Source organism: Pseudomonas sp. GW821-FHT09H03 (genome assembly GCF_059415945.1).
Genome location: NZ_JBWKOF010000022.1, coordinates 1 through 57,671, shown reverse-complemented (window position 1 = coordinate 57,671; position 57,671 = coordinate 1). Strand labels below are relative to the sequence as shown.

Sequence of the window (57,671 nt, the reverse complement as noted above, 5' to 3'; positions counted from 1 at the left end):
CACGCAGCCAGCGGCATGGTGTGGAAGGCATGTGCCAGGGAGTGACGCTGATTGAAACCCTGTGCGGCCAATGGGCGGCCTGTTGGCCCCCCATGGCGTCGGTGCGCCTGGATATCCTGGCCTGGTTGTGCGTGCAGTGGCAGGCGTTGCTGCGCACCTTGGGGACAGGCGCGCCACACTTCCCCGAGCTGCTGCAACTCGACAGCGGGCTTGCGCGCTTGCAGCAGCGTCTGGAGCAACACGCCCAACCGCCGGTGGTTGCCTTGCATGCCTTGCGCCAGCAGATCGAGAGCCTGATCCGGCGCATGCAACACACCAGCGTTGTGGTCGGCACACTCTCGCCGCCGGCAAGGGAGCCGGCGACGGCTGTGATGATGCCTGTGGTGATATTGCCGCCTAATCCCATGCCCATGCCTGAAATGCCTGGGGTCAGGCGTCCTGTGGCGCGGTGGCTGGCTGCGGCCGCCGTTGTGACTGGCCTGGTCAGTGGCGCCTGGTGGCTGGGCTCGTCCGGTGTCGGCGAGCAGCGCCTGGCGCAGTTACTGGAGCCGGCACCCACTGTTGTCGCACCGGTGCGCCTGGACAGCCTGTCGCTGTTCGACGCCGGGAGCGCCGAGCTCAAGCCGGGTTCGACCAAGATTCTGGTCAGCGCTCTGGTGGATATCAAGGCTCAGCCTGGCTGGCTGATCGTCATTGGCGGGCATACGGATGGCCGCGGCAGTGCGCAGCAGAATTTCCAGCTGTCCCATGCCCGTGCCTCTGCGGTGCGTGACTGGATGCAACGCATGGGCGACATCCCTGACAGTTGTTTTGCTGTCCAGGGCTTTGCGTCCAGCCAGCCGGTCACCAGCAACGACACCGAAGCCGGGCGAGCGGCCAACCGACGAGTCGAAATCAGCCTGCTGCCACAAACCGGCGCCTGCGGGCAGGATGTGCCTGTGTAGGCGCTGCCGAAGGTTGCGATCTTGCACCACCCGTAGGAGCCGGCTCGCTGGCGATGGCGTCTGCATTGGCGATGCACCATTGAAGACCGCCATCGCTGGCAAGCCAGCTCCGGGGGTGGTTCAGGCCTTGATGACGTACCCAAAGGCCCGTGTGCGACCCTCAACTTCCTTCAGATACACACCTTGCAGCTCCGGCGTGAACCCCGGCAACGCATTGATGCCTTCTTCCAGCGCCAGGAAGTACTTGAGCACCGCGCCGCCCCAGACTTCCCCCGGCACTACGCACAGCACGCCAGGCGGATAGGGCAGGGCACCTTCGGCGGCGATTCGCCCCTCGGCGTCCGCCAGCGCCACCAGCTCGACGTTGCCACGGATGTATTCGATCTGCGCTTGCTGCGGGTTCATGGCTATTTTCGGGAAGTGTTCCTTGCGGAACATCGCCTTCTGCAACTGCTGCACGTTGTGCTGGCGGTACAGGTCGTGCATCTCCTGACAGAGCTGGCGGATGCTGTAGTTGCGGTAACGCTCCTGATGCTGCGCATAGATCGTCGGCAACACCCGGCTCATCGGTGCGTCTTCATTGACGAAGCGTTCAAAGCGGGCGATCTGCGCGGCGAGGTGGGTCATCTTCGCCCAGTCTTCGGCCGGCGTGAGCAGGAACAGGATCGAATTGAGGTCGCACTTTTCCGGAACGATGCCGTTCTCGCGCAGGAAGTTGGCGAGAATGCCGGCATGGATGCCGAAGTCGGTGTAGCTGCCATCGACCGGATCGATGCCGGGGGTGGTGAACAGCAACTTGCAGGGGTCGATGAAGTATTGCTTCTCGGCGTAGCCGCCGAACGCGTGCCAGCGATCCTTCGGATGGAATTCGAAGAAGCGCAGGTCACGGGCAATCTCTTCAGTCGGATAATCTTCCCACTCGCGTCCATCGATCCTGTCGGGCACGAACGGACGCACCAGGGTGCAGGCTTCCAGAATCAGCTTGCGCGCCTCAATGCCGAACTTCACGCAGTCTTCCCACAGGCGCAGGCCGCTGCGACCGGCATGAATGCGCGCATTCACGTCCAGGGAGGCGAACAGCGGGTAAAACGGGCTGGTGGAAGCCTGGGCCATGAAGGCGTTGTTCAAGCGGTGATGGTTGCAGTAACGGGCCTGGCCCTTGATGTGCCGGTCTTTCTTGTGCACCTGCGAGGCCTGGGAGAAACCGGCCTGCTGCTTGTGCACCGATTGGGTGACGAAGATGCCGGGGTCGTTCTCATCAAGTTCGAGCAGCAGTGGCGAGCAGTCCTTCATCATCGGAATGAACTGCTCATAGCCCACCCAGGCCGAGTCGAACAGGATGTAGTCACACAGCTTGCCGATGCGATCCACGACTTGCCGGGCGTTGTAGACCGTGCCGTCATAGGTGCCCAACTGAATGATCGCCAGGCGAAATGGTCGTGGCAGCTGTGCCTTGTCCGGTGCGACCTCGGCGATCAGCTCACGCAGATAGTCTTCTTCGAAACAGTGGGCGTCGATGCCACCGATGAAACCGTAGGGATTGCGCGCGGTTTCCAGATATACCGGCGTCGCTCCGGCCTGGATCAGTGCGCCCTGGTGGTTGGACTTGTGGTTGTTGCGGTCGAACAGCACCAGGTCGCCAGGGGTGAGCAGGGCATTGGTCACCACCTTGTTCGAGGCCGAGGTGCCGTTAAGCACGAAGTAAGTCTTGTCGGCGTTGAACACCTGCGCCGCGTGTTTTTGCGCGAGCAGTGCCGGACCTTCGTGGATCAGCAGGTCGCCGAGTTTGACGTCGGCATTGCACATGTCGGCGCGAAACAGGGTTTCGCCGAAAAAGTCGAAGAACTGGCGGCCTGCGGGGTGTTTGCGAAAGAACTGGCCGCCCTGGTGGCCGGGGCAGGCGAAGGTGGCGTTGGCCGATTCGGTGTAATGCTTGAGCGAGTCGAAGAAGGGCGGCAGCAGGCTATCTTCATAGGCCTTGGCTGCTGTTTCCAGTTGGTTGCCATGGTATTCGACGTTGCTGCGCGACAGATCGAAAATGCCTTTCACCTGCAACAGCACGTCGGTCAGGTGCTTGTAGACTTCCCGGGGGTGGGTGCTGGTGCCCGGGGAAGCCACCAGAAAAATCGGAATATCGAAACCGGTACGCTGGATGACATCCAAAGCGCCAGCCAGGACATCATTGACCGACACCACCGCCACTGCGACGTCGGTGTAGTCGGTATGGCTGAGCGGGACGACCTCGCGGGTGTTCTGGAACGTTTCAACGGTGCCTTCGCTGGCAGCTATTTTCAGGGTTTTCATCGTGGCCTCTCCTGGCTGGCATCCAATTGCCCGCGTTGTTGGAGAGATAAAAATACCGGGGAACGCTTTCAGTTCCCTTGATCGAAATCATGTCGGCTGGAACTGTCAGGCTTCTGGCGGCCAGTCACGAGGGTTGTTCCTGGCGCGGCAGATCAGGCATGGCCCAATGCAATGGCAAACGAGACCACGATCATGCACGCGAAAGCAAAATTGAGATTCATGAAGTTTCCATCCAAAGCATGTAGAGACGGCGCTATCTTGAACAGGTCACGAAAAAATAAAAAATTCGCCTTCATGATTTGAATGATCGAAAGAAATGATACTTGGCTGCGTTGCTTTGCTGCCGGGTTTGTGGCCACGGGCAACGTCGAGGATGACCGGGTGCCGGGGGTCGGGGTGGTGCAGATGGACGCCTCACCCCGAGCCCCGGCTTACGTAATGTGCCGCGCCAGCGCCTCAGCGCAATCGTTCGAGCATCTGGTAGTACCACATGCCAGCGGCGAGCATCGGGTTGCCGAGCAGGTCGCCCATGGGCACGCGGATGTGCTGGCAGGCGGCAAAGGTGTCGAACTGTTCGAGCTGCCCGGTGATGGCCCGGCCCATGATTTCGCCCATGATGTGGGTGGTGGCGATGCCGTGTCCGGAGTAGCCCTGGCAATACCAGACGTTGTCCGAGAGCTTGCCCAGTTGCGGGATGCGGTTGATCACGATGCCCATGGCGCAGCTCCACTGGAAATCGATCGCCACGCCTTTGAGCGCCGGGAAGGTCTGTTCGATGCACGGGCGCAGTTCGGCGGCGATGTCCCGTGAGTCCTTGCCGCTGTAGTTGGCGCCGCCCCCAAACAACAGGCGACCGTCGGCGGTGAGGCGGTAGTAGTCGAGCACGAAGCGGCAGTCGTAGACCGCCAGGTCTTCGCGGTTGATCTGCCTGGCGAGGTCGCCCAGCGGTGCGGTGGTGACGATGCCGCCCATGGCCGGGAAAATCTTGCCCTTGAGCTTGCCCGGTTCGAGCTTGTGATAGACGTCGCCGGCCAGCAGCACCTGATTGGCGTCGATGCGACCCTGGGCTGTGCGTACGCCTGGCGTCGGTCCGTGGATGATTTCCAGCACCTCGCTGTTTTCGAAGATCAGCGCGCCGAGACTTTCTGCGGCGCGGGCCTCGCCGATGCACAGGTTGAGCGGGTGCAGGTGCATGTTGCGGGTGTTCTTGATGGCGCCGTGGTAGAGGTCACTCTCCAGCAGGTCGCGCACCTGACTGCGGTCGAGCAGGCTGACCTGCTCGCCCATGCCACGGCGCACTGCCTCGTCGTAGTCCTTGCGCAAGCCGTCCATGTGCGCGGGTTTGTAGGCCGCATGCAGGTGACCGTGCTTGAGGTCGCAGGCGATGGCGTATTTGTCCACCCGCTGCTGGATGATCTGATGCCCGCGCCAGCGCAGATGCCAGATGAAATCGTCGACCTCTTCGCCCAGGGTGCGGCGCATCTGTTTGCGCATGGCCTCGTCGCCCGACAGGCTGCCGGTGACCTGGCCGCCGTTGCGCCCGGTGGCGCCCCAGCCGATCTTGTGGCTTTCGACGATGGCGACTTTCAGGCCTTTTTCCGCCAGCTCGAGCGCCGTGGCGACGCCGGTGAAGCCGCCGCCGATGATCACCACGTCGACCCGGTGCTGGCCTTGCAGGGTCGGGTAGTCGGTGTCCTGATTGAGGGTGGCGGTGTAGTAGGAATTGCAGCGTTGAGTCATGTCAGTGTCCAGGCAGAATTCGAAGAAGCTCAATGCCAGTCAGGTGAGCGCAGCCCTGGTGGGAGCGGGCTTGTTCGCGAAGCGGTGTGTCAGTCACCATTGATGTCGGATGACACACCGCCTTCGCGAGCAAGCCCGCTCCCACAGGGATCTGCGTAAGACTGAACAGGGACTGATAGGAGGGAGCTCGGCGATCAGGCGAGCAGGGCGCTATCCGGCGGGCGTGCGGAGTGGCGCAGTTTCGAACGGCGCAGGGCCATGGGCAGGTTGACGATGCGTTTCATGAGGCAGTGCCGCCCGTGGCCAGTAGCGAGGTGGCCGGCGTCGAGACTTTCAGCAGGTGCTGTTCTGACGGCAAGGTGTTCATGGCGCGTGTTTCCAGGGCGGAAAACGTCGGAGGCGGGTTTGGTGAACCTCCGCGGAACACCGATAGTAGGGGGCATTCCCGGGCGTGTAAATCTCTAATACGACGATTTCTGCAATGCCCGGGTGAGCCGGGACCAGGCCCTGGCAGGCCCGGCTCATTGATCGCCATTCAAGCCAGAAGGTGAACCCCGAGGCCGATCAACCCGCAGCCAATCAGCACTTCAATCACCCCGCGCTTGAAGCGAAACAACGCAATCGCCGCAGCCAGTGCGATCAACGCCGAAGGCCAGTCCAGGTGACCGCCAAAGCCGTTCGGCCAAATCACGTGGTAACCGAAGAAACACGCCAGGTTGAGAATCACGCCGACCACGGCGGCGGTGATCGCTGTCAGTGGCGCGGTGAACTTCAGTTCGTTGTGCGTCGACTCCACCAGCGGCCCGCCTGCCAGGATGAACAGGAACGAAGGCAGGAAGGTGAACCAGGTCACCAGCGTGGCGGCAACGGCTCCGGCGACAAAGGCCTGCTCCGGCCCGAAGACCTGATGCACGTAAGCGCCGATGAAACCGACGAAGGCCACCACCATGATCAATGGCCCGGGGGTGGTCTCGCCCAGTGCCAGGCCATCGATCATCTGCGTCGGCGTCAGCCAGCCAAAGTGGCCGACCGCACCCTGATACACATAGGGCAGCACGGCATAGGCGCCGCCAAAGGTCAGCAGCGCAGCCTTGGTGAAGAACCAGCTCATCTGCGTCAGTGTGCCGTGCCAGCCGAACAGCACGGTGAGGATCGCCATCGGCAAGCTCCACAAGACCGCACCGACGAGGACCAGGCGCAGCAGTTTGCCGCGACTGAAGCGGGCATGCCCGGGGGTTGGCGTATCGTCATCAATCAACGCCGGGCCGAAGGATTTTTGCGCGGCGCCGTGGCCGCTGCCGCTGAATTTTTCCGGCGCCAGACGCCCGCCGAAATAACCGAGGATCGCTGCTCCCAACACGATCAAGGGAAACGGTACGTTGAGCAGGAAGATGGCCACGAATGACGCCGCAGCGATGCCCCACATCCAGCCGTTTTTCAAGGCCCGGGAGCCAATGCGATGGGCTGCATGCACCACGATCGCGGTCACCGCCGGCTTGATCCCGTAAAACAGCCCGGCCACCACCGGCACATCGCCAAAGGCGATGTATACCCAGGACAGCGCGATCAGGATGAACAGCGACGGCAGCACAAACAGTGTCCCGGCGATCACGCCACCCCAGGTGCGATGCATCAGCCAGCCGATGTAGGTCGCCAGTTGCTGGGCTTCAGGCCCAGGCAGCAACATGCAGTAGTTGAGGGCATGCAGAAAGCGCCGCTCGGAAATCCAGCGCCGGCGTTCGACCAGTTCCTGATGCATGATGGAAATCTGCCCGGCCGGGCCGCCGAAACTGATGAAACCGAGTTTGAGCCAGAAACCAAAGGCTTCGCGCAGGCTCACCGGGGCGGGTTTTGCTTGTGCGGAGTCACTGTCAGGGGAAGGCGTGAGGCTCAAGCGGATGTTCCTTGCGCAGGTGCTTTGAGCCAGTGACTGTAGCCATGCGGCGGTGCTTTGAACAGTCGGTTATTGCGGACTGTCACGGGCATTTACCCAGCGTGATCCCGAGCCTGTGTCTTTTCGTTTCCAGAAGGCCGCGTTGGTTTTCAGGTAGTCCATGATGAATGCACAGACCTCAAAGGCGGCTTGGCGGTGTTGGCCGCTGACGCAGACGGTTGGTACGAACGCCTAGAGTGGCTGGTGTTAATCAAGCTGGGCAGTGTGGTTGCATTCGGGTGTAGTAGCCGGGGCATTGCGGATGTTGATGCATATGGCGGGGATGAGTAGTCACTGAGGTTCACTGCAAAAAAAAAGAAACCCGGAGACCCGTGACAGGGCTCCGGTTTTTTTTTGCGAAATTTTAAACCGAGGGCATTTTCTTTCGAAAATTACCCTTGGAATGCTGGGCTTCCGTAAGGGGTTGATTTTTCATAGAAACATCCAAGCTGTTTCACGTTTCTTCAACACACTAATGTGGTGTGTTTTATACGTTTAAAAGGTTGTAGGAGGATAGTGACATTATTTTGGGAAGTTTCTGTTGCTGAAATAGGATCGGTAGCTCGCTAGTTGTAAGTAGTGTCTGAAATTTAGGTTTGCTCTTTGCGCGAGCGTTAAGATTGTATTAAGTTTTAGTCGTCGGTTGGTCGACAGTGGTGTGTCGAGTAATCAGTTTTTGTTTTTACGGATTCTTGTCGTTAGTTTCTTGCGGTTGCTGGGGGAGGGAAGAGAATTCTAATTAGGTGTTCAGGGTTTCAAGCTCAAGGAGGTCAAGATATGGATGAAGTAGGCGTAATGCTTGGTTCTAAAAAAGTCAGTATTCCTGAGAAAATGTTGGCGCAAACCATTAGGTCTGAAAGGTACGGTCCACCGTCAACCGCATTTGCTCTTGAGACCGTCCCTGTACCAGTCATTCAATCCGATGAATGCTTAGTCAAGGTCATGGCTGCTGGTATAAATCATAATGGCGTCTGGGCTGCACGCGGATTCCCAATCGATGTCATTGAACTTCAAAGAGTCCGCGGTGAAGATTTTGAGTTTCATATAGCCGGTTCTGATGCATCCGGAATAGTTGTTGCCGTTGGGGAAGACGTGGACGATATCGCTATTGGCGATGAAGTCGTACTGCACTGCGGTTGGTGGGATCGCGATTCGGTGGCCGACGAAATCATGGACAAGTCGGCAAAGATCTGGGGTTACGAAATCAACTTTGGTGCTTTCGCTGAATACACCCGGGTCAAGCGCCAGGCAATTTTGCCTAAGCCCGCGCGATTGAGTTGGGAACAAGCGGCGTCCTACATGCTTTGCGGGGCAACGGCTTACAGAATGCTGCACGGCTTTGCACCACATACGGTGAAACATGGAGACGTGGTACTGATATGGGGCGGCAGTGGTGGAATGGGATCCATGGCAATCCAGTTGGTCAACGCTGCGGGGGCGATACCTATAGCAGTGGTTAGTAGCGAAGAAAAAGCCGCGTATTGTCGCGAGATCGGCGCAAAAGGCACGATCAATCGACACGATTATGGGCATTGGGGGGGACTTGAGGATATTCAAGACCCAACCAAGTACGCCTGCTGGTTAGGTGAGGCCAAGAGGTTCCAGCAGGAGATCTGGCGTCTGGTTGGGGAGCGAAAATGCCCCCGAATTGTAATTGAGCATCCGGGTGAAGATACCCTTCCGACTTCATCTTTCGTCTGTGCTCCTGGTGGAATGGTAGTCACTTGTGCTGGCACCACTGGATATAAAGGGACGTTCGATATCCGATATCTCTGGATGCGTCAAAAAAGATTGCAAGGTTCGCATTTTGCCAATCTTGACCAATGTCGTGAATTTAATAAGTTGATTGATGAAGGTCATGTGCAGCCATGCCTGACCCGATCTTTTTCCCTTGAAGATTTACCTGAAGCTCATCAAATTATGTTTGAGAATCGAGAGCCGATTGGAAGCTTCGTAGTACGAATTGGTACTCGTCGGGAGTGTTGAGTTATGTTGTTCATTAATAGGTATTTGAATCAGGTCCATGAAAGTCCTCAGCTTCCGGCCATTGCTGATGCATTGTCGGAAATTTCATATAATGAGTTGTATTGTCGCGCGCGTCGATTGGCTTTTATTCTTGCAAGGGAAAGTTCGCCAGGGATGATCGGTGTGGTGGTGAGTAAAAGTGTCGAGTACATTGTTTCAGTGCTTGCTATACATTTATTGGGTCGAACGGTTGTTCCGCTGGATGGTAACTACCCAATTAGTCGATTGAGGCAGATGATTACGTCTCTAGATTTGTCTTTATGCCTTGTCAGTCATCAACAAACGATTGAATTGACAGGCATGTTGCAGGAGTGCACGCGTCTTTTACATACCGGAGACGCGGTAGGGAGTGTGACTGACGACGCTGAGCTCATGTTCACAGCTGAGGATGACACACCGGCGTATGTCGTGTTCACGTCTGGAACCACCGGCGTACCAAAACCGGTTCTGGTGCCTTATCGAGCACTCAGCACTTTGATCGACTGGATGGCTAAAGCAAAAGAGTCGAAAGGCACCACATTGTTGTACGCGGCACAGGGGTTTGACGTTTCATTTCAAGAGATCTACGCAACATTGTGCTACGGCGACCGCTTACTGGTTGCCACGGATGCACATAAGAAAGATTTGCGTGCCTTGTTCGATTATTTATCTGCGGGAAAGGTAACACGTCTGTTCCTGCCTACCTCGATGCTGATCCCACTGGTGAAATTCGGTCTTCAAGAAGGGGGGATACTGGTCGATTTGGAACAGGTGATCGTGGCAGGAGAGCAACTGAAAGTCACGCCAGCCGTCAGGCAGTGGTTCAAGTCTCATCCTCATTGTCGACTAATCAATCATTACGGCCCATCAGAAACACATGTGGTGATGACCTGCCACCTCGAAGATGAACCGGATGGATGGCCTGATCTGCCACCGATCGGTCAAGTCACACCAGGCAGTGATGCCTGGCTGCTTGATGAACAGTTACAACCTGTGGCACGGGGAGACTGCGGTCAACTGTACATTTCGGGTCGTTCATTGGCGTTGGGATATTTCCGTATGCCGGAGCAAACAGCGGAGAAGTTCATCACCCATCCTCTGACTCTGGAGCGGATGTACAGCACGGGCGATATGTGCGTTCTCAACAGGCAGGCTCAATACGAATACAAGGGACGGTTTGACCGCCAGTGCAAGGTTCGTGGGTATCGAGTCGAGTTGAAAGAAATAGAGGCTGCAGTTACGAATTCCGGGCTGGTGGATGATTGCGTTGTCGTGGCGTTGCAAACGAATTTGATGACCTCGCTGGTGCTTTATTTTGCGGCGTCTGAGTTCGATAAAGGTCTGAGTTTGAGTTTGCATGCACATCTTGCTGCAACATTGCCGGAATATATGCTTCCGTCTTTTTATAAACAAATTTCAAGCATTCCGTTAACCATTAACGGCAAAGCCGACACTGCGAAGCTGCCACCGATCAGCGGGCTTAGATCGCAGTTGTCGTCTTGTTATGTAGCACCGATGGGGCAGCTTCAAACACTGGTGTGTGAACTCGCTGCGGAGTGTTTTGGGATCGAACGACTCGGTATCGATGACAACTTCATGGAGGCGGGAGCGAACTCTTTCACACTGATGTCCTTGTTAGCCGAGTTGCGCCACGTATTAGGCCACAGCTTTCGGCAGACCGATCTGTTCGAGTACCCGACACCCAGATTGCTGTGCGGGATCGTCCAGTGCTCGGAGCAGGTGCCTGAGCCAAAGGTCCCGGTCGTCTCTGTAACCAAGCGAAAACTGAGATCGACTGCCATTCGCAGTGTTCGTGGAAAAAATGGAGGCTGACATGAGCAACCAAGAGGACTACTGCGCCGTACTGGATGAGAGCAGAATTGCCATCGTCGGGATGTCTTGCCGGTTTCCGGGGGCAGGATCGGTGGGGCAATACTGGCAAAACCTTATGGCCGGCCTCGAAAGCATTCAGGTCATATCTGACGTGGACGGGCGGGTGCGTGCCCGCGCCGAGCTGTCGGGCATTGAAGAGTTTGATTACGGTTTTTTCGGCTTCAGCCTCAAGGAAGCCCAACTACTTGATCCCCAACATAGAGTCTTGCTCGAATGCGCATGGGAGGTGTTGGAGGACGCATCGCTGAATGAGCGAAGTGGCTCTATCGGGGTTTTCTGTGGTGCCGGGCCCAGTTCCTACTTCATCAACAATGTCCATGGCCTGCAAGCGCACGATACTGCTTGTGGCTTGTATCAATCCTCCGAGTCACTGGCGCAATTCATGGCGACTGACAAAGAGTTTTTAGCCAGCAGGATTGCCTACAAACTCAATTGCTGTGGCCCAGCGGTCAATGTTCAAGCTGCTTGTGCGACGTCCATGTTCGGTATTCATGCGGCGATTCAAGCCCTATTACTGGGCGAGTGCGATGCCGCACTAGTGGGCGCGGCTGCCATCTCGGTTCCGCAATCGATTCCCTACTTTTTTGAACCAGGGATGCCGTTTAGCTCTGACGGTCACTGCCGCCCGTTTGACGCACTGGCCAGTGGAACGGTTTTCGGTTCCGGTGCGGCGGTGGTCGGATTGAAGAGGCTCAGTGATGCGCTTGCCGACGGCGATCAGATACATGCCGTGATTCGCTCGGTGGCGACCAACAATGACGGTGCGCACCGGGCTGGTATGTCGGCGCCATCAGTTGCGGGTCAGGCCCGTGTCATCCGCGAGGCACTTGAGTTGGCAGGTGTCGATCCAGCGGATATCAGCTATGTCGAAGCTCATGGCACTGCCACCCCCATCGGTGACCCGATCGAGATCAAGGCGCTGGCCAATGCCTTTGCCGGTCGTGATTGTGCACACACCTGCTATTTAGGGAGCGTCAAAGGCAACATCGGACATCTGGGGTGGGCCGCGGGCATGGCTGGAGTGATCAAAGCTATCCTGATTGCCAAGCACAAAGTGATACCTCCGACCCTCAACTTTCAGCAGTACAACCCGCAGCTACACATTGAAGAAACACCTTTTGAGGTCAACCGTGAACCGGTTGCAATCAACCAGCCTCACGTCATCGTTGGTGTTAGCAGTTTCGGGCTGGGTGGCAACAATTCGCACTTGATTCTCGAGACTGCACCGACAGTATCGATGACTCGCTTTTCCACCGGCCATGAGCAGGCCTCCCTGATCCCCGTTTCGGCCAAAGACCCAAACGCTCTGCGAGACCTGTGCATTGCCTATAGACAGTTTCTTGAAACTGAGACAGATGGCTGTTTCCCTGCCTTTGTCTCCAACTTGAAATTTTCCAGATCGCTGCTTGGGTATCGCACTTACATCGTTGCCAGCCGGCGTACGGAAGCGATTGAAGCCCTGACTGCGCTGTCCTTCGTTAATCGTTCGTCGAACGGACGTAACCCGGCGGTGGGGGTGATGTTCAGCGGTCAGGGCGCGGAGCATAGGGAGATGGGACTCGGGCTGTATGCGCAGGAAGCGTTATTCAAGTCTGAGCTGGATGCGTTTGATCCGGTTTGTCAGGAAGCCTTTGGTGCGCGCGCCGTCGACCTATTGTCCGACGTACGGATTGAACAGGATATTGCACTGTCGCAACCACTGACGTTTGCGTTGCAAGTGGCAATGGCGCGTCTGCTTCTAAGTCATGGGGTAACCCCCGTCGCTCTATTCGGACATAGTCTTGGGGAATATGCCGCCGCATGCATCGCAGGGGTGTTCAGCCCGGAGCAAGGATTCAGAATACTCGTGCAGCGTGGTCGACTGCTGGATTCGCTCGGTGATATCGGAGCGATGGTCGTGCTGGAAGGCGATCACGCGTGTGCATCGGGACTGATGGACTCTGAAGTGGGTGACTTGTCTATTGCCGCATTGAACGGTAAGAGCAATACGGTGGTTTCCGGACCACGGGAGGCGATTGAGCAACTCCTGGCCAATGCGCTAGACGCTGGCGTCAATGCGACGCGACTGAAGATTTCACGTCCCGGGCATTCCAGTCTGCTCGACCCTTTGCTGGAGAGCTTCGAGGTCTATCTGGACACTGTCGAAATGCACTCTCCGGTCGGCCCCTTCATTTCCACGTTGACGGGTGAACTGGCGGGAGACGAAGTGGCAACCTCGCAATACTGGCGTCGGCAATTGCGTGAAACCGTGAGCTTCAGTGCGAGTGTGGCATCGGCTTACGAACACGGCAGCACTCACCTTATTGAAATCGGGCCGAAAGCAATACTCTCGGGCTTGGTTCTGGGGGACTGGGGCGATCGACTGAACGTGTTGCCGTTGGTCAAGGGTAGGGGAAAAGATCACAGGCAATATTTAACCGTCTTGGGCGAGTTGTTGCAGGTGGGCATCGATGTCCGTTTCCCGGAGCCGCAGGAACGGGCGCCTATCCTTTCAAAATTGCCGACTTATCCTTTTCAGCGGGTTCGCTGCTGGGTAGAAGCTTCGCCACCGGAGTCTGTCCCGACCGAACCGGTGTATCAGACAGTCTGGCAATCGCTCACGGCAGCGTCGATGGACATGCAAGTGGCAGCGAACATGAAGGTGCTATTTTTCACTGCCGGCGGAACACCTGTACAGGACGAGATCCGCTATTTGGAAGGTGCTTTCAAACAGTTTCACTGTATCGCTCTTAATCTCTGGGCAGGTGCCGGAAAGGATATCCCTACGCGATCGTTCGACGAATTGTGGCGAGAGTACGGTGACGGTGTCGACCGGGTCTATCTCGATTTGAGGCATCTACTGGACACTCACGTATCTACAGCAGTCAGTGCCTGTGTTCAGACGTTGGACCTGATACGCAGCATCACAAGCACTTACCCGAAGATCTGCTTGTTGTTTGCCGAACAGGTTCACAGCGATGGTGACCGGATGCCGGGGCCGGTGGCTAATAGTGTTGTGGGCATGCTGCGTTCTTTGTTGCTTGAGGAGCCTGACCGACAGGTGATCGTCCTCAACTTTCTCAGAAACGCGCAGCCTCATTGCGCCGAAGAGGTGAGGCCGATCCTGCTGTTGCCATTCACTGAAGAGCTCGTCGTGACGATAGAACAAGGGCAGGTCAAAGTTCCGCGCCTGGAGCGCGTGATGGTTGACGACTTGCTGGATGGTGAAGTGGATCGTGACTCGCACTACCTGCTTCTCGGGGGTGGGGGCGGCATTGGCCAACAACTGATAGAACGCCTTTGTGCAGATCAGTGCGGATCCATTTGCGTAATCGGCCGCGCACCTCAGCCTAATGACGCATTACGCAGGTTGATGACGCGTAATCCAACCGTGCGCTATCTGGGTTTCGACTTGTCGACTGATCAAGGGCGGGACGATTGTGCGCAGTGTTTGCGGCAGACCGTCGTGCATCGGGCGACAATCTTCAATTTGGCCGTCGATCTCAACGATAAATTATGTAGCGAGATAGGAATTGCGGATCTGCAGCAATCTTTCGATGCCAAATGCAGTAGTGTCCTGAGCCTGTATCACTTGCTGCGTGAGCAAGGCACGGTGATTGAGTGTGTTTTAAATTTTTCTTCGGCCACTTCGATTCTGGGCAACGGCGGACAGTTGGCTTACGGGGCAGCTAGCGCTTTCCTCGATGCGGCCCACGCTATCTTGTTTCCTGAAGCGGGCCAAGTGCTGACGGTCAACTGGGGCGTGTGGGGTGATGCCGGAAAACTGCGTGATGCACTTCAGCGCTTGCAGATACTCAAGTCCGGCGGTCTGAATAGCCACAGTTGCGAGCAGGGATACCTGTTCATCCGCAGGCTCTTGGGTGGTCCGTCCCGCCACGTGGCTTACATGAACATCGACGCGCAGCTATTAGCGGACAGATCCCGAGTCAGCCAAAGATTTCTGGAACGCTTGACAGCCGAGTCCCGTCATCGCGAAAGCAAGGACCCGGACAGTGTGTCGACGCGTCTGCTCAAATGTAAAGATGAGCGCGAAATCGGCCAACTGCTAGAGAACTGGCTGCTATCGACCACTGATGCGCTTGTCGGGCTGGAGGCGGCAAGCCAGGGAGATTATGACGCCATCAAGTCGTGTGGCTTCCAGTCGTTAGGGTTCGACTCGCTGGCGTTAACACAGCTGAAGAACGCCTTGGGTTCCCAATTTGGGTTGCAGTGGAGCCTCAAACGTTTCCACGCCATCGAGGCACTGAGCGAGTTGCACGCTGAATTGCTTGTTCATGTCAGTCAGCCGGCTTGGCGTGCAGCGAATCAGCCGAACAAAGACGCCGAGGAAAACAACGTGCTGGACATGGTTGTTTCCATGCAACAGGCGCGGTGGATTTCGCTTATCGGGCAAGATTACGGTTTGCGCATTATTCCGTATCGGATTCACTGTTCCTTCGATGCCGAGCATTGTCGCAAGGCGCTGCTGCAGGTAATCGACGAGCATCGATTGTTACGCACGTTTTTTCCACGGGGCCAGCCCGTGGTCAAGACGGCGGCACAGGTAGTCGAAGGCTTCGGGACTTTGTTCACCAAACTCGGTGAGCAATCCGAAGTGCAGCAGACACGTCAGATCACGACTCTTGTACGTTCAATGGCGCAGGGGTTGCCAAAGCCCGAGGATAATGTGACGTGGGCCATGCACTTTATCGACATCGCAGGCCCTTGGTTCATTGCCCTATTGGGTGTCCAGCACTTGGAATTCGATGGCAAGTCACTGACCTTGATGTTCGACCGTTTTGGTGAATGCCTTGATCAGATGGCCAGGGAACAGCCGTTGACCAGGATCGAGCATACCATCGACTATCTCGACTACGCCCGCCGCCAAAAGCAGTATTTCAATGGCGACTGGCTTAGAGATAAAGTTTTTTTCAAAGGGCTGTATAACGCATTCGAAAGACCTACGGTGCTTCCTGGACATCCTGGGTTTGACTCCACCACGGTCTGTTCGTCGTCGCGATACAGTTTTGACGTTGCTGGTGCGCACCGGACATTGAGCAAAATGGCCGCGCAGAACGGATTCAGTGTGTTCAACACCATTTTGTATGCCTACGCCACGACCATGGCCGAGGTGATTGGCTGTGGTCAACTGATTATCAGTGCCATCAACAGCGGTCGCGGATTGAGTGAGTTCAACGATGTGATCGGCCCGTTCACGTCTCCGTTACCGGTGCCGATTGTTGTGCAGCACGAATGGTTGACCGGGATCGCAATGGTTGCACGCACACTGGAGGCCATGCACGCCTATCCGTTGATGCACCCGACGATGTTGATCGATGAAGTATCGGCATTTTCGGGGATGGCCCATGACACCTACTTTTCCGATCTTGGTATTAACTTCCTTAACTATCGTCACACCGCTGCGAGTCTGGGCAAGGTATGGATCGAAGGGGTAGAAATACTTGGCCCTGTAGGCGAGGGGGTTCTGTCGGGGGCCAACGTCGAGGACATGCGACGAGTGCCGGGGCTGCATCTGGTGGTTGAAATCAACGGCAATGACTTGCGATTCAATTTATGGTTCCACACCCAGCGTTTTACCAGCACTGAGGTGAAAGGTTGGGGCGATTTAATGGTGCGTAACGTCAATGAACTGCTGGACCTGGCGAGGGCATTCAATGAACCGTGAACCACCGACACTGCTTTGCTTTTCTTATGCCGGTGGCAGTGCCGGATTCTACGCACGCTGGCGCCGTGTACTGCCCCATATCAAGGTCATTCCGGTCGACATGCCGGGGCGGGGCACAGCTCGGGACTTAAAGACTTTGGTGACCCGAAATGAAGTCGTTGATTACCTGCTCGAACATTACCTGCGCCAGTGTGTACCGCCATTCGCATTGTTTGGACATAGCCTTGGAGCGCGCATCGCATTTGAGTTGCAGTCGGTGTTGCAGTGTAACTATGGGTTGCAAGCCTCGCGGCTGTTTATCAGTGGTTGCCTTTCGCCGGAGCGTTTTACTCGTGCCATGGCTGTTAGCGAGCGGGATCTGAGCGATTCGACATTGCTACGGGTACTGGCCGGACTGGGCGGCACACCACCGGAACTGCTGGACAACTCACTCTTGATGCAGACGGCGCTGCCAATGATCCGGGCTGATTTTGAGTTGGCGATCGACCTCTCCAAAAGTGCCGTCATGCCCGTTGCATCACCCATCCATCTGTTACTGGGCAATCAGGACAAGGTCACTTGTCTGTTTGAAGACTATCCCGGTTGGCGGCGTCATACCTCCCGAGGGTGCCAGTTATCCCTCTTCGAAGGCGATCATTTTTTTATCCGCTCCCAGACGAACGCGGTTGCCATGCTTGTCGGGGAACAGTTGCAGGAGGTTGTGCCACATGAGGAATAAACTTCAGATGCAGGATTGGTTGGGCAGTGGCGGATGGCCCTTGCACACCATCGGTCAGCGAATGATCGAGCTCGCCAGGCAAGAGTCCTCTTGTGCCTACCGTTGGTGTGTTCGTGATGTGAGGCAGGGTACCTGCCATGTGTTCAACGAACACATGCGTGCTCCTGCTTCGAGCACCCGCAAGCTGTACATCCTTGTGAGTACGCTGCTGCTGGTTGAGCGCGCAGAGCTAGCGCTAGAGGAAATCCTTGTGGTGGATAACTCCAGGGCAGGGAACCAGACCTGTGGTGGCCTCTGGCTGTTGGACAGTCCTCGAGCATTCACTATCGCCGAATTACTCAAGTTGATGATGGGGCTGAGTGACAATGTCGCTACGTTTTATCTGGTTGAACGGATTGGTTTGCAACGTCTGAATGCACTTTCAATGGATCTTGGTCTGCGTCAAACCCGGCATCTGTCGTCGGTACCAAGCCCAGCTTTGACTGTCGATCACTCCTTGGACGCCGTCAACACCACAACTGCGTGGGATCTGGCAACAGCTCTGTCGTTTTTGGTCGATGGCGCGGAAGGGCGACTGACTCCGGGCAATAATTTCATCGGCCCGCAACTTTGCCGGTTCGGCCTTGACGCGATGCGTGCCCAGCAGGACACCACTGCTGTGAGGAGCTGGATGGATGATGTGGGGCACATTGGCGACAAGCACGGCGTCGGCTATCGCAATTACAACAACGTCGGTTATCTGGTTAGTGATGGCGCGGTGCGGATGATCTTTTCGTTCATTGTCGATGACCTGCACCGGATGGAAGCGCCGCGTCCGGCCTTCGCTCACGCCAGGGATTTCATCGCCCTGTTCTTTCGCTTGCTGGATGACTGCAGCAAGCTCCAGCCATCTTCGGAGGAGTCTTAATATGGTCCGCTCACTCGCTGAGGGCTACCGCAACAAATCCACAATCTATGACAACTCTAGACCGTCCTATCCGCAGCGGGCAATTGAGTTCATCCACAAACAGCTCGATTTGTCTTCGGGATTGCCTGTGTTGGACGTCGGTGCGGGTACCGGAATACTAACCCGGCAACTGGCGTCGACCGGCATGCTGATTGTTGGCGTGGAACCTGATGCACAGATGCTCGCGAAGGCCCGATCGGGCACTGAGGTGCCCAACGCTAGTTTTCGAAAAGCCACCGCCGAGCAAACGGGATTTGCCTCCCGCTCCGTATCGGCCGTTGTATGTGGTCAATCTTTCCACTGGTTTGATCCGGGTAAGACTCAGGCTGAGTTCAGACGTGTACTGGCCACAGAAAACCCGGTATTTCTTGTCTGGAATATTCGCAGTTACGACTGCGACGGATTTCACCGTGATTACGAGCAACTGCTGTTGAACCAGTTCGAACGTTATGAGGAAACGTTACAAATAGATAAGTGCCTGGAAGATCGTCTCCACCGGTTTTTTGATGGCCCGTATGAGGAGCGCACGTTCGTCAATAGCCAGCAGTTGAGCGGATCGGGACTGCTCGAAAGAACCATGTCTTGTTCCTATGCCATGCAGGTCGGAACACCGGAATATGATTCGGCCAGTCGCGCCTTGAACTCTCTGCATCAGCAATATAGGCAAAACGATATTGTCTCCATGATCTATAAAACGCGAGTGGTCTATGGACGTCTTTGAACGGTTGAACGTGGGCCGGCTAATGCACGGAGCCGCGTGGGTGGTGCCGTTATCATTTTTTCCTACTTTGGCGCGGGCTGCATTTCTTTCCTATTTCCTGATTTTCCTAAGTGAACGGTTTGAGCTGTCAGTGGATCGGATAGGCCTCTTTGTAGGAGGGTTCATCCTCCTGAGTTCAGTCGGAAGCCTGGTATTAGGGGCGTTGCTCGACAGAATGAGTATCAGAACTCTGATGCTCACTTCATCGGTCCTCCAATCTGCGGTGTACGCCGGCTTTTTGTGGTGCGATTCGCTGGTGCTCGTGTTTATCCTGTGCCTGGTACTCAACCTAGCGTATCTGTCAGTGGAAACGGCCATACGCATGTGTATCGCTCGTTGGTTTCACTCAGCGGAAACCGCATCCGTGCTCTCAATTAAATACACTCTTACCAATACGGGGTATGCATTAGGGCCATTGGCCGGCCTCTGGTTGAACAATCAGGGCGTTTCGCCGATGTTTTTTTGCAGCGCAGCGGCGATTGTATTTGCCTTGGCGGCGTTACGTCCTTTCGCTGATACAAAGGAGCGCGTGCAACCACGCGACATAGGCGAAGGCGTGCTTGGCTCTCTGGCGAACATGGTCAGGGATCGCAAGCTGCTGAAGTTCACAGTAGCCAGTGTCCTGTTGGCCGGCGTATTCGGGCAGTTTCACCTGTATGTAGGCCAATACTTGCTGACGACGCATTCCATTGAGCAAATGTACAAAATCATCAATGTGGTATTCGTCACCAACGCGCTGACATCAATCCTGTTGCAATACCCGATCGGTCGCAAGGTGACGGTTGAGCGCTTCAGGCTTTGGACGTGCGGGTGTGTGCTGACCTTCGTCGTCGGGCTGTTGGGGTTTGCATTCTCCAGCACGCTATTTGCCTGGGCTGTCTTCACTGTCCTGTTTACGGTGGGGGAGATCATCATTCAGCCTCTTGAGTTTCTGTACATCACGCGAATTGCTCCTGCACGAATGGCAGGGGCGTACTACAGTTCTCAAAACCTTACCTACCTCGGAGCCGCATCCACACCGGTGGTCTGCGGTTACATCCTCGTTGACTTCAGTCCGTTGTACTTTTTGTTGTATTTATTGGTATTGCTAATGATAGGCGGTGTAATTTTTTATAAAGCAGGCGGAAAGTTGGTGTCTTTGGAAACAATACAGCCCCGCAATCGCGGAGCTGTAGGTGATCAGCGATCAATATGACTTCGCGTAAAGTGCCCACGTGTTCGTTTTTCGATCGGTGAATAAACAGGTTGCGGAAATTCCCGGTTGTTTTAGTGGGATACAGCGAACGCTCACTCCAAGCTCTCCGATAGCTTTTTCAACGTTTTCATCTTCGGTGAAGGGGGCAAGAACAAAGGCGTTATGCTTTGCGTTCTGTTTGAAGCACCTTTTGAATTCTTCCAGAGTAGTGACCGTAGTGGTGTTGTTGGATAGTTTTGTCTGTGCCACCATCAGCATGTCTTTTTGAATTGTTGCCAGTGTTTTCGAAATGTTATTAACGAAAGCTTCAATGTCAATTTTTAGAAGGTTGTTGGCATTGTTTCGGCAGGAGTAGGACACCGCATTTTGCTCCAGTTCCTTTATGCCAATCTCGACCCGGACAGGGACGCCACGCTTGATGTGGTACCACTTTTTTTCGCCGCTGTTCATGTCCCGCCAATCAACACTGGCCCGAAGGTTTTGCCCCTTCAGTTTTTTTCGGCAAATCTGCTTTTGCAGTTTTTTGCAGCACTCATGAATGGCATCTGCATGCTGTTCGTTGCGTACGATCGGGATAATGACGACCTGCGTCGGCGCCACGAGCGGCGGGAGTACTAGCCCGTCATCGTCTCCATGGGCCATTATCATCGCGCCGATCAATCGCGTGGATACTCCCCAGGACGTGGTCCATGCCAGCTCTTTTAACCCTTCTTTGTTCACGAAGCGGATGTCTGAACTCTGTGCGAAGTTCTGGCCTAAAAAATGAGACGTACCTGCTTGCAGGGCCTTGCCGTCTTGCATCATTGCTTCAATGGTGTAGGTGCTGACGGCACCCGGAAAACGTTCCCAGGAGCATTTTTCGCCCTTGATTACTGGTATGGCCAAGTGCTCGGTAGTAAAGCGCTCGTAGAGATCCAGCATCATTAGCGTTTCGACCAAGGCCTCATCGTGAGTTGCGTGAACGGTGTGACCTTCTTGCCAAAGGAACTCTGATGAGCGAAGGAAAATCCGAGGGCGCATTTCCCAACGCAGTACGTTCGCCCATTGATTGATAAGGAGCGGTAGATCCCGATAACTTTGTACCCATCGTGAAAAGGATGCACCGATGACCGTTTCACTGGTGGGCCTGATGATCAACGGTTCTTCTAATGCTCCTGCAGGAGCAAGCGCTCCATCCGTTGATTTTTCGAGACGGTAATGGGTTACAACCGCGCACTCTTTGGCAAAACCTTCAATATGCTCGGCTTCTTTTTGAAGAAAGGATAACGGAATCAAAAGTGGAAAATATGCGTTTGAATGTCCTGTGTCTTTTATTTTTTTATCAAGCTCTCGTTGAATTTGCTCCCATATGCCATACCCCCAAGGGCGGATAACCATGCAGCCTCGTACTGGAGAATTTTCAGCCATTTCCGACTGGATAACCACTTGTTGATACCAGTCAGAGAAGTTTTCATTTCTTGTAGGTGATATCGCATTTTTCATAGGGCCCTGGCTTTGAAGTCGAAATTTGTTATTCGAAATGGTTTCGCAAGGGGATAGGTATATTTATTGAGCTTTAAAATTTCAAGATTTTATGTGTGGCTTTTCATATTTCAGAAATTTCCTTCAGAAAAATCTTTCTTTTAGTAAAAGTTTTTCGCTTTTTGACGAGTTCGTTGGCCACACAGAACCCCCAATGCAATCGCTTCGGGGGGCTATTGCCCTCACTGCGCCCCAAACATCGCCGTCCAGTAGATCCCCGCATCGCTCTTCGGATCGGTCGCATACGCCGCGCCCAGGTCGCGCATCTGCGGGTTCATCAGGTTGGCGCAATGCCCGGGGCTGGTCAGCCAGCCTTCGACCACTTTGCGCGCGCTGTCCTGCCCGGCGGCGATGTTCTCGGCGATTTGCTGGAAGTCGTAGCCGGCGAGCTCGGCGCGGTCACCGGGGGTGCGCCCGTCGCGGTCTTTGTGATCGAAGTAATTGTTGTTGGCCATGGACCGCGAGTGGGTCTCGGCGGCGCTGGCCAGCGTGGCGTTCCAGGTCAGTGGCGTGGCGGCGGCAAAGGATTGTGCGCCGCACTGGCGCGGCTGCGCGCGGGCGGTGTTGAGTTCGGCCAGCAGTTTCTGGCCTTCCGCTTGCCAGTCCCCCAGGCGCGCGCTCAATAACGGGCGTGCGACCACGATGCGCCAGTCACGGTCCTGGCGGCTGACGCCGACATCGACAAATTGCGGGTCTAGCACGATCTGGCAAAAACTCTCCTGGATCGCCTTCATCGCCGACGCCGCATCACGTGGTCCGGTAAGGCTGATCGCCTGCACGTTCTTCATGGGATAACCCGCGCTGGCCATGGCCTGCTGCAGATTGACGACGCTGGTGGCGGACAGCACCAGGCGAGGATCGGCGGACAGCGGCGGCAGCTCCGACGAGACCTGGCCGGCACAGCGTTGCAGTTGACTGCGGTAGACATTGATCGACTCGATCAATTGCGACTCGTCGCTCGCCACAGCGGTGGCGGTGAACACTAGGCCCAGTGACAACCCGGCCAGACGCACAGCGTTTGAGATGAAGCGCATGGAAATCCCCCTTGAGCTGAATGCGCCCATGATGCGCGAATTTGCCCCGTCAAAGGCAACGGATTTTATCCAGAAGTGTAGTGGGTGGAGTGCAATCATTTCACTACTACACTGGTTCGATACTGCCCTCGGAGTTTGCCCGACCATGCGCCTTGACTGGATAGCCTCCTGCCTCGTCGTCATCTTGTTCGCCACCTGCGCAATCGCCGCAGATCAGGAACAGCAAAAGCAGGCGGCCGAGAACAAGGCCCAGGTGCTTGAGCAAAAGGCCGCGCAGAGCAGCAGTCCCGCACCGGCCCCTGGGGCCGAAGCGATTACCCAGTCCGAAGTCCAGGCCGTGGACCCTGCCGGCGTCGCGCCGCTGGACGACGCGATCACCTGTCTGGCGCGGTCGATTTATTGGGAAGCCAAAGGCAAGGATTCGGTCGACATGGAAGCGGTGGCCAATGTGGTGATGAATCGCTTGGGCCACGGGGGTTTTCCGGACACCGTCTGCGGCGTGGTCAAGCAGGGCTCGGAGAGCAAAAGTTGCCAGTTTTCCTGGTGGTGTGACGGGCGCCCTGATTCGGTCCAGGAAGAAGGTTCGTATGCGCTGGCCAAGGAAATAGCGCGCAAGGCACTGAACAAACAGTTGCCGGATCGCACCGGTGGCGCCTTGTATTTCCATGATCGTACGGTCAGGCCGGACTGGGCCAGGCAGTACACCAAGACAGCGGATATCGGCCTGTTCCGCTTCTACAAACCCCGGGGCGGGTCGGCCAGGTAAGGAATAAAGCATGCGCAGATCTCTACCCTCGTGGCTTGAATGCCTGGGCTTGATGCTTCTGGCCCTGGTTTTGATTGGCGCAGGACTGGGCTGGCGCCAGGCGCAGAACGTGGAGGAAGAACGCTATCTGGGGGTCGCCCTGGAAATGCTGCAACACGGCTCGTGGCTGATCCCCCATCGTGCCGCAGAGATCTACGGTGACAAGCCGCCGATTTTCATGTGGGCGGTGGCTTTCTGTGTCTGGTTGACCGGCAAGGCCAGCATCGCGCTGTATATCCCGGGGTTGTTTTCGGCGGTGATGGTCACGGCCATGGTCTATGACCTGGGGCGCCGGCTGTGGAACCAGCGTACCGGGCGCATCGCGGTACTGTTGTACCTGGCGACCTATCAGACCTACAGCATTCTGCAAAGCGGCCAGATCGACAGCATTTTGATTCTGTTTACCTCCCTGGGCCTGTACGGTCTGGCCCGGCACCTGCTGTCAGGCCCGGCCTGGCGCTGGTTCTATGTGGGCTGCGCGGCCATGGGCGTCGGCGTGATCACCAAGGGCGTGGGTTTTCTGCCGGTGTTGATGCTGATTCCGTATGCGTATGCAGTCCTCAGGAAATGGCCGGGTGTGGTGGCCATGCCGGGTGGGGCACGGAAATGGTTGCTGGGCCTTGCCGTGATGCTCGGCGCCATAGCGGTGTGGTTGTTGCCCCTGGGCTTGTCGATTGCCCTGCATGGCAGCGCCGATGAAATGGCCTACGCCCGGGAAATTCTCCTGCGCCAGACCGCGGGACGCTATGCCGCGGCGTGGCATCACCGCGAACCGTCCTGGTACTTCTTTACCCATGTCATCGCCCTATACTGGCTGCCGTTGGTGTTGATGCTGCCATGGCTGGTGCCCGCGTGGCGCCGCCAGTTGAAAAAGCGCGATGGCCGGGTGTTGGTGCTGCTCGGCTGGGTGCTATTGGTCGTGCTGTTCTTCAGCTTCAGCAGCGGCAAGCGCGAGTTGTACATCTACCCGGCGTTGCCAGGCCTGGCGCTGGTGGCCGCGCCACTGATTCCTTGGATGCTCAAGCGCTGGTACAGGCGGCGTGCGCGTTTGCGTCGGGTATTTACGGCGCTGTTCGCGATCTGGTTCGTGCTGTGGTTCGCCCGGGGATTCTTCGTGCCGCTCAAGGATGGCGCCAATCCTGATCAGGCCATCATGGAGCAGGCAGCGACCGTGACCCACGGCGCCGATCTGGTATTGGTCAACTGGGAAGAAGGGCACTGGCTGTTCGCGCGCCAGCCGCTGGTGCATTTCGGCATGGACAATTCCTCGGTCGAGAAGGCCGCCCAATGGTTGCGCGAACATCCACAGGCCTACGCCCTGGTGCCCGATGATGTGCTGGGCCAGTGCTTCAATGCCGAAGCGGCCCATGCCCTGGGGGAAGATTCCCGGGCCCACTGGTCCATCGTCAGTGCCGCCGCCGACAACGGCAAGTGCCTTCCTGAGATGGCCGCCAAAGCCTATCGGTTCGCCTGGAAAGAACCCTACACGCCTGCGACGGCGGTGCTGCCGACGCAGGCGGCGAATCCTTGATGGGAAAGCGGGGTTGCTTATTGGTCGGGTTATTCAAGGCTATCTGTGAGCAGGACTATTTCATGTACCAGGCCCAAGGCTGGTCGCTGACATACTCGGTGACCTGCTTGACCTCCAGATAATTGTGCAGCCCCCATTGCCCCAACTCGCGGCCGATCCCGCTGTGTTTCATGCCGCCCCACGGTGCCTCGACGAAGGTTGGCTGTGAGCAGTTGACCCAGACGATCCCGGCACGCAACTGATTGGCCACGCGCGTGGTGCGTTGCAGATCGGCGCTCATCACTGCGGCGGCGAGGCCGAAGCGGCTGGCATTGGCCATTTGCAGCGCTTGCTCTTCGGTCTTGAAGCGTTTGATGCACAGCACCGGGCCGAAGACTTCTTCGCGCCACAGGATGCTGCTGTGCCCCGGCTCGTCGAAGATCGCCGGTTCCATGAAATAGCCTTCGGCCAGATGCGCCGGGCGCCGTCCGCCGGTGAGCAGACGGGCGCCGCTGGCCAGGCCCTGGTCGATGAAGCCGAGCACCTTGTCGTACTGGCCCTGGCTGACCAGCGGCCCGAGCAGCACGCCGGGCTGCATGCCCGGGCCAATGCTGATCTTGCGGGTTTCTTCCACCAGCCGTTCGATCAGGCGCGGGGCGATGGTTTCCTGCACCAGCAGGCGCGACGTGGCGCTGCACACCTGGCCCTGGTTCCAGAAGATGCCGAACAGTATCCACTCCACGGCGGCTTCGACATCGGCGTCATCGAACACGATGAACGCAGACTTGCCACCCAGTTCCAGGCTGATGTTCTTGATGTCCCGTGCCGCCGCCGACATGATTTTCGCCCCGGTGGGCACGCTGCCGGTGAAGGCCAGTTTATCCACCCCAGGGTGTTCGGTGAGTGGGCTGCCGGCGTCGGCACCGAGGCCGGTGACCAGGTTCAACACCCCGGCCGGCAAGCCGATGCGATCGGCGGCGGCCGCCAGTTCCAAGGCGGTCAGCGGCGTCAGTTCGGACGGTTTCAACACCACCGTGGCCCCGGCGGCCAAGGCTGGCGCGACCTTCCACGCGGCCATCAGCAGCGGGTAGTTCCAGGGAATGATCTGCCCGGCCACGCCAATCGGCTCGTGGCGGATGCGGCAGCGAAAACGCTCGTCCGGCAGGGCCAGCGGTTGGTCCTGCTGTTGATCCAGTTCCCGTGCCAAACCGGCGTAGTACCGGAAGCAGCCGATGGCGTCAGCAATGTCCCACTGCGCTTCGGGCAAGGGCTTGCCGTTGTCGCGTACTTCCAGTTCCGCCAGCGCTTGCTGGCCGTTTTCCAGCTCATCGGCCAGGGCCTCCAGCCACTGCCCGCGCTCGGCGCCGCTGGTCTGGCTCCAGCCATTGTCGAAGGCACGCCGGGCCGCACGCACGGCATGATCGACGTCTTCTTCAGTGCCGGCCGCCACACGGTGGAAGGCCTGTTCGGTGGCCGGATCGATCACATCCAGATAGCCGCCCAGGTCCGGGCTGACCCATTCGCCGTTGATGTAGAGCTGATCACGCATGGTGCGACTCCTGGACGCCGGTGCGGCGGTTTTGCAGATGGCGGGAAGTGAACAGCAGGGCCAGCGACACGCAGATGATCACCGTGGAAATCGCGTTGATCTCCGGCGTCACGCCGCGGCGGATGGAGGAAAATATGTAGATCGGCAACGTCGTCTCTGAACCGGCGACGAAGAAGGCGATGATGAAATCGTCGAAGCTGAAGGTGAACGCCAGCAGGAACCCGGCCATGATCGCCGGGCTGATCTGCGGCAGGGTGACGCGCCAGAAGGTGTCCATTGGAGGCGCGTACAGGTCCGCCGAGGCTTCGAGCAAGGCCTTGTCCAGGGAATCGACGCGGCTGCGCACGATCACCATCACCAGGGCCATGGTGAACAGCGAATGCGCGGCGATCACCGTGAAGAACCCCATGTTCAACTTCGGCACGGTCGGCAACCAGCTCGCCAGCAGCGGGTTGATCAGGTCGAACAGGCTGATGAAGGCAATCAGTGTCGAAATGCCGATGACGATGCCCGGGACAATGATTGCGCAATAGGTCAGGGCATCGAACAGCATGTGCACCTTGGCGCCGCAGCGCTGCAAGCCGAACACCGCCAGGGTGCCGAACAGCGTGGCAATTACCGCGGAACTCAGCGCAATCAGCGCGCTGTTGCCCAGGGCTTCCATGATGAACGGGTTGCCGAACGCGGTGCCGAACCATTGCACCGAGCAGCACTGGAACGCCAGGCCACTGCGCCCGGCGTTGAAGCTGAACAGCACGATCAAGGCAATCGGCGCGTAGAGAAACAGGTACAGCGAAGTTGAATAACTGCGCAGCCACATGTCACAGACCTCCGTCGGCAGGGCGGCCGCCGTAGCGCGCCACCAGTTTCAGATACACGCCGATGATCAGCAGCATCATCGCCACCAACGTCATGGCCAGCGCACTGCCGAACGGCCAGTTGCGCGATTGCAGGAACAGGTCGACCAGGGCGTTGCCGACAAAGAACACCTTGCCGCCGCCGAGAATGGCCGGGATCAGGAACTCGCCCATCAACAGGATGAACACCAGCATCACCCCGGTGATGATCCCCGGCGCGGACAGCGGCAGGGTGATCCGACGGAAGCTTTCGAAGGCACTGGCACCCAGGTCCGCCGAGGCTTCGAGCAGGCGCTTGTCGAGTTTTTCCAGGCTGACGTAGATCGGGAACACCATCAGCGGCAGGTAGCCGTAGACGATGCCGATCAGCACCGCCCAAGGCGTGTTGATCAGCCGCACATCCTCAAGGCCCAGGCTGGCCAGCAGCGCCGGGATGCCCTTGCCGCTGAGGATGAAAATCCAGGCGTAGGTGCGGATCAAAAAACTGGTCCAGAACGGCACGATCACCAGCGTCAGCAGCAGCGAGCGGTTCCTGGTGACCTTGACCGCCAGGAAGTACGCCAATGGATACGCCGCCACCAGGCATACCAGGGTGCCCAGCGGCGCCAGCATCAGCGTATTGCTGAAGGCCGCGCCGCGGGAGCCGAGGTTCAGGTAGTTGGTCAGGGTGAAGCCACCGGCGTATCCGCCCACGGCGCTGCGCTCACCGAAGCTGAAGACCAGGATGATGACCAGCGGCATCAGCAACAGCAGCAGGAACCACAGGGTCGAAGGCAAGAGCATCAGCAGGGTGATGCGTCGGCCCAGGCTGCGCCGTTGGCGCACCTCGACCGACAGGGCAAGGCCCGGCTGCACCGTTTGCGGGTGGGCGGCGGCGTTCATTGACGGCTCCTCATTGGCCATGGTCAAGCGATCAGGCGGACTTGAAACGCGCCATCAACTCGGCGCGTGCCGGACTGGTCAGCGTGGCAGCTGCTCCGAACTCCAGCGGGCTGAGGGCTTCGGCGGCCGGGTACATGATCGGATCGTTAAGCATGGCGCTCGGCAGCAGGGCGTCGACGCGCTTGTCGCCGCTCGGGTAGCCGTGGCTCAGCACTTCGAGCTTGTTGTGCTGTGGATCAAGCAGGTAGTTGATGAAGGCATACGCAGCATCCTTGTGCTCCGAGCTTTTGGGGATGGCGAAGAAGTCGCTCCACAGTTCGCCACCTTCCTTGCCCAGTTCGAACTGCATCTGCGGGTTGTCGCGGTGCAGTTGCGAAGCGTCGCCGGTCCAGGACATCGCCAGCCAGGCATCGCCGCTGCGCATCGACGGCTGGATGTCGGAGTTGATCGCAAACAGATGCGGCTTGGCCTCGATAAGCAGTTTTTCCGCGTCGGCCAGTTCCTTCGGGTCCAGGGAATTGAAGCTGTAGCCGAAACTTTTCAGGGCGTTACCGATGGCGGTCAACTGGTAGTCGTGGACGATCGTGCGGCCGCTGGCGGGGCCTTGGGCGGCGGCCCAGAACTCCTTCCAGCTGGTCGGGCCGTTTTTCAGTTTGCCGGTGTCGTAGAGCATGCCGGTGGTGCCCCAGTTTTTCGGCACCGCGTAGATCTTGCCGTCCACCGTGCCCTGGGCCATGAACTTCTGCTGGAACGCCGAGGCGTCGAAATTGGGAATGCGCGACAGGTCCAGCGGCTCGATCAGGCCCAGGCCGACGTAAGTACTGATGGTGTAGTTGGTGGGCACCAGCACATCCCAACCGCTGCCGCCGGCCTGCAGTTTGGCGAGCATTTCTTCGTTGGAGCCGAACACGCTCATCGACACCCGGGCACCCGTGGTCTTGCCGAAGGCGTCGAGGTTTTCCTGGCTGTGGTAGTTCGGCCAGGTCGCCAGTGACAGGCGATCACCCAGCTTGCCTTGTTCGGCGGCTTGCGCGGTGGAGGTCAGCAGGCCGGGCATGTTGGTGGCGACCACGGCGGCAGCGATGCCAAGGCCGGTGCGACCAAGGAACTCGCGGCGGCTGATCGAGCCGTTCTGCCAGCTGCGCAGGGTTTTTATAAAAGTCTTCTGGTCCATAGCACGCTCCACATCCGGTTGATGAAACGAATCGATGATTTACAACGCCATGGCCAGGCCATTGGCGTGATCCCAGCCGACGCGCACTGGCGCGCCGTGTTCGAATGCGTTGGCGCCGTGATCCTGCTGGCGCGGTACACGCACGCAGACCACGCCGAAGGCCTGGGTTCGCACGCGGTATTCGGTGGAGTTGCCCAGGTAGATGCGGTCCTCGACAGAACCCTGCAGCTTCACTTCCCGGGTCATCTCGACATTGGCGCCGGCGATGCTGATCAGCTCTGGGCGCACGGCGATGCAACCGGCAGTGTTGGCGCTCAGGGCTTTGCCGGTGGGGGTGAGGGGGCTGGTCAGTTCCAGCCCTTGCTCGGTGCGCAGCACCACGCAGTTGCCGTTGAGCTGGCGCACGGTGCCGTCGAACAGGTTGGATTCGCCGATGAAGTCAGCGACGTAACGGCTGGCCGGGGCTTCGTAAAGTTGTTCCGGGGTGGCGGTCTGGATGATCGAACCGTTGTGCATCACGCTGATGCTGTCGCTCATCGACAGGGCTTCTTCCTGGTCGTGGGTGACCAGTACGAAGGTGATGCCGACCTCGCGCTGCAAACGCAGCAGTTCCGATTGCATCTCCTTGCGCAGCTTGCGGTCCAGCGCCGCCAGCGGCTCGTCAAGCAGCAACACCGTCGGCTTGTTGACCAGGGCGCGGGCGAGGGCGACACGTTGTTGTTGGCCGCCGGACAGTTCACTCGGCTTGCGCTGACCGAAGCCGCTCAGGCGCACCATCTCCAACGCTTCATCGGCCATGCGCAGTTGTTGTTTCTTGTCCGGGCGCGGGGTGCGATAGCGCAGGCCGTAGGCAATGTTCTGCGCCACAGTCAGGTGCGGGAACAGCGCGTAATGCTGGAACACCATGTTCACCGGTCTTTTAAAGGCCGGTACTCCGGCAACGCTCTTACCGGCCAGGCGCACTTCGCCGCTGGTGGGTTGTTCGAACCCTGCGATCATGCGCAAGGTGGTGGTCTTGCCACAGCCGGAGCCACCGAGAAAGGAGTGAAACGAGCCACGCTGCACCGCGAAATCCAGGCCGTTGACGGCCTGCACATCGCCATAGCGTTTAACCACATTGCAGAATTCGATATCGCTTGGTGGGGTGTCGTTCACGCTGTTGTTCACGAGCAGGGCTCCCTTGCAGTGATGAATCAGTGCGTCGGGGGCCAAACTAGCAATCGGGGATTTGCGGTGTATATATCCCTTGGGGGATAGGAGGGGGATTGTTGTAGGAGCGAGCTTGCTCCGGGCGGTCTTCCGACGATGGGCTCAAGGCCAGCGATCTGGTGGATCATCTGGAGAGGAAAAGCCGCAATGCACTGCTGGGCATCGCGCAAGTGATCATGTTGGGTGAGTTGGCAGCGAACCGGGCCTTGGATCAGATTGAACCGCCCTGACCACAATCTCCAGATCACCGAATGACCTGTGGGAGCGGGCTTGCTCGCGAAAGCGGTGTGTCAGGCAACTTATGTGTCGGCTGAAATATCGCTTTCGCGAGCAAGCCCGCTCCCACAGGAGTTTTCTGTTGACTGACAGATCTCAGGCTTGCAGCTTGAGCCCGGGCGTCTGCAACGGATCTTCCGTCAACTCCCGGATAAACAATCCCAACAACTCCGACTGGCTGCCAATCCCCAGTTTGGCGTAGATATTCTTGCGATGAATCTTCACCGTGCCGGGGCTGATGTTCAGTTGTTCGGCCACCGAGGCGCTGGAGTGGCCGCGCAGCAGCAGTTGCACGATTTCCTGCTCGCGGCCGGTGAGGATGTGGGCGCCAAAATGGTCGAAGGCTTCGCGGATCTTGAAATCCAGGTCTTGCGCCGGGCGCGGTTGCTGGGCCTTGCGCAGGCGCCAGGCTTCATTGATGACCTGCTCGACCACCGCTTGCGCGCACTCGATCAGTTGCATTTCGTCCCGGCTGAACGCACAGCTGGCACTGGAGCGCATCAACGACAGCACCGCCATGGCGCCATCGCCCAGGTCGACGAAAAACGCCACTTCCTCGGCGAGGCCGGTTTGCTGGTAATAGGTCAGGAAGTACTCGCCGAGGTAGAAGTGGTCGGGGGCGAACTGGCGCAAGCGCCACAGCCCCGGTGCCTGCCCGCGGGTGCAGGCCAGGTAGAAGGGGTCGAGCAGGTAAGGCCCGCACTGGTAGTCGTCAACGTACACCGCACGCCTGTCCGCCGAAAACGTATCGAACAATGCCAGCGGCCGGTGATTGCCTTCATAGACAAACAACACGAAATGATCGACCGGGCAGATTTGCCGGAGCCAGTGGCTCAAACCCGACAGGCGCGGCTGCCCGGGAGGCAGGTCGAGCAGGTGGGCTACACCGGTGGTCCAGTGTTTCAGTTCCTTGGGGCGCATGGCGACTTCAGGCAGTTGGGGTCGCATTTAGATGCACAAAGTACGCCATGGCGGGTGGGAGCAAGCGGCGTGAGGTGGTGGGCGGCGAATCGTTGAAAAAGATGCACCACATCAGGGCTTGCGTGTTACCGAGTGCTACACGCCTGGGTAGCAAAACTCATCAAACAAGCGTCATGGATTTTTCCTGCGTGGTGATGCGCGGTATCCTGCCACGCATTGTCAGTCACCTCGCTGCATATGGCTTAACTACATCAAGCAAGAGAATCTCCATGGCCAATCAAGACATCACCTTCACTCCCGATCCCGATGCGGACTCGATTTCTTCCGACGTCGTCGGTTTCGCTGGCGTGCTGGTCTCCACCCAGATCCCGACCCGCGCCGATGGCAGCCTGGAACTGGGTGACATTACCCTGCAGAGCGAATGCACCCTGCAGGCGCTGAAGGTCGCGCTGGAGCGTGCCGGCAGCTCTATGGACCGCGTGATGCACCTGACCATCTACCTCACCGACATGGCCGACCGCGCCGCGTTCAACGAAGTCTACAAGCGCTACTTCGCCAAGCCATGGCCGGTTCGCGCTGCTGTCGGGGTTGCCTCGTTGGCGGTGGAAGGCATGCGCGTGGAAGTGACCGCGATGGCGGCCAAGGCCTGATAGCTGCGATACACGCAAATCCTGTAGGAGCGAGCATGCTCGCGAAGAGCATAAGGGCGACCTGGGCATACAGGATGCCCGCGTCATCGTTGACGTCCATCGCGACCGTGCTCGCTCTTACAGGGATTGGCGCAGGTCAGGTTAGAAACACCACCTGGCAGCACAAGGTGCCGGTTGGGCGTTTCACCGCTACAATGCACGCCTCGACCGTGACAAGCCTGACTAAAAAAATATGTCCCTGCCCAAGCATCACCTGGAATTGCTCAGCCCCGCCCGCGATGTGGCCATTGCCCGCGAGGCGATCCTGCATGGCGCCGATGCCATCTACATCGGTGGCCCGAGCTTCGGCGCGCGCCACAACGCCTGCAACGAAGTGAGCGAAATCGCCGAATTGGTGGAATTCGCCCGTCGTTATCATGCGCGGGTGTTCACCACCATCAACACCATCCTGCACGACAACGAACTGGAGCCGGCCCGCAAGCTGATCCACCAGTTGTACGATGCCGGTGTCGATGCGCTGATCGTCCAGGACCTGGGAGTGATGGAGCTGGACATCCCGCCTATCGAGCTGCACGCCAGTACCCAGACCGATATCCGCACCCTGGAGCGGGCCAAGTTCCTTGATCAGGCTGGCTTCTCCCAATTGGTTCTGGCTCGCGAGCTGAACCTTCAGGAGATCCGCTCCATTGCCGACGAGACTGACGCGGCCATCGAGTTCTTCATCCATGGCGCCTTGTGCGTGGCGTTCTCCGGTCAGTGCAACATCTCCCATGCGCAGACCGGGCGCAGCGCCAACCGTGGCGACTGCTCCCAGGCCTGCCGCCTGCCGTACACCCTCAAAGACGAAAAAGGTGGGGTGATCGCCTACGAAAAGCACCTGCTGTCGATGAAGGACAACAACCAGAGCGCCAACATCCGCGCCCTGGTCGAGGCCGGCGTGCGCTCGTTCAAGATCGAAGGGCGCTACAAGGACATGGGCTATGTGAAAAACATCACTGCCTACTATCGTCAGCGCCTCGACGCCGTGCTCGAAGACCGCCCGGACCTGGCCCGAGCCTCCAGTGGCCGCACCGCGCACTTTTTCCTGCCTGACCCGGAAAAAACCTTCCACCGTGGCAGCACCGATTATTTCGTCACTGACCGCAAGATCGATATCGGCGCCTTTGACTCGCCGACCTTCACTGGTTTGCCAGTGGGAGTGGTCGAGAAAGTCGCCAAGCGTGACATGCAGGTCGTGACCCACGAGCCGCTGTCCAACGGCGACGGCCTCAACGTGCTGGTCAAGCGTGAAGTGGTGGGTTTTCGCGCCAACATCGCCGAACCCAAAGGCGAATTCGAGGAGGACGGCGAGAAGCGTTATCGCTATCGCGTCGAGCCCAACGAAATGCCGGAGGGGATGTACAAGCTGCGCCCCAACCATCCGCTCAATCGCAACCTTGATCACAACTGGCAACAGGCGTTGCAAAAGACCTCCGCCGAGCGTCGCATCGCTTTGAGCTGGGTTGCTCGCCTGCGTGAAGAACAGCTGGAATTGACTGCTACCAGCGAAGAGGGCATCAGCGCCAGCGTCACCCTGGCTGGCCCGTTCGGCGCCGCCAACAAACCGGAACAGGCACTGGAGCAATTGCAGGATCTGCTCGGCCAACTGGGTACCACGCAATACCACGCCACTGACATCAAGCTGGACGCACCGCAGGCGTACTTCATCCCCAACTCGCAGCTCAAGGCCTTGCGCCGTGAAGTGATCGACGCCTTGACCCAAGCGCGGATCGCCGCTCACCCGCGCGGCAGCCGCAAGGCCGAAACCACGCCACCACCGGTGTATCCGGAGTCGCACCTGTCGTTCCTGGCCAACGTCTACAACCAGAAGGCCCGGGACTTCTATCATCGCCATGGCGTCAAGCTGATCGACGCGGCCTACGAGGCTCACGAGGAAACTGGCGAAGTGCCGGTGATGATCACCAAGCACTGCCTGCGTTTCTCCTTCAACCTGTGCCCGAAACAGGCCAAGGGCGTCACCGGTGTGCGCACCAAGGTCGCGCCGATGCAATTGATCCACGGGGATGAAGTTTTGACCCTGAAGTTCGACTGCAAGCCTTGCGAGATGCACATCATCGGCAAGATGAAGGGTCACATCCTCAACCTGCCGCAACCGGGCAGCGTGGTGGGGCACATCAGTCCCGAAGACCTGCTCAAGACCATTCCTCGCGCGCCCCACTAAGACCTTCGGGCGCGCCGCAACGGCGCGCTCGGCTCCTGTTAAAACCCTGTGTAGCTGAAGTAGACAATTGCCACGGTCACGGCAAGGGTAAACGCTGCCAGGGCTTTGGTGGTCGCCAAGGTGTCGAACCCTGGCAGGGATGGGCTCGTGCCGTGCAGATGGGGAGGTGAAAACCCGGTGGGGTTATTGCGCCGATGCTGGATGACCCGCAAGGTCTGGTGCACGCCGACCAGCAGGGAAAGGATAAACACCACGAGGGCAAACCAGCGAGACATTACCTGTACAGCTGACGATGTCTCGTGTTCGTCCAGGCAGGCGACGCTATCAACTTCCTTTACGCTGATGGGCAGATACGCTTTCGAAGACTGCGGAGCATCACCGTGGACCTTGTCCAGTTGTTCCAGGTCCAGCGCCTGATACTGCCACAGGGTTGTGGAACCTTCCCGGCAATAAGTGAACGCGGTGGGGTTTGCTGCCTTGATGATACAGGCGTCGTGGATGCCTATTTTTTTCAGTGTTTCAGTCGCTGACCTTGTGAAGTCCATATCGAACACAGGCATGATTCCGGTGGCGAACGCCTCCATCGAAAGCAGCAGGCCGCCTATGGTGCAGATGGCTGGATTTTTCAAAGTATGGGCGTCCTCGTTTCCGTCTGCCGTCAGTACGGATTACGGCTGCAACCTGCCGTTGACGAAGTCTAGACGCATTCGAAAATCATGTAGCGACTGAAACGGATTTCTAGCTACAGGCATCGTTGACAGCTTTTTCGGCGCGCTTGAATTCCTGTTTGACGTCAGTCGGGATGCGTTGTTTTTTCAGTTCCTGGCCAAGGAACGGCTGTTCGCCCCGGGATTCGACTTCTGCGTCTTCAGCGACGATTTGCGCCTGGATAACGGTGGCATGCTGTTCGATGACGGCATCGACCTCCGCTTCGTTCTTCGCGGTATCGAGCGCGCGAACCAGTTTGCCTGCTTCGGCCTTTTCGGCTTCGGCATAGGCTTCTACCGACAGCCCTGCAGCCATGGCCCGTGCCTGGGTTTCGAGGATTTTGATATGTTGCTGCGCGGCCCTGCATACCGCCTCTTGCCGCTGGTTATCCACCACTTTCCAGGTGTTCACCCCATAAATCGCGGTGCCGGCGACCAGGACGGTGACGATGGCAGCGATCAGTTTGCCTTTCAATTGCGTGTCCTCAAGTGGCCGTGAAAGAGTATTGCGCAATCATTGCCTATCCCCCCGAGAGGAAAGAAAAGCCTGGCAGGCCTGGCTGGACCGAAAAACGGTCAAGGGGAAAGTGCGACCCGGTGCTCCAGGCGAGTGGCAGCGGGGGCAGGCGCTGAGTGTTCATGACCAAGGCTTCAACACTGTCCTACTTACAACGTAGCACACCTTCGAGGCGTGCATGCGGGGCCCCGACGGCTTTATGACTACCCCGTTGCAAGGCGTGGATAATTGCCTTGATTTGTCAGGTGAAAATAAAGGGCCTTGGTGACAGGGCGCGTGCTGCAGAGCCTTTGAAGTACAGTAAGCACCTGTTTTAAAAAACAATTTGTGAAAAAAAAGCTTCACAGGCGCCAAGGAAGTTGGTAAATTTGCGCCCACTCTCGCAGCAGCTCTTACGGAGTTGTAAAGCGGGCAGTTCAAAAAGAGAGCCCGGCTCTCGTCGCAACAGATACAGGGGCGTCGCCAAGCGGTAAGGCAGCAGGTTTTGATCCTGCCATGCGTTGGTTCGAATCCAGCCGCCCCTGCCATTTTCTCTTCCTGCAAGCACACAGAACCCGGTCGACGGCTCTTTATGCCAGTCTTTCGTGTTTGCAGTCGCTGTCAATTTCGATGCGCTTGGCTACCAAATCCATTAAATGTCGCGCTGTAGTCGTCACTACATACGACAGCTTTTGCCATGCCGCCCGAGGCATTACCTGGGGCGTTTTCGTTGACCGCTAGCGAAACCGATCCGGGATCGCTTCGGCGAACGGGTAAAGGGCAAAGTAAGGCCTGGCTTCATTGATGACCCGCTGTACCGATGGGTGCTGATCAACCGCTCAAAGTAGGCGCCAAGTTGCCGATGCGTGTCACCGAACGGCACCAGCGTGCTGGCATAGAACAGCGCCGGCGCGGCTGCACAGTCGGCCACGCTGAAGTCGGGGCTGGCTACCCACGTTGTATTGGCCAGTTGCCGCTCGAGCATGTCGTACGCTGTCGTCAGCATGATGCGTTGGCGGGTCAGGTCGCCGTTGGTTGCATGTATGCGATCGCTGACGATTTGCTGTATCGGCACCTGCACGTGCAGGTCGAAAAAGCGGTCCCATAAACGTACTTCCATCGCCAGCAGGCTGGCTCCCACAGGATTTGAGGTCGTACGCAAATCTTGTGAACCCCATAAGTCATTGTGGGAGCCAGCCTGCTGGCGATGGCGGCAGGACAGACAATAAAAAAGGGCCTGCTCTTGATTAGGAGCAGGCCCTTTAGATATTTAGATATTAGTAGAGCCGGTCAATCACCCGAACTTCGTTATTGTTCTGCATCGAGTTCCACGCCTGTTTCAGGGTTTGCAGAACACTGGCGATGAAGTCCTTGTCGGCTGCCGCTTTCTTGCCGACATAGCCCTGGCCGCGACGGTACATCTTCAGTCGGGCAAGCAGGTTCTGGTTGTTCTGGTCGAACTCCGCTTCGTGGGCGTGCGGCGACAGGCAGTCGATGTGAACCTGGCCACACTTGCTGATCCAGAGAATATGGTTGTCGTGGCTGTCTTTCTTTGCAGCGAACATACGAGCCAGTTCATCGATAGTTGGTTGATTGTTCAGATTCATCATAAAGCCCCTTGACCAATTGGTGATCTTTCTAAAGTTGAGTCGCTATACAGGTAGCCCATCGGTTAGTTGATCCCTGGCACCGAAACCAGGACGTCAGCGTTCGACCGCCAAATTGGCGGGGTCCTGCGTCTGTTGCATGTAGTCGTGTTGAATAACTGCTACGCAATAGCGTCACAACGAAGAGAAGCGGCGAAAACCTTCAGGCCACTGCCGACGTTTTCAGGGTCGGCCACAAGCATCATGAGGATTGCTCGCCAAGTCTTCTCGCCCTTGTACTGGACGTTCAGGCCAGGTCAGCTTCTTCAATCTGCCTTGTGGGCAGCGTGTATCCGGGAAAAACAGCTCGGCGGTCAGACGAGCTTGCTCAAACGTGTTGCCTGTACTCCCGATCGGGGAGACGTCTGCATCATGCAAGGCCAAATCGGTCGAGTCAACGGTTTTGTAGTGAATATTTTTACGCACTACATATTGTCGGACAAAGCTGTTCGGAATGAGCAGGGAGGGCAGGGATGATGCCCGTCAGGGGGCGAGCGGGGCTGACTCGAAGCGGTAAACGGTGCAGCGATTGTGCTCGATGACCAGCTGATGCCGGGCGATCGGGCCCGTGCCGAGGGTGGGCATTACGGCGCTCCAGAACAGGTGCGCCGGCTTATTCGCGTCGATATGGAAAATCTGCCATTGACCGGGTAGTTGGCTCAAGAGGGTGGATATGACAAAACTGCCGACACCCTGGCCACGATAGCCGCGGCTGACGAACAGGTAGCCGATGTTGTACCGGGCGCCTGGCAAATGGGTCCGGTCATCCACAGTCACGAAACCGGCCAGCTCGCCGTCGACCCTGATCAGAAATGGCTGTGTCGCCGGGTCTCTCCAGTAATGCGGCATGGGCAGGATGTTGAAAAAGCCCTGTTGACCCAGCTTTAGCGGCAACCACTCGCTGAAGTCGTAGGTGTAGAACTGCATCAGGTTTTCGATGATTTGCAGTTCGTCACGTTGCGCGGCGTGCAGTTCTATCTCGGGCATGCTGGCGGGCTCCTGGCTTGCAGTGCGACACAGGGCAATTATGGCTTGGCCGGTTTCGCCGCGCGTTTGCCTGCGCTCGATGGTTTGCGCTGGGTTTTCTTGCGTTTGCTCTTCCAGGGGGTAGCGGCGCGTCCGCTGGGAGGTGGGCCGCTGATGGTCAGGCTCAGGCCGGCGCAGCGACTGACCTGCTTGCTCATCCACGCCGCTTGTTTGGTGACGAACTCTTCCAGGCTCATTTCGCCGCTCTGCACCATGTCCAGGGCCTGTTCCCAGATGGCCGTGGTCCCCGGGTCGGCGATTGCACGGGGCACGGCATCTATCAGGCTGAAAGCTGCCGGGGTCGCGGCCAGGGCCTTGCCGTTCTTGACCAGATAACCACGGTCGAGCAGGCCCTGGATGATCGAGGCGCGTGTCGCTTCGGTGCCGATGCCGGTGGTGTCCTTGAGTTTTTGCTTGAGCAACGGATCGTCCACCAGCTTGGCGACGTTCTTCATTGCCTTGATCAGATCGCCTTCGGTGAAGGGTTTGGGCGGTTGCGTCCACAGGTCCTTGAGCTGCACGCCGGCAACCGCGCAATCAATGCCTTCGCGCAGGTTCGGCAGGGTTTGGGGTGCGGGCGTCTCGCGGCCCTTGGCCGGTGCCAGGGCTTCAGGCAGGGCGCGTTTCCAGCCCGGCTCGACGATCTGCTTGCCGACGGCGCGCAAGGCTTCACCGGCGCAGTCGAAGTCGGCCTGGGTGCGATCGAATTCGTGATTGGGCAGGAACTGCGCCAGATAGCGCGCGCGAATCAGGGAGTAGACCGCACGGTGCTTGCCGGTCAGACGTTCCAGGTTCTTCGCGGCGGCGGTGGGGATGATGCCATGGTGGGCACTGACCTTGGCATCGTTCCAGGCCCGTGAGCGCCGCTGCGGCTCAAGGTGGTCGTGCAGGGCGTTCAGTGCCGGGTCGGCCTGGCGCAACGCGGCCAGAATGGCCGGCGCTTCGCTGTGCTGACTGAGGGGCAGGTAGCCACAATCGCTGCGAGGGTAGGTGATGACTTTGTGGGTTTCGTAGAGGGCCTGGGCAATGTCGAGGGTTTCCTGGGCGCCGAGGCCGAGTTTTTTCGAGCAGACTTCCTGCAGGGTGCCCAGGTCGAATGGCAGCGGCGCCACTTCGCGCATGCGCTCGGTGCGCAGCTTGATCACCCGGGCACTGGCCGCGCCGGCCATGGCGGCCGCAGCTTGTTGGGCCAGAGCCTGATTCAGGCAGCGGTCCTGGTCGTCGCAGACTTCGGAGGCCGCCCGCCATTGCGCGGTGAAAGCCGTGCCATCGTGCAGCAGGTTGACGTCGATGGCCCAGTAGGCGACGGGGACGAAATCGGCAATGCTGCGGTCGCGATCCACCACCAGGCGCAGGGTCGGAGTTTGCACGCGGCCGACCGGCAAAACCCCCTGATAACCGGACTGGCGCCCCAGCAGGGTGAACAGCCGGCTCATGTTCATGCCGATCAGCCAGTCGGCCCGGGAGCGCCCCAGCGCCGAATGATAAAGGCTGAAGGTCTCGGCCCCCGGTTTGAGTGCCGCCAGGGCCTTGCGGATCGAGGCGTCGTCCAGCGCCGACAACCAGAGCCGGCGGATCGGCCCGCGATAGCGGCAATGCTCGACCAGCTCCCGGGCGATCATCTCGCCTTCACGGTCGGCGTCGGTGGCGATGATCAATTCCGATGCTTCACCGAGCAGGCGCTTGACCGCTTTGTACTGGCTGGCGGTACGCGGCTTGACGGTCATCTTCCATTTGTCCGGAATGATCGGCAGGTCCGCCAGCACCCAGCGCTTGTAGCGTGCGTCATAGGCATCCGGTGGTGCGGTTTCCAGCAGGTGGCCGATGCACCAGGTGACCGTGACGTCCGTTCCCAGCCAGCAGCCGTCGCCCCGGCGCCTGGCACCGAGCACGGCCGCAATGTCTTTGGCCTGGGAGGGTTTTTCACAGAGGTACAGCCGCATAACCACCATCGTCGATCAATGTGCGTGAGGTGCACAGGATGGCGGTTGCTGCGCGTTGGGGCAATCTTTATCTGTATGGATGTACAGCTTGTTTGTTGCGATGGGTTTATCACCCGTTCGGCGTTGAAGCACTCGCGATTGCGAAACTTGGGTTATACCTGACTGTTCGAGGTCTCAGGTTGTGGGGCTGCTGCGCAGCCCATCGCGGGCAAGCCCCGCTCCCACATTGGTCCGGGGCGTTGCCATTTGTCATGAGGAGCGTATTCCATGAAAAGCTCAAGTCCCAGTCCTGTCATCACCATCGCCGAGCAGCCCGGCTGCCTGCTGGTGATGTTCCACGGTATCCAGGTGGCCGCTTCGGCTCGTGCGTTGGTGTTGCTGGAGGCCAATTACCCGTCGGTGTACTACGTGCCGCGAGAGGACATCGACGAAAAGTATTTTGCCCGTACCGATCACACCAGTTATTGCCCCTACAAGGGCGATGCCAGCTATTTCAGCCTGCAGGTGCCGGGGCATGAAGGCGCCAACGCGGTGTGGAGCTACGAAGACCCCAAGGTGTCGGTAGAGCAGATTCGCGGATACATGGCGTTCTATCCGGATCAGGTGAAGTTCGAGCTGCTCGACGCCGAGGTTTAAGTGCGCTGTTGGACCTTCACCGTGGCGAGGGAGGCAATCCCACGCCACGGGTAAATGCCAGGACCGATCGCGTCAGTTCTTGTCCAGATCGACGTTGCGCGTCTCGCGCAGACACAGCAAACCCACCACCAGGCTGACTCCGGTGATCACCACCGGATACCACAGCCCATAGAAAATATCCCCGGTGTACACCACCAGGGCGAACGACACAGTCGGCAGGAATCCACCGAACCAGCCATTGCCGATGTGGTAGGGCAGGGACATCGAAGTGTAGCGGATGCGGGTCGGGAACAGTTCGACCATCAGCGCAGCCAGCGGTCCGTAGCACATGGCGGAGATGATGATCAGCGCGACGATCAGGGCAACGATCATCGGTTTGTTGATCTGCTGCATGTCCGCCTGTTGCGGATAACCGGCGAGAGTCACCGCGCCACGCAGGGCTGATTCGTCGAAACCGTCGATCTGCACGTCACCGACGCTGATCTGCACGCCACTTCCGGCCGGTGCGGCTTCACTGTGGTAAGGCAGGCCCTGCTTGACCAGGAAGGTCTTGACCTTGTCACAAGGGCTGTCGAATTTCGCCTTGCCCACCGGGTCGAACTGGAAGGTGCAGGTGGCCGGGTCGGCCAGTACGGTGATCGGTGCCTGGCGGCTGGCCTGGTCGATGGCCGGGTTGGCGTAGTGGGCCAGGGTCTTGAAGATCGGGAAATACAGTGCAGTGGCGAGCAACAGGCCGAGCATCAGTATCGGCTTGCGCCCGACCTTGTCCGACAGCCAGCCGAAGAAAATGAAGAAGGGTGCGCCAATGGTCACGCTGACGATCAGCAAGCCGTTGGCCACGGCCGGGTCCATTTTCAGGAACTGGGTGAGGAAGAACAGCACATAGAATTGCGCGGCATAGAAGGTCACCGCTTGCCCGGCATTGATGCTGAACAGGGCGATCAGCACCACCTTGAGGTTTTCCCATTTGCCGAAGGAGTCACGGATCGGCTGTTTGCACAGCTTGCCTTCTTCTTTCATTTTCACGAAGGCGGGGGACTCGTGCAGGCTCAGGCGAATCCAGGTGGAGATGCCCAGCAGCACGATGGAAAACAGGAACGGAATACGCCAGCCCCAGACTTCGAACTGATCGCCAGTGAAATAGCGGCAACCCAGCACTACCAGCAGCGACAGCAGCAGGCCCAGGGTCGCGGTGGACTGAATCCAGCTGGTGTGGAAACCGCGCTTGCCCATCGGCGCGTGTTCCGCGACATAGGTGGCGGCGCCGCCGTACTCACCGCCCAGGGCCAGGCCCTGGAGCATGCGCAGCACCACCAGGATGATCGGCGCTGCGATGCCGATGCTGGCGTAGGTCGGTAGCAGTCCGACGCAGAAGGTCGCCAGGCCCATGAGGATGATGGTGGCGAGGAAGGTGTACTTGCGCCCGATCATGTCCCCCAACCGGCCGAACACCAGGGCGCCGAATGGGCGGACGATGAAGCCGGCAGCGAAGGCCATCAAGGCAAAGATGAATGCCGTGGTGTCGTTGACCCCGGCGAAAAACTGCTTGCTGATCACCGCCGCGAGGGCGCCATAGAGGAAAAAGTCGTACCACTCGAATACCGTCCCGAGGGACGAGGCAAAGATGACTTTCTGGGTCTCCTGGCTGGTGCTCGTGCTGCGCGCGGCTTCCAGGGGCTGAACGTGTTCTGACATTGCGTATCCCTCACAGTGATTGTTTTTGTTGTTCCACTGGTGTTGCCTGTTCCATTTCAGGGGTAATGCTCGGTGTCCGTGACCCTGATGTGACCCTTGTGGGAGCGGGCTTGCTCGCGAAGGTGTCGTGTCATTCAACATCAAGTTGAATGATCCACCGCTTTCGCGAGCAAGCCCGCTCCCACAGGGGTTGTGTCTACAGCAGGGGTAAGGATCAGTTGCGCCGCTTTCTCGGCGATCATCAGCGTAGGCGAGCAGGTGTTGCCCGAGGTGATACGCGGCATGATCGAGGCATCGGCAATGCGCAGGCCGGGGATGCCATGGACCTTGAGTTGCGCATCGACCACGGCATCGGCGTCATTGCCCATGCGGCAGGTGCCGACCGGATGGAAGATCGTCGTGCCGATCCGCGCGGCGGCTTCGTGCAGTTGCTCATCGCTTTGCAGGCTGTCGCCGGGCAGGTACTCGACCGGGTTGAAGGCTTTCAGGGCCGGCGCAGCGACGATGCGGCGGGTCAGGCGAATGGCGTCGGCGGCGACCCGCAAGTCTTCCGGGTGGCTTAAATAGTTGGGCTCAATCAGTGGCGCTTGCTGCGGATCGGCAGAGCGGATTTCCACGCGACCACGGCTCTGCGGGCGCAGATCACAGACGGACGCGGTGAACGCCGGGAAGGCGTGCAGCGGTTCGCCAAAGCGCTCCAGGGACAGCGGTTGCACGTGGTACTCGAGATTGGCAGAAGTTTGCTCCGGCCCTGAACGGGCGAAGGCGCCCAACTGGCTCGGCGCCATGGACAGCGGGCCACTGCGGTCATACAGGTAGCGCAGGCCCATGCCCATCTTGCCCCACAGGCTGCCGGCGATCTGGTTCAGGGTACGCGCGTTTTCCAGCTTGTAGATCAGCCGCAGTTGCAGGTGATCCTGCAGGTTGCCGCCGACACCGGGCAGTTCATGGACGACGCCTATGCCCAGGCGCTCCAGCAGCGGGCGAGGGCCGATGCCCGAACGTTGCAGGATGCTCGGCGAACCGATGGAGCCGGCACAGAGGACGATTTCCTTGCGCGCCCTGAAGGTTTTCACCTGACCTTGCCATCGCGCGCTGACCGCTGCTGCGCGGCCATTGTCCAGCAGCACGCGGTCGACTTCGACGCCGGTCAGTACCGTGAGATTGCTGCGCTGGCGAACCGGTTTGAGAAACGCCTTGGCCGCGTTCCAGCGCACGCCGGCCTTCTGATTGACCTGGAAATAACCGCAGCCTTCGTTATCGCCCTGGTTGAAGTCGTCGATGCTGGCGATGCCGCTTTGTTCGGCGGCACTGCGAAAGGCATCGAGAATCGGCCACGACAGGCGCTGGCGTTCGACTCGCCATTCCCCGGCGGCACCGTGAAATTCGGCGGCGCCGGCAAAGTGGTTTTCGCTTTGCTTGAACAGCGGCAACACGTCCTGCCAACGCCAGCCAGGATTACCGTCGGCCGCCCAGCCGTCGTAATCGCCGGCCTGGCCGCGCATGTAGATCATGCCATTGATCGACGAGCAGCCGCCCAGCACCTTGCCGCGCGGGTAGCTGAGAGTGCGGCCTTGCAGGCCCGGTTGCGCTTCGGTCTTGAAGCACCAGTCGGTGCGCGGGTTACCGATGCAGAACAGGTAACCCACGGGGATATGAATCCACGCATAGTTATCGCGACCACCGGCTTCGAGCAGCAGCACCCGCTGCTGCGGGTTGCTCGACAGTCGATTGGCCAGCAGACACCCGGCCGGCCCGGCGCCGACCACGATGTAGTCGTATTCATCAAGGGAAGTCGGCATCCATGACCTCGTTTGTTGTTCTTGTTGTCGGTCATCCTAGTTGTTAGCTTTCGGCAAAAGAATGTTAGTTTTTGCGCAGCCGCTGTGCGTTTTTGAACAGCCAACCCCATAGCCCGGCTCAAGGATGATTCATGTTCGACTGGAATGACCTGCGGTTTTTTCTCGAATTGCAGCGCAGCGGGCGTCTGCTGACCGCTGCCCGCCGTTTGAACACCACCCACGCCACTGTGGCGCGGCACATCGAAGCCATCGAGAAGAGTCTGGGCACGGCGCTGTTCGTGCAGCATGCCCAAGGCTATGAGTTGACCCCGGCCGGCGAAGCGCTGCTCAAACACGCCGAGGCGATGGAAAACGTCGCGCTGCTGGCCCAGGAGGAGATCACCCAGTCCACGGCGCCACTGGGCAAGATCCGCGTCGGGGTGACGGAAGGGCTGGGGATCATGTTCCTCGCCAGTCGCATGAACGGCCTGTTCGAACGCTATCCCGGACTGGAAGTGGAGCTGGTGGCGGTGCCGCGCTTTGTCAGCATCCTCAACCGCGAAGCGGAAATCAGCATCCACCTGGAACGCCCGGCCGCCGATATGCTGGTGACCCGAAAACTTACCGATTATCGACTGGCACTGTATGCCAGCCAGGACTATCTCGACCGCTCGCCACCGCTGCGCAGCCGCGAAGACCTGGGCAGACATGCCTGGATCGGCTATGTCGACGACCTGTTGTTCAGCCAGGAGTTGATGTTCCTCAACAGCTTTTGCCGCAACCCGCAGGTGGTCTTTCACAGCACCAGTGTGATTGCCCAGCAACAGGCGGCGCGCTCCGGCCTGGGGATCGCCGTGCTGCCCTGTTACATGGCCAGCGCCGACCCTGAGCTGGTGCCGCTACTGCCGGACGAAAGCATCCAGCGCAGCTACTGGATCAGCACCCGCCGCGAACTGCACAAGTCCGTGCGACTGCGGGTATTGTGGGATTACGTGGTGCAGTTGTGTGAGCGCGAGCAGGGGTTGCTGGCGGGCACGCAGTAGCGGACTCAGTCCTTGGGCGGCTCGTGGGTGGTCCGCCGCGCTGGACTGCGGGGCTGGCCATGTGGAATCGTCAGGGTTGCGCGCAAGCCGCCTTCTCGCCGGTTGACCAGAGTGATGCGTCCACCCAGGCGGGTGGCAATGGTATTGACGATGGTCAGCCCCAGGCCCGCACCCTGAGCATTGCCTCGGCTGTAGAATCGTTCGAACAATCGTCCCTGATCCGCTTCGTCGATGCCCGGCCCCTGATCTTCGATGCTCAGCTGAAAACCGCCGTCGGCCTCAATCAGCTGCACTCTGATAACGCCCTGTTGCGGTGAGAAGTTCGCGGCATTGGTGATCAGATTATTCAGGGCGATATCGATGGCCGCGGCGTCGGCGAGCACCTCAAAGGACTGCCCGGAGGTATCGAACACCAGTTCCAGCTGCTTGCTCAGCAGCCAGGGGGTGAGCTGAGCCAGACTGTCGCGGACCGTCTGCGCAAGATCGATGGCATGCAGTGCCGGCGTCTGGTTTTTCGGTTCGAGGCGGGCCATGGTCAGTAACTGATTGACCAGACGGCTGGTGCGGTCGACCCCGGTAATCAGGAACTCCAGGGATTCACGTCGCTCCTCTTCGGTCCCGGCTTGCAGCAGGTTTTGTGCATGGACCCGCAGAACGGCCAGGGGCGTGCGCATTTCATGGGCTGCATCGGCAATGAAACGTCGCTCCCGTGCGAGCACCTCCTGAATTTGTGCAAGCATGCGGTTGAGTGCCGCCTGCATCGGTTCCAGCTCGGTGGGCAGGGGCGACAGCTGCAGCGGCTCCAGCGAGCCGCTGTGTCGGGCCCGCAAGGTCGCCGCCATGTTGGCCAGGGGCTTGAGACCCCAACCGATGGCCAACCAGACCATCAGCGCGAGAATCAGGCTGCCCAGTACATTGGGCCACAGAGTATGCCGCACGATGCGGTCCACCAGGTCGGTGCGCACGTCGTCACGTTCACCGACCCAGATGCGCAGATCGTTCTGTTTGTCCTCCAGCAGGAACGCGCGCCAGTGACGGTCATTCGTATCGACCAGGTCACTGAAACCGGGTTTGGAGGGGGGCGCGGTGAAGGAGGGGGCGCTGGAGGTATGCACCAATACTTCGCCCTGGCGATTCCACACCTGAAAGGCGATCTTGCTTTCATAGGGGTGGCCATCGACACTCGGTACCGCCTCGCTCAACGCCTTGTTGAACGACTGGTACAACGCAGCGTGCTCTTTGCTGGCCAGCGGCATACGCAGCACGCCCTGCAGCAGTCGGGCGTTCTGGGCCAGTTGAGCGTCGTAGATTTCGGCGATTTCATGGTTGCTGTCATGCAGGTTGAACACGCTGATGACCGCGAGGCCGGTGAGCATCAGGCCGATGATCAGCGTCAGCGTACGACGCCGGATCGAACTCATCGACGTTCCTCTACCAGGTAGCCGACACCCCGGATGGTGCGGATCAGATCGGTGGAGAATTTCTTGCGCAGGTGATGGATGTGCACTTCAAGGGTGTTGCTTTCGGCTTCTTCATTCCAGCCGTATAACAGTTGCATCAAATGATCGCGAGTCATCACCCGGCCAGGTGGCGACAGCAGTTCGTGGAGCAGTTGATATTCCTTGGGCGTCAGGGTGACTGTCTCGCCCCCATACGTCACTTGCTGGTTAACCGGGTTCAGGCAGATTCCGGCATGTTCGATCAGCGCTTGCGCGCGACCTGCGCTGCGCCGCAACAAGGCACGCAGGCGCGCCTTGAGTTCGTCGAGGTCAAAGGGCTTGACCAGATAATCGTCGGCACCGGCATCCAGTCCGGCGATACGGTCTTCGGTGGCATCGCGGGCCGTGAGAATCAGCACCGGAAGGCTGGAGCCGCTGTCACGCAGGCGGCGCAAGACTTCCAGGCCATCCATGCGTGGCAGGCCCAGGTCGAGCACCGCCAGGTCGAAGGTTTCGCTGAGCAGCGAATGCAAGGCACTGTAGCCATCCTGTAACCAGTCGACGGTATAGCCTTCGCGATCGAGGGCCTGATGGATGCCCTCGCCGAGTGGCACGTCATCTTCAATCAGTAATAAACGCACGCAGACCCCTGTCAGCCGAGTTTTTTGTTCACGTCCACCAGCAACGCTTCGACCTCTTTGCGGCGACCGGCGTCGGCGGTTTCGCGCCCCGGCCTTGGTGCCGCTTGCAAGGCTTTTTGCAGTGCCGTACGGGCTTCAGCGTAGCGCTTTTGACGGTAGAGGTGATCGCCCCAGAAGTACAGCGGATCTATGCCATTGGGGTTCATTTGCAAGGCAACTTTGAGCAGTTGTTCGGCTTGCTGCGAGTCGCCGAAACCAATAGGCCAGCCCGGAACCCGGTCATACAGCGCGCCCAGGCTGGTGTACGCCGAACCTTGCAGGGCCTTGGGGTCCAGGGCCATGGCTTTTTCCAGCTCGACTTTCGCGTCCTTGACCTTGCTCAAGGCACCCAGCCCGCCCTGGGCGCCCGCCCAACTGCTGGTAACGATGCCCGCCCAGATCCAGGCCTCGGCGACGTTCTGGCGTTCCTGGGTGAAACTCGACGTCTCGGCTGCCAGCTTTTCGAAGGCTGCGGTACGTTGACTCTCCGGCAGCTCATACTGAATGTGCGCCCAGTTTTGCTGGATGCGGGTCAAACGTTGTTGGTCGGCGGCGTCCAGGGCCCACACACTTTGGCTCAAGACCCCAAACAGCAGGCAAGCGGCGATCTTCTTCATGGTTTGAGATTCTCGTTGTCGGGTTTCTGGCTCAAGTGACGAATCAACGGCAATTGTTTGCGCAAACCGCGATCCACCAGATGGGGAAGCAAGTTGTTGAGGCGTACAAAAAAACGTTCCGGCCAGCCCAGGTACAGATCGCGGCGATCACCGGCAATCGCGTGAATGACAGCGGTTGCCACTGTTTGCGGATCATCGACATTGGTCTTCAGGGCATCGTTCAGGGCCTGTGCCGCGGGGCTGTTCATGTTGGTGCGGGTGGCGCGCGGGGCGACATAGAGCACGCTGACGCGGGTGTCCGCCAGCTCCCGGCGCAGCGCTTCGGAGAACCCGCGCAGGGCAAATTTGCTCGCGCAATAGCTGGCGTAGCCGGCGTAACCGATGGACCCGTAGGTCGAACCCACGTTCACTACCATGGCGTTGCTGGCCCGCTTGAGCAGGGGCAGGAGTATTTTAGTCAGGCAGATCGGTGCACTGATGTTCAGCGCCAGCATGGCCTCGATTTCGCTGTCATCGAGCTGTTCGAGCATGGCGAAATTATTCACTCCGGCGGCATTGATCAGCAGATTGATGCCACCAATGCATTCGGCCTCCGCCAGCACTTCCAGGCGGTGGGGGCGCATGGTCAGGTCAGCACCAATCCAGCACAGGTTCTTGGGGTAACGCTGCAGCAGCGGCTCCAACGGCTCCCGATGCCGAGCCACGGCCAATACCCGGGCACCATTGGCGCACAGTGCCGTGGCGATGGCCAGGCCGATGCCGCCACTGGCACCGGTCAAGACGACGCGAGCTTCAGACAGATGCATGCAATTTCTCCCCGTTACGGGGCAAGCCACGGAACATCTCGGTATACAGCCGGTACACCACTTTAGAGGCATGAATGACGGCGGCCTGATCGTCCGGGTCGTGCAGTTTGTTCATCAACAGGCGGTAGGTCTGCATGTGCTCGATATCCAGCGAGCCATGGGAGCTGAGGTAGCTGAAAGCGCTTTGCGGCAGTTTCAGCCGGTCACGAATGCTGGTGGCCGCGTGCGTGGCCAGGGCAATACTGGTGCCTTCCAGCACGTTGACCATGCCGAACAGGGCCACCGGATTGTCGCGAGCAATCAGGTCATAGAGAAAGCTGACCATCAACTCGATCGGCAACGACGGGCGACCATCGCGTACGGCGTCCGGGTCGCCACCGCAGGCCTGGATGTCATTGAGTACCCATTGTTCATGACCATATTCATCCTCTATGTATTCGCATACCGCTTTACGCAACCATTCCAGGCGCTGCGGCAAACGCGCCCCGCAGGCCATCATCAGGGGTACGGTATGCCGGACGTGGTAATAGGCTTGAGTGAGGAAAGCCTGGTAGCTTTCCAGGCTGACCTTGCCTTCAAGGGCGTCGACAATGATCGGCAAATTGAACAGTTCGTGACGCTCCTGGCGGGTAGCGTCCTGCAGCGTGTCAAAAAAACTCATGATGCGGTTTCCTCGGCGCATGGCCATTGAGTCAGTTGTGCGTGGTAACGCTCGACAATCGCGTCACGACGGGGCCGGCCATTGGCGGTCAGCAAGCCATTGGCGGGAGTAAAGGGGTGTTCCAGTCGGCTCCAGCGATGGACCTGGGCGTAATCGGGCAAGGCCTCGTTCGCCTGGGCCACGGCTGCGGCCAACTGCTCATCCGGGCAGTCCGGTTCGTGCGGCCAAAGCAGGGCATGATTGCCCGGCAGGGCTTCGCCATAGACGAATGCCTGGGCAATATGACCGCACTGGGTCAATTCGGCCTCCACCCATTCCGGGTTCACGTTGCGGCCGAAGCTGGTGACGAACTGATGTTTCTTGCGCCCCTTGAGATAGAGGAATCCCTGGGGATCGAATTCGCCGAGATCGCCGCTGGGCCACCACTGATCGGTGTGGGGTGAGTCGCCGAGATAACCGAGCAACGTCGAACCCTTGATCAACACTTCGCCGTCGACGGCCAGGCGAATCTGTACATGGGGCAGCGGCTTGCCAACACTGCCGGGGCGGTGCGCGTCCGGCTGATTGAGGCATACCACCGAGGCACATTCGGACAGGCCGTAGCCTTCGAAGACCGGCAGGCCCGCGCGCTGGGCGCGAAGCAATAGCGCCTCGCTGACCCGGGCTCCGCCCACAGCGGCAAAACGCAGGTGCCGGGGATCGAAGGCCTTGTGTTCGGCAGCGCTGACCAACAGCTGCAGTAACTGCGGCACCAGAATCAGGCTTTGGGGCTTTCGGCTGGCGAGGAAGCCCAGCAGCTGCGGGGTATCGACGCCGTTGGCACCCTGGATTCCCAGGGTTTTCTGGCTGGGCAGGCTCAAGGTCGCACCGGCATACAGCGCGGCATAACAGCCGATGTTTTCCAGGAGGATGGCCAGTGGCAACAGCGCGAGGTGGTGGCGCGTGTCGGTGCCGCGGCTGGCCTGGTCCAGCTCGCGGGTGACCCGTAAAATGCTGTCTGCACTCAGGCACACGCCCTTGGGTGTACCGGTGGTGCCTGAGGTGAAGGTCAGTTTGGCCGTACCTTCATGCATCCGGTCCGGGCCACGTGGGTCGCGGCGCCAGAACGCACCGCTCTTTGCGTATCCGGCGACTTGCAGTGAAGTTTCAAGGTGCGGTTCGGCGATCACCAGCCCGGCCTGGCTCTGCTCCAGGCAATGCTGATGCTGCGCGGAGCTGAAGAAGGGCGGCAAGGCCAGACAGGTCAACTCTTCGAACAGAATGGCCAGATCCCAAAGCATCGAGTCGACACCGTTGTCCAGTGCCAGCGCCACCACCTTGACGCGTTCCTCGCGCAATTGCTGCTGGCGGTTTCCCACCTCGACCATCAGCGTGGCATAGTCCACTTGCCGATGATCTCCCCACAACGCAATGGCGTGGGGTGTCCGTTCGGCATGCTCCAGCAGTGCTCGCTGGAAACGCTCCAGTTCAGGCGACATGGCTGGTTTCCTCGATGTTTGCAAGCAGCCCCAGGCGGGCGAACAGGCCTGTGTTGCGCAAATGCAGGAATCCGGCGCGGATGTTGCCCACGTGCACCCAGGGCTTGCTCTCGTAATAACGCCCCCAATCGTGACGCTCCTCGCCCAACCGTGCGGGGTCGGCTGTGCACAGGGTGACCGGTTTCAGACCGAGGCGATGGAAGCTGTTCACCAGGCCGACATTGCCGGTGAAGGCCACCCATTCCAGGCCGCCCATGGCCAGCAGGTACGTGATGGTGATGATGCTTAAGCGTGCGCTGCCGGTATCACTGGCGGCCAGATTGCCGACTTCGACGATAGCGCTGCGATCGACGGGGTAATCGACTATGGCACTGATCAGCCGATCGACCGGCTCGTCCAGATAACGCTCCAGAAACAGCCTTTCGCTGCCCGCCAGGCGCACGCCAGCCACCGCGCAGAGTTCACCGCAGGCGTTGCTCATGCCGAACAGTTCCGGCATGAAGTGATGGATATCGGCGCCATGGACGGTGCGGAAACGCTGATGGATAAAGTCTTCGAAGGCCGGGCGCCAGGGTTGGTCCGGCAATGCCCTGGTCAGGCTCATCGGCGGTGTGTCTGCTCGACCGAAGTGCAGCGGCAGAGGGATTTTCCAGTCGTGCTCAGGCATTGAGAGGCTTCTCCCCGGTTGATTTGAGGAGAAGTATCAGAGGCTATTCTTAACGGAGTCTGAAGATGGGAAATGACCAGCCGGGGTCCTCTTAGACGGCATTCAACCCGCGTCGGCGATTATCTCGAAGGCGGTACTGGCCAGGCGTTCGCCGTTGACCATGATATGTACGGCGTGCACGCCCGCGTAGTGCTTGCGCGTGGTGAGTTCCTTGATCTGCTGACCTCGGCTTATCACCTCGGAGGCCTTGCCGGGCAGGGTGAGGGCCTTGAGCTTGAACACTTTGGCCGAGGTGCTGCCGTTGGCCTTGACGTAATCGACCGCATAATCGATCACCAGGTGCTGACTGGTTTCGACGGTGGATTTGACGGCAAAAGACAGGGTGATTTTCTGTCCCAGGCTGATCACCGGCGGCTCGACTTTCACATTCATGATCTCGACTTCAGGCTTGCCACTCGCGCCGATGATTGCCAGCGCCCGCGGGTTCCCCTGTTTGATCAGGCTGCGCAGGGCATGTCTGGCGATCCATGCGGTGTGTTTGTCGTCCAGCGCCCAGCCTTCGATCAGGTCCAGTACCCATTCGGGATGATCCTTGGTGATGTCGTTGAGGTGATTGGCCACGGATTTGCGTACATACAGGCTGGGGTCGGCCTTGAGATTGTCGAGAATGCCGGCGGCCAGGCGCGGGTCGGCCTGCACCGGCTCCAGGCGAAACGACCATGGCAGGCGGGGTCGGCAGCCTTCGCTGGCGAGGCGCCGTACGTGTTCGTTGGCATCCAGAGACCAGTGGTGCATCAGTTGCAGCGAGCGTTGCAGGTCGCTGCGCAGGAAATGGCGGATGGCGAATTCCGATGAGCCGAACGCGGTGAAATACTTGAGCGCGTCCATTGAACGCTCGAACGCATGGGCGCCATAGCTGGCAACATAGTGCGGCAGGCACATGCTGACGAAGCCGCTGTTGAGGCGCGGGGCGAGGGCACGCAGGACTTGCAATGACGCTTCATAGTCCAGCGGCAGCACCGCTTGCAGGCATTCACTGACCCGGGCCATGCGCTGCATCACGCTCAGCTCCGCCAGGCCGCTCTGGGCCAGTTCGAGGAATGTCCCGGCATCGAATTCGGGATAGACCGCGCTCATCTCCGTGGCAATGTGCTGGAAGCGTTCGGCGTTGAAGATTTCCTTGAGGGCGGGGGAGGATTGGTCAGTCATTGTCGGCTCCTTGGGTTGTTCATCCGATGCATGTGGGAGCGAGCCTGCTCGCGATGGGGCCATCAAGCACACCTCAATTCTTGCTCGTTTGCTCTTCCAGCTGATCCGACTCAAACAGTTTCGCCAGTTCCGCCCGGGCTTCCTGCGCGGTCTGCCGGACTTTCACCGCGTCGTCATACACCGCGTGCTGGGCTTCGAGCACCTGCTCGTCGTGATGCTTGAAACGCTTGATTCGTGCATCCGCCTGAGCCGGGGTCAAACCCAGGCCGATCAGCGCCTGACGGCTCATTTCAAGGCTCGAATAGAAGGTTTCGCGCACAGCAACGGCGTCCAGGTCGATCAGGCGATGTACGTGCTGACGGTTACGGGCGCGGGCGATGATTTTGATCTGCGGATAAAGCTTGCGCACCAGTTCAGCGGTCTTGATATTGGTTTCCGGATCATCGGTGGCGATGATGAAATATTCGGCCTGGCCAACCTTGGCCGCGCTGAGGATCTCCGGGCGCATCGGGTCGCCGTAGAACACCGGCACCCCGCCAAAGCTGCGGGACAGCTCGATGGTTTCCACGGAGGTGTCGAGGGCGACGAACTTGATGTTCTGCGCGCGCAAAATACGCGAAATGATCTGGCCCATGCGGCCCATGCCGGCAATCACCACCCGTGGGGTGTCGGCATCGATTTCCCGAAATTGCTCAGGCACTTCCACCGGTTGCACCCTGGGGCTGACCAGGCGTGCGCAAACCAACAGCAACAGCGGCGTCACCGCCATGGACAGGGTAATGGTCAGCACCAGCAAGTCATGCAGCCCGGGGGCGAACAGCCCCTGGTCGCGACCGATCTGGAACACCACAAAGGCAAACTCGCCACCGGCGGCCAGCACGATGCCCAGGCGGATCGCGCTGACGTTGCCCAGGCCACCTGCCAGGCGGCCGACCAGAAACAGCAGTGGCAGTTTGATCGCGATCAGCAGCAGGGTCAGGCTCAACACCGCAATGGGTGTACTGAGCAGCAGGCTGAGATTGGCGCCCATGCCGACGCTGATGAAAAACAGGCCCAGCAGCAGGCCCTTGAACGGTTCGACCTGAGCTTCCATCTCATGGCGGTATTCGGAGTCTGCCAGCAGCAGGCCGGCAAGGAATGCACCCAGGGCCATGGAGATTCCGGCCATGTCCATCAACCACGCGGTGCCAATCACTACCAGCAGTGCCGTGGCAGTCGACACTTCGGGCAAGCCGGACTTGGCCACCACACGAAATACCGGCCGCAGCAGATACCGTCCGCCGATCACCACTACTGCGATGCTGCCAAGGACACGCAGGCCACTATTCAAGTCTTCGCCGGCGCTGGTGCTGTGATCGCCGCCGGCGAGCAACGGCACCATGGCGATCAGCGGGATCGCTGCGATGTCCTGGAACAGCAGGATCGCGAACGCCAGGCGCCCGTGGGGGCTGGTCAATTCCTTGCGTTCAGCCAGACTCTGCAGGCCAAACGCGGTGGACGACAGTGCCAGGCCGAGGCCCAGCACGATCGCGCTGTTCAAGCGCTGGCCGAAAACAAACATGGCTACTACGCCAATCACTGTTGCGGTCAGGAGCACCTGCGCCAGGCCGACGCCGAACACCGACTTGCGCATCACCCACAAGCGCCGCGGCGATAACTCCAGGCCAATGATGAACAGCAGCAACACCACGCCCAGTTCAGAGATATGGCTAACGCTTTGCGAATTACCGACCAGGCCCAGCACCGATGGCCCGATGATCACCCCGGCAAACAGATAACCCAGTACGGCCCCCAGTTGCAGGCGCTTGGCCAGGGGAACGATGAGTACGGCCGCAAGCAGAAATACGACAGCGGCTTGCAGCAGGTTGCCTTCATGTGGCATGAGAAAAACTCCTGGGACTCGGTACGGCTGGGTTACAAGGATAAAGGCTGGATCAGGAGGGATCTACAGCGCAAAAGGGCTCATCGCGAAAGTTGCTATCACAATGCCCATGTGGGAGCCCGCTCGCGATAGCGGCGTGCCAGTCGCCAGTGATGTTGAATGTGCCGGCCTCATCGCGAGCATGCTCGCTCCTACAGTGAGTCTGCAGTGGACACAAAATCTGCGTGCGGCCACATTCCCCTGTGGGAGCTGGTTTGCCAGCGATGGCGGCGTGTCAGTCGCCGGTGATGTTGGATGGGCCGGCCTCATCGCGAGCAGGCTCGCTCCTACAGTGAATCTAAGCGGACACAAATTCCGCGCACGGCACCAATCCCCTGTGGGAGCTGGCCTGCCAGCGATGGCGGTCTCATCTGTCACAAACAGGCGTAAGGCGGGCACGACGGCCATTAGCTGGCGCTCAACGCCCATTTTGCAGCAGTTCACCTTTATCCCAGAGCAGTACCAGTTCACCGGGCGCCTGGTCTTCCGGCACCTTCAATACCATTTCATCGTCCTGCTCGCCGGTGCGGAAGCGCAGTTCGATCTGGTAAAAGCGCTGATCGCCACGGCCGGATGATGAACTGGTCAGCGGCAGACAACCTTCCAGCAAGGTACAGATGCGCGTCCGTTGTTCGAAATTGCATTGTGCGAACTCGATTTCCCGTGGTCGGGTCAAGGCCTGAATCGTCGCAAAACCGCCTTGGCGAGAGAGGCGAACGACGGCTTGCTCGTCCAGTATTGGCAGGGTTTTCATGGCGCCTCCCGAGTCAGATTGACACCCACATCGGCCCAGCCCTGTTGCACGGCACGTGCCTCATGGGCACTGAAGCGCTTGCGGGCATGCTCAAGGGTCAAATGCGCGAAGGCGCTGAATGACGCTTCGCGGTTCAAGCTCCGATCGCACAATGCGTCGTACCAGATGCGACCGGCTTTCTCCCAGGCAAAGCCGCCCAGCGCTTGTGCCACCAGGTAAAACGCCCGATTGGGGATGCCCGAGTTGATGTGTACGCCACCGTTGTCCTCCTGAGTGATGACGAACTTGCCCATGTGGTCCGGTTGCGGGTCCTTGCCCAGCAGCGGGTCGTCGTAGGCGGTGCCCGGATGGGCCATGGACCGCAGGCCAACGCCATTGATGCGCGGTGTCAGCAAGTCTGCACCGATCAGCCAGTCCGCCTGATCGGCGGTCTGCCCCAGGACATGTTGCTTGATCATGACGCCAAACACATCCGACAGCGATTCATTCAGCGCGCCTGACTGGTCGGCATACACCAGGCCGGCTTCGCTTTCGATCACGCCATGGGTCAATTCATGGCCGACCACATCCAGCGAGCGGGTGAAGCGCTGGAAGATTTCGCCGTCGCCGTCACCAAAGACCATTTGCGAACCGTTCCAGAACGCATTTTCGTAGTTCTGGCCGTAATGCACGCTGCCGATCAGGGCAAACCCTTTGTTGTCGAGAGAGTTGCGACCAAGCACCTTCCAGAAAAAATCGTAGCTGGCCCCCAGCGCATCGTAGGCTTCGTCGACCGCCGGATCACCGCTTGCCGGTTGGCCCTCGAGACGCACCGGCATACCGGGTAACAGCGTTTTCCCCAGGGCATCATAAACGCTGCGTTGTGCCAGCCCTGGTTGATTGGTTTGCAGGAGAATTGCCGCCGAAGGAGGACGAACGGGTGGGCCCGGCTGATGCCGCAAGGTGCGAATATGGGTCAGGGTGTTCATCGCGCTGGCCCGCTGGTGTTCAGAACCGTTCGCGAGGATACGGCGCAGAATGTAGGGCGGGATGAAATTGCGTAGAGCCAGAGAGTCAGTCATCAGAGCATCCCTTGCACAATGGTGGTTGATACTTATGTGAGCGACAGACGAGGTATCGGTTCCACCCATTGCCATCCGCGCCGGTTTCTGCGAAAACCGCCGTCCACGCCTGCAAGAATCGGGCGAACGTGAACGAGTACGAACATGACCAACGAACTACAAATCATCGACCTCGAACCCGGCGCTGGCAAAGCCGCCGTCAAAGGCGCGCTGATCACCACCCAATACCGCGGCTGGCTGGAGGACGGCACTGAATTCGACTCTTCCTACAGTCGAGGCAAACCTTTCCAGTGCGTAATCGGCACCGGTCGGGTGATCAAGGGCTGGGACCAGGGAATCATGGGCATGCAGATCGGCGGCAAGCGCAAGCTGCTGGTGCCGGCGCATCTGGCTTATGGCGAACGCACCATGGGCAAAATCACGCCGAATTCGAACCTGATATTCGAAATTGAATTGCTGGAAGTGCTGACCCGGGATGACTGATTGACGCATCAACTCAGTCAAATGTTGAACCGAGTCGCCTGCATCGCCAGCAAGCCGGCTCCTACAGGGGCTGCATCATGTCTAGTCCTGAAATAGGTTTACACCTGTTTCAGTCTCAAAACGCCCGATGCACTGCATCGGGCGTTTTGTATTTCAAGGCCAGATGTGGCCGCTCCGCGTTGTAGATCAGCACTGATTCATCAACCATTCT

The 57,671-nt window shown here is 58.9% G+C and carries 44 protein-coding genes, 1 tRNA gene and 3 pseudogenes (1 of these 48 running past the window's edge); 17 read left to right on the top strand and 31 right to left on the bottom strand.

Annotation, left to right across the window (positions count from 1 at the left end):
• Positions 1 to 944, top strand: the 3' portion of a protein-coding gene (locus AC07OG_RS24375) for an OmpA family protein (protein WP_495068309.1). Its footprint begins 184 nt before the window's first position; 944 of the gene's 1,128 nt are visible here — the last part of the coding sequence; the start codon falls outside the window, past its left edge; the stop codon is at positions 942 to 944.
• A 120-nt stretch (positions 945 to 1,064) separates the two neighbouring features.
• On the opposite strand, the gene speF is transcribed toward AC07OG_RS24375, so the two are convergent.
• The 4 genes and pseudogenes from speF to AC07OG_RS24355 all read right to left on the bottom strand — a co-directional run.
• Positions 1,065 to 3,248, bottom strand: coding sequence for an ornithine decarboxylase SpeF (gene speF / locus AC07OG_RS24370; RefSeq protein ID WP_060541965.1), 2,184 nt, complete (start codon positions 3,246 to 3,248; stop codon positions 1,065 to 1,067).
• A 456-nt stretch (positions 3,249 to 3,704) separates the two neighbouring features.
• On the bottom strand, positions 3,705 to 4,988 hold the full coding sequence (locus AC07OG_RS24365; RefSeq protein WP_218423864.1) for an NAD(P)/FAD-dependent oxidoreductase: 1,284 nt from the start codon (positions 4,986 to 4,988) through the stop codon (positions 3,705 to 3,707).
• A gap of 535 nt (positions 4,989 to 5,523) precedes the next feature.
• Positions 5,524 to 6,882, bottom strand: coding sequence for a chromate efflux transporter (chrA, locus tag AC07OG_RS24360; protein ID WP_060541963.1), 1,359 nt, complete (start codon positions 6,880 to 6,882; stop codon positions 5,524 to 5,526).
• Between the two features lie 69 nt (positions 6,883 to 6,951).
• Positions 6,952 to 7,098, bottom strand: a pseudogene (locus AC07OG_RS24355) (molybdenum cofactor biosynthesis protein MoaE); the annotation flags it as partial.
• Between the two features lie 600 nt (positions 7,099 to 7,698).
• On the opposite strand from AC07OG_RS24355, the gene ccrA reads away from it, so the two are divergent.
• From ccrA to AC07OG_RS24320, 7 genes are read left to right on the top strand one after another with little or no spacing between them, the layout of a single operon-like run.
• A complete protein-coding gene (gene ccrA / locus AC07OG_RS24350; protein WP_495068308.1) occupies positions 7,699 to 8,907 on the top strand; it encodes a crotonyl-CoA carboxylase/reductase in 1,209 nt (402 codons plus the stop codon).
• 3 nt (positions 8,908 to 8,910) lie between these two features.
• Complete coding sequence (locus AC07OG_RS24345; protein ID WP_495068307.1) at positions 8,911 to 10,758, top strand: non-ribosomal peptide synthetase; 1,848 nt, start codon at positions 8,911 to 8,913, stop codon at positions 10,756 to 10,758.
• A gap of 1 nt (position 10,759) precedes the next feature.
• Positions 10,760 to 16,483 (top strand): beta-ketoacyl synthase N-terminal-like domain-containing protein, encoded by a 5,724-nt coding sequence (locus AC07OG_RS24340; RefSeq protein WP_495068306.1) that lies wholly within the window; start codon positions 10,760 to 10,762, stop codon positions 16,481 to 16,483.
• Positions 16,473 to 17,201 (top strand): thioesterase II family protein, encoded by a 729-nt coding sequence (locus AC07OG_RS24335; RefSeq protein ID WP_495068305.1) that lies wholly within the window; start codon positions 16,473 to 16,475, stop codon positions 17,199 to 17,201. Before AC07OG_RS24340 ends, AC07OG_RS24335 begins: the two co-directional genes overlap by 11 nt.
• On the top strand, positions 17,191 to 18,108 hold the full coding sequence (locus tag AC07OG_RS24330; protein WP_495068304.1) for a serine hydrolase: 918 nt from the start codon (positions 17,191 to 17,193) through the stop codon (positions 18,106 to 18,108). The genes AC07OG_RS24335 and AC07OG_RS24330 overlap by 11 nt, the downstream gene beginning before the upstream one ends.
• Before the next feature lies 1 nt (position 18,109).
• The gene (locus tag AC07OG_RS24325) at positions 18,110 to 18,868 is read left to right on the top strand and encodes a class I SAM-dependent methyltransferase (RefSeq protein ID WP_495068303.1); all 759 of its coding nucleotides are present in this window, start codon (positions 18,110 to 18,112) and stop codon (positions 18,866 to 18,868) included.
• Positions 18,855 to 20,102 carry an MFS transporter gene (locus AC07OG_RS24320; protein ID WP_495068302.1) on the top strand — a complete coding sequence of 416 codons (1,248 nt, stop codon included), beginning with the start codon at positions 18,855 to 18,857 and terminating at the stop codon, positions 20,100 to 20,102. Before AC07OG_RS24325 ends, AC07OG_RS24320 begins: the two co-directional genes overlap by 14 nt.
• Here AC07OG_RS24320 and proS read toward each other — a convergent pair.
• Positions 20,094 to 21,584, bottom strand: a complete 1,491-nt coding sequence (proS, locus tag AC07OG_RS24315) for a proline--tRNA ligase (RefSeq protein ID WP_495068301.1) — start codon at positions 21,582 to 21,584, stop codon at positions 20,094 to 20,096. The genes AC07OG_RS24320 and proS overlap by 9 nt on opposite strands.
• 221 nt (positions 21,585 to 21,805) lie before the next feature.
• Positions 21,806 to 22,657: a CAP domain-containing protein gene (locus tag AC07OG_RS24310; RefSeq protein ID WP_495068300.1), complete on the bottom strand. Its 852-nt coding sequence runs from the start codon at positions 22,655 to 22,657 to the stop codon at positions 21,806 to 21,808.
• Positions 22,658 to 22,802: 145 nt separating this feature from the next.
• Here AC07OG_RS24310 and AC07OG_RS24305 point away from each other — a divergent pair, with 145 nt between their 5' ends.
• Both AC07OG_RS24305 and AC07OG_RS24300 read left to right on the top strand, forming a co-directional pair.
• Positions 22,803 to 23,423: a cell wall hydrolase gene (locus AC07OG_RS24305; RefSeq protein ID WP_495068299.1), complete on the top strand. Its 621-nt coding sequence runs from the start codon at positions 22,803 to 22,805 to the stop codon at positions 23,421 to 23,423.
• Between the two features lie 10 nt (positions 23,424 to 23,433).
• Positions 23,434 to 24,993, top strand: coding sequence for an ArnT family glycosyltransferase (locus AC07OG_RS24300; RefSeq protein ID WP_495068298.1), 1,560 nt, complete (start codon positions 23,434 to 23,436; stop codon positions 24,991 to 24,993).
• A gap of 55 nt (positions 24,994 to 25,048) precedes the next feature.
• On the opposite strand, the gene AC07OG_RS24295 is transcribed toward AC07OG_RS24300, so the two are convergent.
• The 5 genes from AC07OG_RS24295 to AC07OG_RS24275 are packed head-to-tail and all read right to left on the bottom strand — an operon-like array spanning position 25,049 to position 30,601.
• Positions 25,049 to 26,521 (bottom strand): aldehyde dehydrogenase family protein, encoded by a 1,473-nt coding sequence (locus tag AC07OG_RS24295; RefSeq protein WP_495068297.1) that lies wholly within the window; start codon positions 26,519 to 26,521, stop codon positions 25,049 to 25,051.
• Entirely contained in the window at positions 26,514 to 27,341 is an 828-nt protein-coding gene (locus tag AC07OG_RS24290; RefSeq protein WP_495068296.1) for an ABC transporter permease, read from the bottom strand. The genes AC07OG_RS24295 and AC07OG_RS24290 overlap by 8 nt, the downstream gene beginning before the upstream one ends.
• 1 nt (position 27,342) lies before the next feature.
• Complete coding sequence (locus AC07OG_RS24285; protein WP_495068295.1) at positions 27,343 to 28,260, bottom strand: ABC transporter permease; 918 nt, start codon at positions 28,258 to 28,260, stop codon at positions 27,343 to 27,345.
• 31 nt (positions 28,261 to 28,291) lie between these two features.
• Entirely contained in the window at positions 28,292 to 29,434 is a 1,143-nt protein-coding gene (locus AC07OG_RS24280; RefSeq protein WP_495068294.1) for an ABC transporter substrate-binding protein, read from the bottom strand.
• 39 nt (positions 29,435 to 29,473) lie between these two features.
• Positions 29,474 to 30,601, bottom strand: coding sequence for an ABC transporter ATP-binding protein (locus AC07OG_RS24275; RefSeq protein ID WP_236707800.1), 1,128 nt, complete (start codon positions 30,599 to 30,601; stop codon positions 29,474 to 29,476).
• Between the two features lie 149 nt (positions 30,602 to 30,750).
• Here AC07OG_RS24275 and AC07OG_RS24270 point away from each other — a divergent pair.
• Positions 30,751 to 30,873: pseudogene (locus AC07OG_RS24270) on the top strand (DUF6124 family protein); the annotation flags it as partial.
• A 142-nt stretch (positions 30,874 to 31,015) separates the two neighbouring features.
• On the opposite strand, the gene AC07OG_RS24265 reads toward AC07OG_RS24270, so the two are convergent.
• Positions 31,016 to 31,840: a response regulator transcription factor gene (locus tag AC07OG_RS24265; RefSeq protein WP_495068317.1), complete on the bottom strand. Its 825-nt coding sequence runs from the start codon at positions 31,838 to 31,840 to the stop codon at positions 31,016 to 31,018.
• A 269-nt stretch (positions 31,841 to 32,109) separates the two neighbouring features.
• Here AC07OG_RS24265 and AC07OG_RS24260 point away from each other — a divergent pair, with 269 nt between their 5' ends.
• Both AC07OG_RS24260 and AC07OG_RS24255 read left to right on the top strand, forming a co-directional pair.
• Positions 32,110 to 32,490 (top strand): RidA family protein, encoded by a 381-nt coding sequence (locus AC07OG_RS24260; RefSeq protein ID WP_060540413.1) that lies wholly within the window; start codon positions 32,110 to 32,112, stop codon positions 32,488 to 32,490.
• A 232-nt stretch (positions 32,491 to 32,722) separates the two neighbouring features.
• A complete protein-coding gene (locus tag AC07OG_RS24255) occupies positions 32,723 to 34,711 on the top strand; it encodes a peptidase U32 family protein (RefSeq protein WP_060540414.1) in 1,989 nt (662 codons plus the stop codon).
• 38 nt (positions 34,712 to 34,749) lie between these two features.
• Here AC07OG_RS24255 and AC07OG_RS24250 read toward each other — a convergent pair whose 3' ends face one another.
• Both AC07OG_RS24250 and AC07OG_RS24245 read right to left on the bottom strand, forming a co-directional pair.
• The gene (locus AC07OG_RS24250; RefSeq protein WP_495068293.1) at positions 34,750 to 35,340 is read right to left on the bottom strand and encodes a hypothetical protein; all 591 of its coding nucleotides are present in this window, start codon (positions 35,338 to 35,340) and stop codon (positions 34,750 to 34,752) included.
• A 109-nt stretch (positions 35,341 to 35,449) separates the two neighbouring features.
• On the bottom strand, positions 35,450 to 35,893 hold the full coding sequence (locus AC07OG_RS24245) for a hypothetical protein (protein WP_060540415.1): 444 nt from the start codon (positions 35,891 to 35,893) through the stop codon (positions 35,450 to 35,452).
• A gap of 494 nt (positions 35,894 to 36,387) precedes the next feature.
• Here AC07OG_RS24245 and AC07OG_RS24240 point away from each other — a divergent pair.
• Positions 36,388 to 36,462: transfer RNA gene (locus AC07OG_RS24240), tRNA-Gln, on the top strand.
• 189 nt (positions 36,463 to 36,651) lie between these two features.
• On the opposite strand, the pseudogene AC07OG_RS24235 reads toward AC07OG_RS24240, so the two are convergent.
• The 4 genes and pseudogenes from AC07OG_RS24235 to AC07OG_RS24220 all read right to left on the bottom strand — a co-directional run.
• A pseudogene (locus AC07OG_RS24235) lies at positions 36,652 to 37,037 on the bottom strand (glutathione S-transferase family protein); the annotation flags it as partial.
• A 154-nt stretch (positions 37,038 to 37,191) separates the two neighbouring features.
• A complete protein-coding gene (locus tag AC07OG_RS24230) occupies positions 37,192 to 37,521 on the bottom strand; it encodes a hypothetical protein (RefSeq protein WP_060540416.1) in 330 nt (109 codons plus the stop codon).
• A gap of 522 nt (positions 37,522 to 38,043) precedes the next feature.
• Positions 38,044 to 38,547, bottom strand: coding sequence for a GNAT family N-acetyltransferase (locus tag AC07OG_RS24225; RefSeq protein ID WP_495068292.1), 504 nt, complete (start codon positions 38,545 to 38,547; stop codon positions 38,044 to 38,046).
• A gap of 38 nt (positions 38,548 to 38,585) precedes the next feature.
• Complete coding sequence (locus tag AC07OG_RS24220) at positions 38,586 to 40,529, bottom strand: DNA topoisomerase III (protein WP_495068291.1); 1,944 nt, start codon at positions 40,527 to 40,529, stop codon at positions 38,586 to 38,588.
• Positions 40,530 to 40,796: 267 nt separating this feature from the next.
• Between AC07OG_RS24220 and AC07OG_RS24215 the strand changes: the two genes are divergently transcribed.
• Positions 40,797 to 41,165 (top strand): DUF427 domain-containing protein, encoded by a 369-nt coding sequence (locus AC07OG_RS24215; RefSeq protein ID WP_060540419.1) that lies wholly within the window; start codon positions 40,797 to 40,799, stop codon positions 41,163 to 41,165.
• A 72-nt stretch (positions 41,166 to 41,237) separates the two neighbouring features.
• Here the strand turns inward: AC07OG_RS24215 and AC07OG_RS24210 are convergent, their stop codons facing one another.
• Both AC07OG_RS24210 and AC07OG_RS24205 read right to left on the bottom strand, forming a co-directional pair.
• Positions 41,238 to 42,860, bottom strand: coding sequence for an MFS transporter (locus AC07OG_RS24210; protein WP_060540420.1), 1,623 nt, complete (start codon positions 42,858 to 42,860; stop codon positions 41,238 to 41,240).
• A 140-nt stretch (positions 42,861 to 43,000) separates the two neighbouring features.
• Entirely contained in the window at positions 43,001 to 44,662 is a 1,662-nt protein-coding gene (locus AC07OG_RS24205) for a GMC family oxidoreductase (RefSeq protein ID WP_495068290.1), read from the bottom strand.
• A gap of 131 nt (positions 44,663 to 44,793) precedes the next feature.
• On the opposite strand from AC07OG_RS24205, the gene AC07OG_RS24200 reads away from it, so the two are divergent.
• On the top strand, positions 44,794 to 45,684 hold the full coding sequence (locus AC07OG_RS24200; protein ID WP_495068289.1) for a LysR family transcriptional regulator: 891 nt from the start codon (positions 44,794 to 44,796) through the stop codon (positions 45,682 to 45,684).
• A gap of 5 nt (positions 45,685 to 45,689) precedes the next feature.
• Here AC07OG_RS24200 and AC07OG_RS24195 read toward each other — a convergent pair whose 3' ends face one another.
• The 11 genes from AC07OG_RS24195 to AC07OG_RS24145 form a co-directional block, all read right to left on the bottom strand.
• Positions 45,690 to 47,105: an ATP-binding protein gene (locus AC07OG_RS24195; protein WP_495068288.1), complete on the bottom strand. Its 1,416-nt coding sequence runs from the start codon at positions 47,103 to 47,105 to the stop codon at positions 45,690 to 45,692.
• Positions 47,102 to 47,764, bottom strand: coding sequence for a response regulator (locus AC07OG_RS24190; protein ID WP_495068287.1), 663 nt, complete (start codon positions 47,762 to 47,764; stop codon positions 47,102 to 47,104). The genes AC07OG_RS24195 and AC07OG_RS24190 overlap by 4 nt, the downstream gene beginning before the upstream one ends.
• Before the next feature lie 11 nt (positions 47,765 to 47,775).
• Positions 47,776 to 48,420: a tetratricopeptide repeat protein gene (locus tag AC07OG_RS24185; RefSeq protein ID WP_495068286.1), complete on the bottom strand. Its 645-nt coding sequence runs from the start codon at positions 48,418 to 48,420 to the stop codon at positions 47,776 to 47,778.
• The gene (locus AC07OG_RS24180) at positions 48,417 to 49,226 is read right to left on the bottom strand and encodes an SDR family oxidoreductase (protein WP_495068285.1); all 810 of its coding nucleotides are present in this window, start codon (positions 49,224 to 49,226) and stop codon (positions 48,417 to 48,419) included. The genes AC07OG_RS24185 and AC07OG_RS24180 overlap by 4 nt, the downstream gene beginning before the upstream one ends.
• The gene (locus tag AC07OG_RS24175) at positions 49,213 to 49,887 is read right to left on the bottom strand and encodes an iron-containing redox enzyme family protein (RefSeq protein WP_495068284.1); all 675 of its coding nucleotides are present in this window, start codon (positions 49,885 to 49,887) and stop codon (positions 49,213 to 49,215) included. Before AC07OG_RS24175 ends, AC07OG_RS24180 begins: the two co-directional genes overlap by 14 nt.
• Entirely contained in the window at positions 49,884 to 51,365 is a 1,482-nt protein-coding gene (locus AC07OG_RS24170) for an AMP-binding protein (protein ID WP_495068283.1), read from the bottom strand. Before AC07OG_RS24170 ends, AC07OG_RS24175 begins: the two co-directional genes overlap by 4 nt.
• Positions 51,355 to 52,032 carry a thermostable hemolysin gene (locus AC07OG_RS24165; RefSeq protein ID WP_495068282.1) on the bottom strand — a complete coding sequence of 226 codons (678 nt, stop codon included), beginning with the start codon at positions 52,030 to 52,032 and terminating at the stop codon, positions 51,355 to 51,357. The genes AC07OG_RS24170 and AC07OG_RS24165 overlap by 11 nt, the downstream gene beginning before the upstream one ends.
• Before the next feature lie 102 nt (positions 52,033 to 52,134).
• The gene (locus AC07OG_RS24160) at positions 52,135 to 53,241 is read right to left on the bottom strand and encodes a DNA alkylation repair protein (RefSeq protein WP_495068281.1); all 1,107 of its coding nucleotides are present in this window, start codon (positions 53,239 to 53,241) and stop codon (positions 52,135 to 52,137) included.
• 73 nt (positions 53,242 to 53,314) lie between these two features.
• Entirely contained in the window at positions 53,315 to 55,123 is a 1,809-nt protein-coding gene (locus tag AC07OG_RS24155; RefSeq protein ID WP_218423878.1) for a monovalent cation:proton antiporter-2 (CPA2) family protein, read from the bottom strand.
• Positions 55,124 to 55,580: 457 nt separating this feature from the next.
• Entirely contained in the window at positions 55,581 to 55,916 is a 336-nt protein-coding gene (locus AC07OG_RS24150; protein ID WP_495068280.1) for a protealysin inhibitor emfourin, read from the bottom strand.
• Positions 55,913 to 56,977: a M4 family metallopeptidase gene (locus AC07OG_RS24145; RefSeq protein ID WP_495068279.1), complete on the bottom strand. Its 1,065-nt coding sequence runs from the start codon at positions 56,975 to 56,977 to the stop codon at positions 55,913 to 55,915. Before AC07OG_RS24145 ends, AC07OG_RS24150 begins: the two co-directional genes overlap by 4 nt.
• Before the next feature lie 144 nt (positions 56,978 to 57,121).
• Here AC07OG_RS24145 and AC07OG_RS24140 point away from each other — a divergent pair, with 144 nt between their 5' ends.
• Positions 57,122 to 57,460, top strand: a complete 339-nt coding sequence (locus AC07OG_RS24140) for an FKBP-type peptidyl-prolyl cis-trans isomerase (RefSeq protein ID WP_218423881.1) — start codon at positions 57,122 to 57,124, stop codon at positions 57,458 to 57,460.
• Positions 57,461 to 57,671: the final 211 nt, after the last annotated feature.

What these genes read in the sequence shown, in the direction of transcription:
- speF (WP_060541965.1), bottom strand. Translation starts at nt 3,248, where the DNA reads ATGAAAACCCTGAAAATAGCTGCCAGCGAAGGCACCGTTGAAACGTTC.
- AC07OG_RS24365 (WP_218423864.1), bottom strand. Translation starts at nt 4,988, where the DNA reads ATGACTCAACGCTGCAATTCCTACTACACCGCCACCCTCAATCAGGAC.
- ccrA (WP_495068308.1), top strand. Translation starts at nt 7,699, where the DNA reads ATGGATGAAGTAGGCGTAATGCTTGGTTCTAAAAAAGTCAGTATTCCT.
- AC07OG_RS24345 (WP_495068307.1), top strand. Translation starts at nt 8,911, where the DNA reads ATGTTGTTCATTAATAGGTATTTGAATCAGGTCCATGAAAGTCCTCAG.
- AC07OG_RS24340 (WP_495068306.1), top strand. Translation starts at nt 10,760, where the DNA reads ATGAGCAACCAAGAGGACTACTGCGCCGTACTGGATGAGAGCAGAATT.
- AC07OG_RS24335 (WP_495068305.1), top strand. Translation starts at nt 16,473, where the DNA reads ATGAACCGTGAACCACCGACACTGCTTTGCTTTTCTTATGCCGGTGGC.
- AC07OG_RS24330 (WP_495068304.1), top strand. Translation starts at nt 17,191, where the DNA reads ATGAGGAATAAACTTCAGATGCAGGATTGGTTGGGCAGTGGCGGATGG.
- AC07OG_RS24325 (WP_495068303.1), top strand. Translation starts at nt 18,110, where the DNA reads ATGGTCCGCTCACTCGCTGAGGGCTACCGCAACAAATCCACAATCTAT.
- AC07OG_RS24320 (WP_495068302.1), top strand. Translation starts at nt 18,855, where the DNA reads ATGGACGTCTTTGAACGGTTGAACGTGGGCCGGCTAATGCACGGAGCC.
- proS (WP_495068301.1), bottom strand. Translation starts at nt 21,584, where the DNA reads ATGAAAAATGCGATATCACCTACAAGAAATGAAAACTTCTCTGACTGG.
- AC07OG_RS24310 (WP_495068300.1), bottom strand. Translation starts at nt 22,657, where the DNA reads ATGCGCTTCATCTCAAACGCTGTGCGTCTGGCCGGGTTGTCACTGGGC.
- AC07OG_RS24305 (WP_495068299.1), top strand. Translation starts at nt 22,803, where the DNA reads ATGCGCCTTGACTGGATAGCCTCCTGCCTCGTCGTCATCTTGTTCGCC.
- AC07OG_RS24300 (WP_495068298.1), top strand. Translation starts at nt 23,434, where the DNA reads ATGCGCAGATCTCTACCCTCGTGGCTTGAATGCCTGGGCTTGATGCTT.
- AC07OG_RS24295 (WP_495068297.1), bottom strand. Translation starts at nt 26,521, where the DNA reads ATGCGTGATCAGCTCTACATCAACGGCGAATGGGTCAGCCCGGACCTG.
- AC07OG_RS24290 (WP_495068296.1), bottom strand. Translation starts at nt 27,341, where the DNA reads ATGTGGCTGCGCAGTTATTCAACTTCGCTGTACCTGTTTCTCTACGCG.
- AC07OG_RS24285 (WP_495068295.1), bottom strand. Translation starts at nt 28,260, where the DNA reads ATGAACGCCGCCGCCCACCCGCAAACGGTGCAGCCGGGCCTTGCCCTG.
- AC07OG_RS24280 (WP_495068294.1), bottom strand. Translation starts at nt 29,434, where the DNA reads ATGGACCAGAAGACTTTTATAAAAACCCTGCGCAGCTGGCAGAACGGC.
- AC07OG_RS24265 (WP_495068317.1), bottom strand. Translation starts at nt 31,840, where the DNA reads ATGCGCCCCAAGGAACTGAAACACTGGACCACCGGTGTAGCCCACCTG.
- AC07OG_RS24260 (WP_060540413.1), top strand. Translation starts at nt 32,110, where the DNA reads ATGGCCAATCAAGACATCACCTTCACTCCCGATCCCGATGCGGACTCG.
- AC07OG_RS24255 (WP_060540414.1), top strand. Translation starts at nt 32,723, where the DNA reads ATGTCCCTGCCCAAGCATCACCTGGAATTGCTCAGCCCCGCCCGCGAT.
- AC07OG_RS24230 (WP_060540416.1), bottom strand. Translation starts at nt 37,521, where the DNA reads ATGAATCTGAACAATCAACCAACTATCGATGAACTGGCTCGTATGTTC.
- AC07OG_RS24225 (WP_495068292.1), bottom strand. Translation starts at nt 38,547, where the DNA reads ATGCCCGAGATAGAACTGCACGCCGCGCAACGTGACGAACTGCAAATC.
- AC07OG_RS24220 (WP_495068291.1), bottom strand. Translation starts at nt 40,529, where the DNA reads ATGCGGCTGTACCTCTGTGAAAAACCCTCCCAGGCCAAAGACATTGCG.
- AC07OG_RS24215 (WP_060540419.1), top strand. Translation starts at nt 40,797, where the DNA reads ATGAAAAGCTCAAGTCCCAGTCCTGTCATCACCATCGCCGAGCAGCCC.
- AC07OG_RS24210 (WP_060540420.1), bottom strand. Translation starts at nt 42,860, where the DNA reads ATGTCAGAACACGTTCAGCCCCTGGAAGCCGCGCGCAGCACGAGCACC.
- AC07OG_RS24205 (WP_495068290.1), bottom strand. Translation starts at nt 44,662, where the DNA reads ATGCCGACTTCCCTTGATGAATACGACTACATCGTGGTCGGCGCCGGG.
- AC07OG_RS24200 (WP_495068289.1), top strand. Translation starts at nt 44,794, where the DNA reads ATGTTCGACTGGAATGACCTGCGGTTTTTTCTCGAATTGCAGCGCAGC.
- AC07OG_RS24195 (WP_495068288.1), bottom strand. Translation starts at nt 47,105, where the DNA reads ATGAGTTCGATCCGGCGTCGTACGCTGACGCTGATCATCGGCCTGATG.
- AC07OG_RS24185 (WP_495068286.1), bottom strand. Translation starts at nt 48,420, where the DNA reads ATGAAGAAGATCGCCGCTTGCCTGCTGTTTGGGGTCTTGAGCCAAAGT.
- AC07OG_RS24180 (WP_495068285.1), bottom strand. Translation starts at nt 49,226, where the DNA reads ATGCATCTGTCTGAAGCTCGCGTCGTCTTGACCGGTGCCAGTGGCGGC.
- AC07OG_RS24175 (WP_495068284.1), bottom strand. Translation starts at nt 49,887, where the DNA reads ATGAGTTTTTTTGACACGCTGCAGGACGCTACCCGCCAGGAGCGTCAC.
- AC07OG_RS24170 (WP_495068283.1), bottom strand. Translation starts at nt 51,365, where the DNA reads ATGTCGCCTGAACTGGAGCGTTTCCAGCGAGCACTGCTGGAGCATGCC.
- AC07OG_RS24165 (WP_495068282.1), bottom strand. Translation starts at nt 52,032, where the DNA reads ATGCCTGAGCACGACTGGAAAATCCCTCTGCCGCTGCACTTCGGTCGA.
- AC07OG_RS24160 (WP_495068281.1), bottom strand. Translation starts at nt 53,241, where the DNA reads ATGACTGACCAATCCTCCCCCGCCCTCAAGGAAATCTTCAACGCCGAA.
- AC07OG_RS24155 (WP_218423878.1), bottom strand. Translation starts at nt 55,123, where the DNA reads ATGCCACATGAAGGCAACCTGCTGCAAGCCGCTGTCGTATTTCTGCTT.
- AC07OG_RS24150 (WP_495068280.1), bottom strand. Translation starts at nt 55,916, where the DNA reads ATGAAAACCCTGCCAATACTGGACGAGCAAGCCGTCGTTCGCCTCTCT.
- AC07OG_RS24145 (WP_495068279.1), bottom strand. Translation starts at nt 56,977, where the DNA reads ATGACTGACTCTCTGGCTCTACGCAATTTCATCCCGCCCTACATTCTG.
- AC07OG_RS24140 (WP_218423881.1), top strand. Translation starts at nt 57,122, where the DNA reads ATGACCAACGAACTACAAATCATCGACCTCGAACCCGGCGCTGGCAAA.